General features: G+C 55.2%; 40 protein-coding genes (1 of these 40 running past the window's edge). 6 read left to right on the forward strand and 34 right to left on the reverse strand.

The genetic code is table 11. The features are described 5' to 3' along the window. The 5 genes from aceE to sbcB all read right to left on the reverse strand — a co-directional run. Positions 1-611, reverse strand: the 5' end (the start) of a protein-coding gene (aceE, locus tag Q1A74_RS10975) for a pyruvate dehydrogenase (acetyl-transferring), homodimeric type (RefSeq protein ID WP_299595730.1). The gene continues 2,059 nt to the left of window position 1, outside the view; only the first 611 of its 2,670 coding nucleotides appear in the window; it begins with the start codon at positions 609-611; the stop codon falls past the left edge of the window. A gap of 642 nt (positions 612-1,253) precedes the next feature. After that, positions 1,254-1,856: a class GN sortase gene (locus Q1A74_RS10980; RefSeq protein ID WP_299595732.1), complete on the reverse strand. Its 603-nt coding sequence runs from the start codon at positions 1,854-1,856 to the stop codon at positions 1,254-1,256. Next, positions 1,853-4,252 carry a marine proteobacterial sortase target protein gene (locus Q1A74_RS10985; protein ID WP_299595734.1) on the reverse strand — a complete coding sequence of 800 codons (2,400 nt, stop codon included), beginning with the start codon at positions 4,250-4,252 and terminating at the stop codon, positions 1,853-1,855. Before Q1A74_RS10985 ends, Q1A74_RS10980 begins: the two co-directional genes overlap by 4 nt. Positions 4,253-4,377: 125 nt before the next feature. Continuing rightward, the gene (locus Q1A74_RS10990) at positions 4,378-5,394 is read right to left on the reverse strand and encodes an aspartate carbamoyltransferase (protein ID WP_299595736.1); all 1,017 of its coding nucleotides are present in this window, start codon (positions 5,392-5,394) and stop codon (positions 4,378-4,380) included. 166 nt (positions 5,395-5,560) lie between these two features. After that, positions 5,561-7,000 (reverse strand): exodeoxyribonuclease I, encoded by a 1,440-nt coding sequence (sbcB, locus tag Q1A74_RS10995; protein ID WP_299595738.1) that lies wholly within the window; start codon positions 6,998-7,000, stop codon positions 5,561-5,563. 436 nt (positions 7,001-7,436) lie between these two features. Here sbcB and Q1A74_RS11000 point away from each other — a divergent pair, with 436 nt between their 5' ends. Together Q1A74_RS11000 and argS are read left to right on the forward strand one after the other, a co-directional pair. Next, positions 7,437-9,593, forward strand: coding sequence for a vWA domain-containing protein (locus Q1A74_RS11000; protein ID WP_299595740.1), 2,157 nt, complete (start codon positions 7,437-7,439; stop codon positions 9,591-9,593). 337 nt (positions 9,594-9,930) lie between these two features. Then, positions 9,931-11,667: an arginine--tRNA ligase gene (gene argS, locus Q1A74_RS11005; protein ID WP_299595742.1), complete on the forward strand. Its 1,737-nt coding sequence runs from the start codon at positions 9,931-9,933 to the stop codon at positions 11,665-11,667. Positions 11,668-11,688: 21 nt separating this feature from the next. Here the strand turns inward: argS and Q1A74_RS11010 are convergent, their stop codons facing one another. Beyond that, positions 11,689-11,907, reverse strand: coding sequence for a DUF2007 domain-containing protein (locus Q1A74_RS11010; RefSeq protein WP_299595744.1), 219 nt, complete (start codon positions 11,905-11,907; stop codon positions 11,689-11,691). 257 nt (positions 11,908-12,164) lie between these two features. Continuing rightward, positions 12,165-13,922 carry a diguanylate cyclase gene (locus Q1A74_RS11015; protein WP_299595746.1) on the reverse strand — a complete coding sequence of 586 codons (1,758 nt, stop codon included), beginning with the start codon at positions 13,920-13,922 and terminating at the stop codon, positions 12,165-12,167. Between the two features lie 407 nt (positions 13,923-14,329). On the opposite strand from Q1A74_RS11015, the gene gcvP reads away from it, so the two are divergent. After that, complete coding sequence (gene gcvP, locus Q1A74_RS11020) at positions 14,330-17,221, forward strand: aminomethyl-transferring glycine dehydrogenase (protein ID WP_299595748.1); 2,892 nt, start codon at positions 14,330-14,332, stop codon at positions 17,219-17,221. A 90-nt stretch (positions 17,222-17,311) separates the two neighbouring features. Here the strand turns inward: gcvP and Q1A74_RS11025 are convergent, their stop codons facing one another. The 3 genes from Q1A74_RS11025 to purU all read right to left on the reverse strand — a co-directional run bounded on the left by Q1A74_RS11025 (position 17,312) and on the right by purU (position 19,397). Further along, positions 17,312-18,046 (reverse strand): MHYT domain-containing protein, encoded by a 735-nt coding sequence (locus Q1A74_RS11025; protein ID WP_299595750.1) that lies wholly within the window; start codon positions 18,044-18,046, stop codon positions 17,312-17,314. A gap of 91 nt (positions 18,047-18,137) precedes the next feature. After that, complete coding sequence (locus Q1A74_RS11030) at positions 18,138-18,542, reverse strand: hypothetical protein (protein ID WP_299595752.1); 405 nt, start codon at positions 18,540-18,542, stop codon at positions 18,138-18,140. Positions 18,543-18,560: 18 nt separating this feature from the next. Beyond that, positions 18,561-19,397 carry a formyltetrahydrofolate deformylase gene (gene purU / locus Q1A74_RS11035; protein WP_299595754.1) on the reverse strand — a complete coding sequence of 279 codons (837 nt, stop codon included), beginning with the start codon at positions 19,395-19,397 and terminating at the stop codon, positions 18,561-18,563. A gap of 130 nt (positions 19,398-19,527) precedes the next feature. Between purU and pepQ the strand changes: the two genes are divergently transcribed. After that, positions 19,528-20,838, forward strand: coding sequence for a Xaa-Pro dipeptidase (pepQ, locus tag Q1A74_RS11040; protein WP_299595756.1), 1,311 nt, complete (start codon positions 19,528-19,530; stop codon positions 20,836-20,838). 89 nt (positions 20,839-20,927) lie between these two features. Here the strand turns inward: pepQ and Q1A74_RS11045 are convergent, their stop codons facing one another. From Q1A74_RS11045 to metE, 3 genes are all read right to left on the reverse strand, one after another. Beyond that, a complete protein-coding gene (locus tag Q1A74_RS11045) occupies positions 20,928-22,244 on the reverse strand; it encodes a hypothetical protein (protein WP_299595759.1) in 1,317 nt (438 codons plus the stop codon). 80 nt (positions 22,245-22,324) lie between these two features. Further along, entirely contained in the window at positions 22,325-24,949 is a 2,625-nt protein-coding gene (locus Q1A74_RS11050; protein ID WP_299595761.1) for a TonB-dependent receptor, read from the reverse strand. 214 nt (positions 24,950-25,163) lie between these two features. Continuing rightward, positions 25,164-27,416: a 5-methyltetrahydropteroyltriglutamate--homocysteine S-methyltransferase gene (gene metE / locus Q1A74_RS11055; protein WP_299595763.1), complete on the reverse strand. Its 2,253-nt coding sequence runs from the start codon at positions 27,414-27,416 to the stop codon at positions 25,164-25,166. Positions 27,417-27,545: 129 nt separating this feature from the next. On the opposite strand from metE, the gene Q1A74_RS11060 reads away from it, so the two are divergent. Beyond that, a complete protein-coding gene (locus Q1A74_RS11060; protein WP_299595765.1) occupies positions 27,546-28,463 on the forward strand; it encodes a LysR family transcriptional regulator in 918 nt (305 codons plus the stop codon). Between the two features lie 20 nt (positions 28,464-28,483). Here the strand turns inward: Q1A74_RS11060 and Q1A74_RS11065 are convergent, their stop codons facing one another. Then, positions 28,484-29,161, reverse strand: a complete 678-nt coding sequence (locus Q1A74_RS11065) for a Fe2+-dependent dioxygenase (protein ID WP_299595767.1) — start codon at positions 29,159-29,161, stop codon at positions 28,484-28,486. Between the two features lie 33 nt (positions 29,162-29,194). Further along, positions 29,195-31,450, reverse strand: a complete 2,256-nt coding sequence (locus Q1A74_RS11070; RefSeq protein ID WP_299595769.1) for a TonB-dependent siderophore receptor — start codon at positions 31,448-31,450, stop codon at positions 29,195-29,197. A gap of 306 nt (positions 31,451-31,756) precedes the next feature. On the opposite strand from Q1A74_RS11070, the gene Q1A74_RS11075 reads away from it, so the two are divergent. After that, complete coding sequence (locus Q1A74_RS11075) at positions 31,757-32,305, forward strand: cytochrome b (RefSeq protein ID WP_299595771.1); 549 nt, start codon at positions 31,757-31,759, stop codon at positions 32,303-32,305. Positions 32,306-32,423: 118 nt separating this feature from the next. On the opposite strand, the gene Q1A74_RS11080 is transcribed toward Q1A74_RS11075, so the two are convergent. From Q1A74_RS11080 to rfbB, 19 genes are all read right to left on the reverse strand, one after another. After that, a complete protein-coding gene (locus Q1A74_RS11080; protein WP_299595773.1) occupies positions 32,424-34,751 on the reverse strand; it encodes a hypothetical protein in 2,328 nt (775 codons plus the stop codon). 279 nt (positions 34,752-35,030) lie between these two features. Continuing rightward, complete coding sequence (locus tag Q1A74_RS11085; protein ID WP_299595775.1) at positions 35,031-36,806, reverse strand: DEAD/DEAH box helicase; 1,776 nt, start codon at positions 36,804-36,806, stop codon at positions 35,031-35,033. A 292-nt stretch (positions 36,807-37,098) separates the two neighbouring features. Then, positions 37,099-38,331: a capsular biosynthesis protein gene (locus Q1A74_RS11090; protein WP_299595777.1), complete on the reverse strand. Its 1,233-nt coding sequence runs from the start codon at positions 38,329-38,331 to the stop codon at positions 37,099-37,101. A 229-nt stretch (positions 38,332-38,560) separates the two neighbouring features. Continuing rightward, positions 38,561-39,592 (reverse strand): phytanoyl-CoA dioxygenase family protein, encoded by a 1,032-nt coding sequence (locus Q1A74_RS11095; RefSeq protein ID WP_299595779.1) that lies wholly within the window; start codon positions 39,590-39,592, stop codon positions 38,561-38,563. Positions 39,593-39,622: 30 nt separating this feature from the next. Further along, positions 39,623-41,692, reverse strand: coding sequence for a capsular polysaccharide biosynthesis protein (locus tag Q1A74_RS11100; protein WP_299595781.1), 2,070 nt, complete (start codon positions 41,690-41,692; stop codon positions 39,623-39,625). Beyond that, positions 41,683-42,645, reverse strand: coding sequence for a glycosyltransferase family 1 protein (locus Q1A74_RS11105; RefSeq protein WP_299595783.1), 963 nt, complete (start codon positions 42,643-42,645; stop codon positions 41,683-41,685). Before Q1A74_RS11105 ends, Q1A74_RS11100 begins: the two co-directional genes overlap by 10 nt. Positions 42,646-42,679: 34 nt before the next feature. After that, on the reverse strand, positions 42,680-42,958 hold the full coding sequence (locus Q1A74_RS11110) for a hypothetical protein (protein WP_367275398.1): 279 nt from the start codon (positions 42,956-42,958) through the stop codon (positions 42,680-42,682). After that, complete coding sequence (locus Q1A74_RS11115; RefSeq protein ID WP_299595787.1) at positions 42,936-44,408, reverse strand: SLC13 family permease; 1,473 nt, start codon at positions 44,406-44,408, stop codon at positions 42,936-42,938. The genes Q1A74_RS11110 and Q1A74_RS11115 overlap by 23 nt, the downstream gene beginning before the upstream one ends. 63 nt (positions 44,409-44,471) lie before the next feature. Further along, complete coding sequence (locus tag Q1A74_RS11120) at positions 44,472-46,643, reverse strand: glycosyltransferase (RefSeq protein WP_299595789.1); 2,172 nt, start codon at positions 46,641-46,643, stop codon at positions 44,472-44,474. Between the two features lie 89 nt (positions 46,644-46,732). Continuing rightward, a complete protein-coding gene (locus tag Q1A74_RS11125; protein ID WP_299595791.1) occupies positions 46,733-47,677 on the reverse strand; it encodes a hypothetical protein in 945 nt (314 codons plus the stop codon). After that, entirely contained in the window at positions 47,677-49,734 is a 2,058-nt protein-coding gene (locus tag Q1A74_RS11130; RefSeq protein ID WP_299595793.1) for a glycosyltransferase family 2 protein, read from the reverse strand. Before Q1A74_RS11130 ends, Q1A74_RS11125 begins: the two co-directional genes overlap by 1 nt. Before the next feature lie 248 nt (positions 49,735-49,982). Then, complete coding sequence (locus Q1A74_RS11135; RefSeq protein WP_299595795.1) at positions 49,983-50,918, reverse strand: SIS domain-containing protein; 936 nt, start codon at positions 50,916-50,918, stop codon at positions 49,983-49,985. Beyond that, entirely contained in the window at positions 50,915-51,709 is a 795-nt protein-coding gene (kdsB, locus tag Q1A74_RS11140) for a 3-deoxy-manno-octulosonate cytidylyltransferase (protein ID WP_299595797.1), read from the reverse strand. The genes Q1A74_RS11135 and kdsB overlap by 4 nt, the downstream gene beginning before the upstream one ends. Continuing rightward, entirely contained in the window at positions 51,684-52,229 is a 546-nt protein-coding gene (locus tag Q1A74_RS11145; protein WP_299595799.1) for an HAD family hydrolase, read from the reverse strand. Before Q1A74_RS11145 ends, kdsB begins: the two co-directional genes overlap by 26 nt. A 2-nt stretch (positions 52,230-52,231) precedes the next feature. Further along, the gene (gene kdsA / locus Q1A74_RS11150) at positions 52,232-53,062 is read right to left on the reverse strand and encodes a 3-deoxy-8-phosphooctulonate synthase (protein WP_299595801.1); all 831 of its coding nucleotides are present in this window, start codon (positions 53,060-53,062) and stop codon (positions 52,232-52,234) included. Positions 53,063-53,431: 369 nt separating this feature from the next. Continuing rightward, entirely contained in the window at positions 53,432-54,043 is a 612-nt protein-coding gene (locus tag Q1A74_RS11155; protein WP_299595803.1) for a sulfotransferase family 2 domain-containing protein, read from the reverse strand. 42 nt (positions 54,044-54,085) lie between these two features. Continuing rightward, positions 54,086-55,180, reverse strand: coding sequence for a hypothetical protein (locus tag Q1A74_RS11160; protein ID WP_299595805.1), 1,095 nt, complete (start codon positions 55,178-55,180; stop codon positions 54,086-54,088). Positions 55,181-55,187: 7 nt separating this feature from the next. Further along, positions 55,188-56,549, reverse strand: a complete 1,362-nt coding sequence (locus Q1A74_RS11165) for a glycosyltransferase (RefSeq protein WP_299595807.1) — start codon at positions 56,547-56,549, stop codon at positions 55,188-55,190. 20 nt (positions 56,550-56,569) lie between these two features. Next, complete coding sequence (gene rfbB / locus Q1A74_RS11170; protein ID WP_299595810.1) at positions 56,570-57,634, reverse strand: dTDP-glucose 4,6-dehydratase; 1,065 nt, start codon at positions 57,632-57,634, stop codon at positions 56,570-56,572. Positions 57,635-57,671: the final 37 nt, after the last annotated feature.

A 57,671-nucleotide genomic window follows, 5' to 3' on the forward strand; every position in this document is an offset into this window, starting at 1 on the left:
ATGATGTGCGCCTGGTAGATCGCCTGAATCGGGCCCAGGCCCATGGATACGGTGGGGAACTGCCAGTATTCCGGCATCAGCCACGGGTGCGGGTACGAGGACAGGCCCTTACCGTTCACTTCGCGACGGAAGTTGTCGAGCTGTTCCTCGTCAAAACGGCCTTCCAGGTAGGAGCGGGCGTAGATGCCCGGCGCACTGTGGCCCTGGAAGAAGATGAGGTCGCCGCGCTCTTCAGCTTCGTTGCCGCGGAAGAAGTAGTTGAACGCGACGTCGTACAGAGTCGCTGCAGACGAGAAGCTGGCGATGTGGCCACCCAGGCTGTCGCTGTTGGAGTTGGCGCGTACCACCATGGCCAGCGCGTTCCAGCGGATCAGGGAGCGAATACGACGCTCCATGAACAGATCACCGGGCATACGCTTTTCCGCGTCCGGCGGAATGGTATTGCGGTACGGAGTGGTAATGGCCGCCGGCAGCTGTACGCCGGTGTTGGTGGCGCGGTCAGACAGCTGCTTGATCAGGAACGCGGCGCGTTCCTTACCGCTGTGACGGATGACCGCCTGCAGCGCGTCCAGCCACTCTTGCGTTTCCTGAATGTCGGTTTCTTCGTGCATCAAATGCTCCTCGGCGAATATACGACGTCGAGTCGGTGTTTTTTATGGTCAGAATTATTTGTGGCGCAACAGTACCTCAAACACCGGGATTTCCCCCGGGTTCTGCGACCAGATTCGCCAGATCACCGCCTTTTGTGGCGGAAAAGCAACGAACGGTGGTCAACGTTTCAGCAGTGCATGAAACGGGAGGGACTGTGCGACCTGAATACCGCCGGCCATCGGAGCCTGTTCAGGGGCTCGTTAATACCGGCTCGACTTTGAATTCGGCGTTGAATTCTCGGCCCGTCAACTGTAGGGCGGACGCCTTACGGCGCACAGAGATGCCCTCAATTAACCGGCTGCATGTGCGTAAGCGGGGGCGATTGTAGTATTACTACAAACGTTTTTCCAGATAGGACGATTAGTAACAAATAAAACCAATTTGTAAAACAATTATTTGCCAATTGGCAGGTTTACTGAAACATATAGCGGTCAAAGTAGAAAATTTTGTTACAAAATTGAGTCCAAAAAATCGGTTTTGGTCACGTTTTCCCGCCATCCCGGCGCAGGTGAGGACTCCAGAATGGACGGCCGTACCAGCCGCGACACAAATCTACCGACCTCAAGCTTGACGAAAACCACCGGCGAATACCAATTCGCAGACTACATCTGCACCGTAGAAACCGGGTCGACATGGTCCGCGTACACCAAATAGCGCAGGGCCCCCCCCACAGTTACGGCATCGAAGGGATAACAGGTTACCAGTAGCAGCCCCGGCACTCTCGCCACCGGCAAACGCTCGGTTTCACTGTTGACCACTTTCGATCCTCGGACTCGATAGGCGTGCCAGCGCCCACTCTTATCTTGCAGCTGTATCACCGCACCGGGTTTCAGCGTCCCGAGATTGCGGAAATGCGTGTCCTTGTGTGCGGCAATGACGGTGGTGCGGGGTTCGGCCAGATTGCCGGGCTCACCGGAGCCGATGAGCAGCCCCGGCCCGAATGCCAGTGCCTGGCCGCTGGTTCCGTGCAATACCGTCAGCGCTTTTTCACCCCCTATTTTCAACCGGGCTACCGGCCAGGTATCTGCCCAGGGCCAGGGCTTCTGTTCCTCGCTGCTGGCGAGCTGGCGCTGCCAGGAATCGCTGATCAGGTACTGGGCCACTTCTGCTTTCAGCAGCAGCCAGGCACCGCCGCCCAGCTGCCACAGCCCAACCGTGATGCAGAGTGTGGATATCCACGGGCCGAATCGCGCTATCCGAGTCATTGAGGCAGTCCAGACTGGCGGCCCTGGTTGCGACGACGGAGGTCCGGAATCACACCGCGCAGCCAGCGACGCAAAGCGCGCTCAGCAGACGACTTCCCTTTGCGGAGCCATTGCCAGTGTCCGCCCCATCGCGCAGCCAGTTGCTGACCGCGCTGAACAGACCGCAAGAGACCGCCCAATGTCAGAAGTATTGCCGCGAGAATCAGCTGCCCATACACACCGGTTGCGGTGGAAGGATACGTAAACGACTGCATTACCTGCCCGCGAGCAACGGCATTGGGTACCGGGTTTGACTTGAGCGACTCCGACTGCGGGCGCACCGGAGTTTCTTCAACCGCAACAAAGCTCGTGTACGGGCTGGCCAGCTGATAACCCAAGGCCAGGCCGAGAATATTTTCCCGCAGCGGATCGACCGCCTCGGGATCATTGATCGGTCCGCGCTCGCGCTGCTCGTCGCGCAGAGCACCGATTTTCTCCCGCGCCCACAGGCTGCCGATTCCCTTACCCGATTGATCGACCGACAGCTGACTCAACGACAATCTGCGGGTAAACCGCTTGCCGGCCAGACGGCCACTGATCACCACATCTCCACTTGCGGCCGTACCCAGCGCGCTACCATCGGTCCGCGCCATCAGGCGAATCGGTTCGCCGCGATACAGATCCGGCAAGCGCTTGGGGTAAGACTCCACCTTGATGCCCTGTGGCCATTGCACTTCAAGGTCTGTCACCAGTGGGCTTTCCAGTTTTTCAAACAGCGCGCCCATCTTGCGCTGCACTTCCGCCAGGTCGCCAATCTGCACAAAACTGCCGCGGCCATACTGCGCTGCTTTGGTCATAAAAAAATGGTTGGGTGCGGAACCAATACCCACGGTAAACAGGCGGGTTTCCCCAAGGCGCTGACGAATCATCTCAAACAACGCACGTTCATTGCCCACAGAGCCGTCAGTAATAAAAACTACCTGCCGCACCAGCTCTCCAGTCTGGTGGTCCAGCTGCTGTGAAAGCGCCTCTCTCAACGCCGGGGCCATGCGCGTGCCGCCGGCAGCCTGCAGAGATTCCACCCAACTGCGGGCGCGCTGGATATTTTCCGGAGTGGCGATGATGGGGCGGGGAAAAAGATTGCTGTGGGTACTGTTGAATTCAATGATATTGAAGCGGTCCATGGCAGTCAGACGAGACAATGCCAGCAGCAAACTCTCTTTGGCCTGGCGAATGGAGTTGCCTCCCATGGAGCCGGAGGTATCCACCACATACACGACCTCGCGCGGTAGCTTGCGCGCGGTCAAGTTTTCCTGGGGCGGGAGCAACAGTAATTGCAAATACTGCGCGGCGGGCTCGCTGGCCATTGCCGACTGCTCGGCAAACAATGCAGCCGCGGGCATGGCCGATGTTTGCGGGCGCCAGTACAGCGCGAAGTCGCGATCCATGGGCACACTGCCCTGCTTCAGGCTCACCTGATAACGGTGGTCCTTCTCGCGATGGAAATTCACCTCGTGGTAGGGACTGAAAATATCCGCGAGCGGCAACCCCATGCCCAGGTCCACACGAATTTTCATCTGGTGGCTGCCACTGTGGGCTGCCAGCTCGGCCGCCGGCATCATTACCGGGGAGATCTCATCCGCATCAGGTACCTGATCGGTAGGCAGAGACCAACCGTGTGCGTTCAACGCAACTGCCTGTGTTGCCGCCACCGGCGTACCCGGCATATAGCGCGGTGTCAGTGTACTGGGCAATCGCAGGCTGAACTGACCACTGTCGAAGCGCAGGGTCTGCAGATAACGCACTTCCACCGAGATTTCATCTCCCGGTGCGATATTGGCCACACGGCTGGTAAACAGGTTCGGGCGCTGCTGCTCCAGCAATGCCGCACGCTTACCCGCCGCCCTGGCTTCTTTGTAGACTTTTTTTGCTTCTTCCCGCTCGCGCACCTTGCCAAGGATACGGCGCTCGCCGATTACAATTTCCATTCCATTGACCGCGGCGCTCTCTGGCAGCGGCAGTACGTACACCGCCTCCTGCCAGTCATTACTGGTATTGCGGAATTGCTGCTCCAGTTTGACCTCGGCCACCAGCCCGCGCACACGGATATCCACTTCCGTGCCCAGATGCATCGCGGGACTATATCGCCCGGGCTCAGAGCCGCTAAACAGCAGGTCACCACTGCCGGACTCATTCATGCTGACGTTTTCGAACTGTTCCAGAGTCTCCTCGTCACTGTGCTCAATAGTTTGCGCACGGGCGCCAAGCGCGGCCACCAGCACGGCGATGGCGGTAACCAGCAACAACAGCCAGCTGCCACCGCGACTTTTGCGGTAGCGGCGGCGGTAGTATTCGTCGTTTGGGAGAATCAGCAGTTCGCGCGAAATGCGCGGCGCATGAAAAAAGGGACGGTTCACAGAAGCCTCCAGATATTTACGTTCTGAAGGCATTAAACGAGAGCAAGCTGGCGAGGGCCGGGCCGAATTAAGGCCCACTGAAGATCAAAAAGGGCGAATTGTGGCAGCGCCCGATTTGAAAGGCGCTATATCTGATTGCGGCGCGTCTGCCAGGTTATCGGCCGCGCGTACTGATCCACCTTGTCGTCCACCCCCAACAACATGGCAAACAATGCCATCCGCACCAGCAGGCCGTTGTCGGTCTGGCGGAAAATCGCCAAGCTCGGGTGTTCGTTCAGGTCGGAATCCAGCTCGTTGGCTTCCGCGCGGGAGTCCCGCGGCAGCGGGTGCATGATGACGGTGTTGGGCTCGGCATGGCGGGTGAAGATATCCCGGTTGAGCCGGAAGCGGCCGCGGTAGCGGTCGGCTTCTTCCTGGGATTCAAATCGCTCTTCCTGAATGCGGGTGGAGTAGACAATATCCACATGCTTGATGGACTGCTCGAGCTGATCGGATACCGTGACCTGGTGACCCGCCTCGCGGAGTTTTTCGATGACGACATCCGGCATCGCCAGTTCTTCCGGCGAGACAAACACCAGCTGCACGTTGTTGAACAGGCACAGTAATTTGCACAGGGAGTGCACGGTACGTCCGTATTTCAGATCGCCGATCATGGCGATACGGAAGTTGTCCAGGGAACGGCCCTTGCCTTCCAGCTCCTTGCGGATGGTGTACAGGTCGAGCAGTGCCTGGGTAGGGTGTTCGTTGGCGCCGTCGCCGCCGTTAACTACTGGCACGCGGCTGGCGGCGGCAAACTCGGCCACAGAGCCTGACTGTGGGTGGCGCATGCAGATGACGTCAGAATAGCCGGAGAGGACCCGCGCGGTGTCGTACAGGGATTCGCCCTTGGCCAGGGCACTGGCGGAAATGCCGACGGTCTCGCGCACGGTGCCGCCGAGCAGGTTGAAAGCACAACCAAAACTGACACGGGTACGAGTGCTGGGTTCCAGGAACATATTGCCGAGGATAGCGCCCTCGAGTACCCGGGTGACCTTTTCCCGGCGGGCGTAGGGGACCATGGTGTCTGCCACGGCAAAAATACGGTCGATGTCGCCGCGCTCAAACTGGCTGACGGAAAGAATATTGGCGCCGATAAAGTCCATTGATGCTCCACTTCATGCACTGATTTGCGCCGGGATCGCCGGCGGCTTTGCGGGCGCTATTCTACGCGGGCTTGCGCTGGTGATACAGCCGGGAATTCGTGGATGCGCGGTGCCAGCCCCCGATGCGAAGCACCCTGCTGGCTCCAACAAGGAAGAAGGAAGCGTCTCAACCCAGGAGTGCATCACCCCAGGCTTCGAGCTGATCCAGCAGCGCCGTGCGATCCGGGTATTCAGTCCGCAGCCGCGCAATCTCCTCGAAATACGCCTCCATCGTGATACTCCCACCAAACGCCGGATCCGTGAGCCGCTGATAACGCCACTCCTCCCAGCGCTCCGCTTCCTCTTCGCCAAGCGTGTCTGGGAAGTTACGCGCCCGCAGGCGAAAGAGTAGCTCGGGCAGGCGCGAATCGGTAAACGGCACCGGCCCGGCCAACGCGTCCGCGCCGCGGCTTGTGAGGGCATTGTGCAGCTGGCGGCAGGTATCGCGGTCGGCATCGTTCATAAAGCCGTCGTAGAGGCGGGCCTCCACGTCTTTTGCCGGGAAGTCGCCGTCGAGGAAAACCTTGTGCAGTTTTTCGGTCAGGTCCAGCCCCTGCAGCGTCTGCCAGTTGGCCACGCAGGCCGCTTTGTCGATCTGCAGATCGGCGGCGCGCTGGTCGGAGAGCATTTTCGCCGGCGCCAGTACCGGGCAGCGGTTCAAATGGATCAGCTTCAGCCCCGCCGGCAGCTCTCCTTCACCCAACTTGTCGCGGGCCGTATACAGGCGTTCGCGCAGGGCATCGGCATCCAGGTCCAGAATCGGCTGCGGGTCCATAGCCAGATTCGCACAGATGACCGCATTGCGGTTCACCGGGTGCATGGCCAGCGGCAGAACATAGGTGAGATGCCCGTGGGTCGCCGGCACCTTGCCGGAGATATGCAGAAGCGGCTTGCGGTCGCGCGGATTGAGGATTTTTGCCACTTCCTGTTTGCGGCGCAGGTTGTACACGTATTCGTAAAGCTTGGGCTGCCTGTCGCGGATCAACCTCGCCATATCGATGGTGGCGTGCACGTCGGACAATGCATCGTGCGCACCTTCGTGACTGATGCCATTGGCCGCGGTGAGCTCTTCCAGGCGGAAAGAGGGGACGCTTTCGCCGGCGGCGGTTTTCCGCTCCGGCCACACAATACCCTCCGGGCGCAGGGCGTATGTAAGCCGCACCATATCGATGATGTCCCAGCGGCTGTTGCCGGACTTCCACTCGCGCTCGTAGGGATCCAGTAGATTGCGGTACAGGGTGTGACGGGTGACCTCATCGTCAAACCGCAGGCTGTTGTAGCCTACCCCGCAGGTGCCCGGCGCCCCCAGCTCGTCGACGATGCGCTTTATGAACTCGATTTCCGGCAGCCCTTCCGCCAGCGCCTTTTGTGGCGACAGCCCGGTGACCAGTGCGGCCATCGGCTGCGGCAGACAGTCACTGGCGGGTTTGGCGTAGATCATCAGCGGTTCGCCGACCACGTTCAGGGCTTCATCCGTACGGATACCGGCAAACTGAGAGGGCTTGTCTGCGCCCGGGTTCACCCCCCAGGTTTCATAGTCGTGCCAATAAAGTGTGGTACCAGACATGTCTCCCCCCATTCCCTACAGTGCGCGCCATATTAACCCAGCAGACAGATCCCGCGCAGGTTGCAATGCTTCCCGAGCCCAGTAAATTTCGTCTTTCTTTATGTCTCTTGCAACGGTGCGGATTTCGACCAAAGCTCCGGAACTACAATCTCTCATTCAGATACCGCGCAGCATTAACCGATAAAAAGTGCAAAAAACAACGCATTGAAGACTGCACTTTATCGTTGCACGAGGATCGCCCTTCCCGACCTTACTTCAACGCTCCACCAACGCAAAACTACCTACCAGATTAGCCCCATTTAGCCATTGAACCGCATCACATTTTTATGTCTAATCCCCCGCCAAAGGCAGTGGGGGCCAGTCATATCTAGATGACATTGATGTTTTTATCGCCGCCTTTTCCACGATTAAAACAAAGTGCACTTGGGATTCGTTCATGTACAAAGATATCGATCTGAAAAAAATACTTGGGGTGGCGCTTCTGAGCGCCTGTCTTACCGCCTGCGGCGGCGGAGGTGGCTCTAGCGACAATGACACACCGCCCACCAACAACGGAAATGGTGGTGGTGACGGTGGGAACGGTAGCGGGGACGGTAGCGATGGCGGAGACGGCAGTGATGCCCCCGAATCGAGCGCACGCCTACACGGTATCCAGGGATTCTATGCCGCACCATCCCTCGTACAGGTCCTGTTCCAAGCCTTTGATGAAGAAGATGAACCAAAACCCGGCTTAACGCTGGCGGACTTCACTATCACCAATGATGGCACTGACATCACCAACAGCGAGGAATCTCTCGCCGCCATTGCACCCGCGACCGGCCTGGGTTTCACCCTGCCGACCGTGTTTGCACTGGACGTTTCCGCCAGTGTTAGCGACAGCGAAATCCAGCAGGCAGTGGCCCAGCTCCGCGCAATCCTTCTGGAAGAAGTAAAAGTGGAAAACGGCTCAGAAGGTGAAACCGAGCTCAGCAGCAAGCTGCTCGACGGCCAGCAGATCGCCATCGTTATCTATGACGGCGACATCACTACACAGCTACCCTTCACTCGCAACGTGACACTGATCGACAATGCGCTGACGGACCTGGCCAACTTCGTACGCGCTGCACGTCCCGACAACAGTTCCACAAACCTCTACGGCGCAACCAGATATGCGCTGAATCTGTGGCAGGACTCGTTTACCAGCTCCAACATTGTGCAGGGCTATGCAGTCATTATTAGTGACGGTAATGACGAGGCTAACCCAGGCGCCAAAGACGACACTATCGCGTTCATCCAGGACAGCGGCAAGCGGGTGTTCACCATCCCGACGTCCACAGACGCTACCGAACTGCACTTCCTTGCCAGCAACCCAGAGTACGCTCTAGCCACCACAGATTTTGACCAGCTAGGTGAAGAGCTGACAAGCGTCTCCGCGCGTATCCAGAATATTCTGAACGCCATTTATGTACTGGAATTCTCCTCCCCGCGACGTGATGGCAGCACTTACGAGCTAGGCATCACCTACTCCACCGGCGCGGGCGAGCCGACTATTCGCGGCACATATAACACTGCGGGCTTTAATGGCGACATGCCTGCAGAGCTGCGCATTAACGGGCTACCGGTTGCGCAAAACCTCAACACGCTGAGCAGCACCATTATCAACCTTCAACCGGGCGAAAGCGTGGAGCTCACTGCAACCACCCGCTGGAAAGGCAAGGGGGAAGAAAGCTCCTATTCCTGGATTGAAAGTAATTCAGCCGGTGCCATCAGCCTCGAGGCCAATAGCGGTGAAACTATTACCCTGACCGCCAATAGCGAAGTCGGCTCCGAGTACATTACCGTCACCGATGAAAATGTGCTAATTGGCGCAGGTAATGTAAACCCGGTTTCTGAGGATATTTACTTCTACGTATCAGAAACGGATGTCACCGCCAGCAACCTGCATATTGCTTCAGGTCAGTCTGTATCTCTCGTTGCCACCTCCAGCGCGGCCAACAAGCCGATCTTTGCGTGGGCAACAACCAACAGCGCTTGCCGCCTGAGCGCGACGCGCGGCGATGAAGTTACCGTAACCAGCAGCACTACCACTTACGGGCACTGCGGAGTTACTGTTACCGATAGCGCTAACGCCAACGCCAGATACTACATTCCAATGACCTATGGTCGTCAGGGCACGCCTATCGAGCTGATCAACGAACAGCCGGTCGCCCCCCTGTACGACTTTGAGTCTGGAAGCTCGCCAGATGAGCGTTTCAGTCCCTGGACTGTGGTCTCGGCAAACAACGCTGACTCCTCAAACAATGCAAACGGCAACTACATTTTGCAAGCGGCGCCAATCAGCCACGGCCAGACGAGCAGCTTCGAGTTTGTTTCCGTTTCTGCAGAGTCCATCAGCTTTGATTATTCGGTGAGCTCCGAACAAAATTACGACACCTTCGAGTTTTATATCGACGGTGTACAAGTGCTCCAGGAAAGCGGCGCAGCCGACTGGCAGACGTACACCAGTGAGACTCTGAGCAGTGGCTCCCACACATTCACCTGGGTGTACCGCAAGGACGTATCCGAATCAGGCAACAGTGATACCGCCTGGGTCGACAATATCCGCTTCGAGTGACCCCAAGCCCGAATAGGTATTGGCAAAAGTAAGCTTTGCCGCCAAATACCACAGAACAATCCCGCATATTAATGCGGGATTTTTTTGCCCAGACCCTGTACAATTTTTAACCAACCGGAGGAAATCTTCCGGTTTGCGCACTTCCACAGACTTCGCCTGGTAGCCCCATGCCGTAAAATCAACGGTAGCTTTTCGGTCAAACCCAGAGCTGGTATTTGCTACCCGTTCACAGCGCAGGTTGCAATGCCCCCACCGCCCATTAAAATCCCGCCTTCTTCTATATTCTTCATTGTCCAGAATCTCAGTATTCAGAACGCCAACGGGATATCGCCCCCCTATGAACATTCGCCAGCAGCTCAACGAACTCTTTCAGGCCGCCATGACTGCCGCCGGCATCCCCGCCGACTGCAGCCCCGCCGTCGCCCCAGCCAAAAAGGCCGGCTTCGGTGACTACCAGGCCAATGGCGCCATGGGCGCCGCCAAAAAGATGGGCACCAACCCCCGCGAGCTGGCCGCCAAGATCGTCGACAACCTGGGCGAACAGCCGATGATCGACAAGGTCGAGATCGCCGGCCCGGGCTTTATCAATATCCACCTGAGCGACTCCTGGCTGGGCGAGACCCTGGCCGCGGCCCGCGCCAACGAGCGCCTGAACATCGCCGTAGCGGCAGAGCCGCAGACCGCGGTGCTGGACTACTCCCACCCCAACCTCGCCAAAGAGATGCATGTGGGCCACCTGCGCACCACCATCATCGGCGACGCCCTCGCCCGCCTACTGGAATTCCAGGGCCACAAGGTCATCCGCCAGAACCACATGGGCGACTGGGGCACCCAGTTCGGCATGCTGCTGGCACACCTGGCAGATAAGCTGGAAGACCAGGATGCCGAAGTGGCCCTGAAAGATCTGGAAGTGTTCTACCGCGAAGCCAAGGTCCGCTTCGACGAAGAAGAAGGCTTCGCCGATCGCGCGCGGGAATACGTGGTGAAACTGCAGGGTGGCGATGCCGATTGCTTGAAACTGTGGCAGCGTTTTATCGACGTCTCCATCAGCCACGCAGAAGAGATTTACCAGAAGCTGGGCGTCACCCTGCAGCGCAAAGACGTCTACGCCGAGAGTCAGTACAACGACGACCTGCCGGTGCTGGTGAAAGACCTTATCGACCGCGGCATCGCCGTGAAAGACCAGGGCGCCATCGTCGCTTTCCTGCCGGAAATGGCGGACAAGGAAGGCAACCCGAGCGTGGTGATCATCCAGAAAAAAGGCGGTGGCTACCTCTACGCCACCACCGACCTGGCAGCCATCCGCTACCGCGCCAATGTGTTGAACGCCGACCGCATTCTCTATGTCGTAGACGCCCGCCAGTCCCTGCACCTGCAGCAGGCGTTTACCGTCGCCCGCAAGGCCGGCTACATCGCCGACAGCCAGACTCTGGAACACTGCCCCTTTGGCACCATGATGGGCAACGACGGCAAGCCGTTCAAAACCCGCACTGGCGGCACCGTAAAACTGGCGGAACTGCTGGATGAAGCGGTGGAGCGTGCCACGGCACTGGTGGCGGAGAAAAACGCAGACCTGAGCCCGGAAGAGTGCGCCGAAATCGGCCGTGTGGTGGGTATCGGTGCCGTGAAATACGCCGACCTCAGCAAAACCCGCACCAACGATTACGTGTTCAACTGGAATGCCATGCTGGCATTCGAGGGCAACACCGCGCCCTACCTGCAGTACGCCTACACCCGCGTGCGCAGCATATTCCGCCGCGCCGGTGTGGAGCCGTCCGAACTGAACGGTGACATCGTATTGGGCACCGACGCCGAGCGCGCGCTGGCAATCAAGCTGAATCAGTTTGGCGAGGTTCTGGATCAGGTAGCGAAAGACACTTTCCCACACGTGCTGTGTACTTATCTGTACGAGCTGGCGAGTGTGTATATGAGCTTCTATGAAGCCTGCCCGGTGCTGAAGGAAGGAGTCAGCGAAGAGGATAAGCAGAGCCGTTTGCAGCTGTGCGACCTGGTAGCACGTACTCTGTCTACTGGCCTGGCGCTGCTAGGTATCGAAACCCTGGAAAAGATGTAAATTTTGGATCAGGCCATTCGGTCAGGCGCTTTCTCCGGAAAGCGCCTGCTGTAAAACCTGCTGAGCTTTGGCCAGCTCGGAATCCCGAATCAACCAGAGTTCAGAATTCCAGTCCAGCCCGCCCTGGGCCACTTCGACCCGGGTTTTCTGGGTCAGTACGGAATAGCCCGCCGACTCCAGTAAATTGCGCAGATAACTACCGAGAAGTTGATCGTTGGTGGTGTATATTTTGCTCGCCATTGTGCGACTGGTTAACCTTTCTTCACCGGGCTTTTGACCCGGCCTGCCCGACGCTGCGGATGTCACAGCGACTTCACTTTCCTGTTCACTTGGTTTGTCGCTCATTTCGCGCCCAAGGGTACATCGGTGCAAAATTCGCGCGCAGGATCAATATAAAGATAGACCAGCGACGCAGTGAGCGCCGGCAAAACCGCAAAAACAGTCCGCCACCTGGCGTGCTCGAGACCGGTGATTGGCCAGTGAATAGAAAGTCAGCGCTAACGCGGTTTCGAGGTCACCAGTTCCAGCGGCTTCAATGTGCCCTTGCCGGGAATGGAATGATTGGGGGATTGAGCAATCTGCTCTGAGAGGTTCGGCAGGTCGGGGGTATACAGCTGGTATTTGTTTTTTCCATGGCGCTTGGCGTGGTACATGGCCAGGTCGGCTTTCTGCAAAATCGCCTCCAGGGTTTCGGCCTGCTCATCAATCGCGACCACGCCCACACTCATGGTGACGGTCACCAGGCTGTCATCAATTTTTACTGGCTGCGCCACCGTATTCAGCAGTTTTTCGGCGAGTGTGCGGTAAGCGTCTGGCTCTTTAATATCTCGCACGAACACGCAGAACTCGTCACCGCCCAAGCGCGCGACGATATCACCGCAGCGCATCACACTCAGTAAACGCCGCGCAATCACATTCAGCAGTTCATCACCGCCCTGGTGCCCCAGGGTGTCGTTGACCTGCTTGAAGTCGTCCAGGTCGATAAAAAAGAGGTAGCCACACTCGGGGACAGGCAGCGGCTGGTGCCGCGCAAGCTCCAGGTAGAATTCCAGCTGTTCCAGCAGGCTGTACCGGTTGTCGAGGCCGGTCAGGCTGTCGTGCATGGCGATCTGCTCGAGCTGGGCGGTCTTGCGGCTCACCATGTCGTTCATATCTTCCAGCTGGTCACACACCGTCAGCCCGGTATTGTCCAGCACGTCCAGCTCGTCGAATTTATCCAGGGGCTTCTTCACCGGACGGATCAACTGCCGCGCATCACTGAAGCGGCCATTCGTGAGAAGTGGCAGCGCTTGGGCAAGGCGGCGCAAGCGCACGATCGGGCGCCACAGGGTGCCGGCCACGGCCGCACTGAAAATCAATGCTCCGAGCACCGAAAACAACAGCAGCAGTTTCAGTGATTCGTCGATGTGCTCCACCTGCCCCGACACATCCTCCACAAAGACAAACTGCGCACCGTGATCGTCCACATCTATCCGCATGGTGCGAATGTCGAACTGACGGTTGTCCTGTTCGTACACCCGCTTTCGCTGTAGCCCGGCAAGATCGGACACTTCACCCGACACCCGGGTAAGCAGTGGCAATACCCGCTCGCGCGAGGTCAGGGAGAGCACCTCCCGGTGCCAGCCGGCCAGATACTTGCTGCCGGCCTCATCCGGCGCCACTTCGCGTTCCGCGGAAAGAATGCCAATATCCGAGCCGGTCATTTCGCGGAAGCGGCGCAGCTGGTTTACCAGAGGCCGGTCCACCTGCAACACATAATCGCCGCCGCGGGCGCGCATGGGTACCGACAGGCTCTGCACGCACGTATGCTCACAGTGCACAAGTTCCAGCGGCTGGCCGCGCAACAGAACCTGGCTCACCTGCTCTGGGCTCAACTCGCTGTGGGGGGAGCCCCAGCTCAATATGGACTTATCGCCCCCGTCGTAGACCTTGAGCGAATGCAGCTCCCAGCTGTGCTGCAACAGCTCCCACTGGCGGTCCATGGCTTTGCGCAATTCGTCACGGGAGGAGATCCGCCCGCGCGGGCTCAGGGCGATCAGTTCGGCGAGGCGCGCCATTTCCTGGCGGGACTGCTGCAACAGACCCGATACCTGAAACTGGAAGTTGAGATGGCGGTGTTCGCGGCTTTTTGCCAGCAGGGATTGCAGGCTGCCGTTGCCCAGAAGAATAAAGAAAAGACACATCGCCACTACCAATAGCAGCGAGAACAGGCAGGCTTTGAAGCGCAGGGTATTGAGTCTGGCCGTTTGCAACACGTTGAAGCCCCAAATTCCGTGGGTTTTGCGGTCTGAGCAGGAAGGTGAGCGAGGCGGTCCATTGCGGCCCTGCCCATTCCGTGCCGAGACTGGGATCCTTCCCGGTCCACTTTGTTATTCAACCAGTATGGCGCACATCTGTATTTGCGCTAATGAATGCTCCGCCACGCAGAACAAAATAACGCCACCCAACGCAAAACAGGATATATGTCACATATTTGACCCGCAAACAGCACAGATTTGACCAGTTTGAGCACCAATTGCCCGCAATCCACACCGTTGCTAAGATGCGCGCCGGCCAATTTTGCTATTTTTACCGGTACCTTGTTTCAACTGCAGGTTTTAACCGCAGGTCTACACAACAGCCCGCCGGCAACACATTCAGTGTTTACAGGAATCCAACCACCATGACCCAGCCTTCCCTCAAGCAGTTGGAACAGCACGACGCCTTTATCCGCCGCCATATCGGCCCGGACGCCGCGCAGACCAAAGCCATGCTCGACACCCTTGGTGTTAACAGCCTGGACGAGCTGATTGAAAAGACCGTGCCCACCTCCATTCGCAAGTCCGACGATCTGGATCTGGCGGAAGCGGTGGACGAGCAGGAAGCGCTGGCGGAATTGAAAGCCCTGGCGAGCCGCAACAAGGTGTTCCGCACCTTTATCGGGATGGGCTATCACGACACCATCACCCCCAACGTGATCCTGCGCAACGTGCTGGAAAACCCGGGCTGGTACACCGCCTACACCCCCTACCAGCCAGAAATCGCCCAGGGCCGCCTTGAGGGCCTGCTGAACTTCCAGCAGATGATCATGGACCTCACCGGCATGGAACTGGCCAACGCCTCTATGCTGGACGAAGGCACCGCGGCTGCGGAAGCCATGGCCATGTGCAAGCGCCAGGTGAAGCGCAACAAATCCAACGTCTTCTTTGTGGACGCTGACTGCCACCCGCAGACCATCGCCGTGGTACAGACCCGCGCAGAACACTTCGGTTTTGAAGTGGTTGTCGGCAACCCGGAAACCGAGCTGCCAGAAGAACTGTTCGGCGCCCTGTTCCAGTACCCGGGCTCTACCGGTGTGGTACGCGACCTCACCGATCTGATCGGCAAAGTCCACGACGCCGGCGCCCTGGTGACAGTAGCGGCAGACCTGATGAGCCTGGTCGCCCTGAAAGCCCCCGGCGACATGGGCGCAGACGTCGTCGTCGGCTGCAACCAGCGCTTCGGTATCCCCATGGGTTACGGTGGCCCGCACGCCGGTTTCTTCGCCTTCCGCGAAGCCTACAAGCGCTCCGCCCCCGGCCGCATTATCGGCGTCTCCGTAGACAGCAAGGGCAAGCGCGCCCTGCGTATGGCGATGCAGACCCGCGAGCAGCATATCCGCCGCGAGAAGGCCAATTCGAACATCTGTACCTCCCAGGTACTGCTGGCGGTGATGAGCGCCTTTTACGCCGTCTACCACGGCCCCGAAGGCCTGAAGAACATCGCCGCGCGCATCCAACGCCTCACCGATATCCTCGCCGCCGGCCTGAAAGAAAAAAGCCTGAGCCTCACCCACGACAGCTGGTTCGACACCCTCACCGTTTCCGTGGGCGACAAGCAGTCTGCCATTTTTGATCGCGCCATCGCCGCGGAGATCAACCTGCGCAAGGTGGGCGACGACGCCCTGGCGATGAGTCTGAACGAAACCACCAACCTGGCGGACGTTTCCGAGCTGCTCAACATTTTTGTTGGAGGCGAGCACGGCCTGGACCTGGATAAAATCGACAGCGCGCTGTCCGCCAACGGCGTCGCCGGCGTGCCCGCCAGCCTGCAGCGCAACACCGATTTCATGACCCACCCGGTATTCAACACGCACCACTCAGAAACCGAGATGCTGCGCTACCTGAAGACCCTGGAGTCCAAAGACATCGCACTGAACCACAGCATGATCCCTCTGGGTTCCTGCACCATGAAGCTGAATGCCACCGCGGAAATGATCCCGGTGACCTGGCCGGAATTCGGCAAGCTGCACCCGTTTGCACCGGCGGACCAGGCCGAAGGCTACCGCGAAATGTTCAGGCAGCTGGAGCAGATGCTCGCCGCCTGTACCGGTTACGATGCAGTGAGCCTGCAGCCCAACGCCGGCTCCCAGGGTGAATACGCTGGTCTCGTCGCGATCAAAAAATACCTGGAAGCCAAGGGCGAAGGTCAGCGCGATATCTGCCTGATCCCCGCTTCCGCCCACGGCACCAATCCCGCCTCGGCGATGATGGTGAGCATGAAAGTGGTGGTGGTTGCCTGCGATAAAAAAGGCAACGTGGATGTAGAAGACTTGAAAGCGAAGGTGGCCGAACACGGCGACCGCATCGCCGCCCTGATGGTCACCTACCCGTCTACTCACGGTGTGTTCGAAGAAGGCATCCGCGAAATCTGCGAGCTGATCCACGACGCCGGTGGCCAGGTGTACATCGACGGCGCCAACATGAATGCCCTGATCGGCGTTGCCGCACCGGGCAAGTTTGGTGGCGATGTGTCCCACCTGAACCTGCACAAGACCTTCTGTATTCCCCACGGTGGCGGTGGCCCCGGCATGGGCCCGATCGCCGTTGGCGAACATCTGAAGCCCTACCTGGCCGGCCACCCGGTCACCGAAGTACCGGGCAACGATCCAGTCAACGGCACCATTTCTGCCGCACCCTGGGGCTCGGCCAGTATCCTGCCAATCAGCTGGATGTACATCCGCATGATGGGCAAACAGGGTATGAAACTCGCCACCGAGACCGCGATTCTGAACGCCAACTACATGGCGAAGAAACTCAGTGAGCACTACCCGCTGCTGTACAAAGGCAGCAACGGATTTATCGCCCACGAGTGCCTGATCGACCTGCGCCCACTGAAAGAAACCAGCGGTATTACCGAAGAAGACATCGCCAAGCGCCTGATGGACTTCGGCTTCCACGCGCCCACCATGTCCTTCCCGGTCGCCGGCACGCTGATGATCGAGCCTACGGAATCCGAAGCTCAGGAAGAACTGGATCGCTTCGTCGAAGCCATGGCGACCATTCGCCAGGAAGCGGAAGATGTCGCAAGCGGTAAATACACTGCGGAAGACAACCCCCTGCACAATGCGCCGCACACCCAAGACGACGTGATGACCGACGAGTGGACTCACCCATACAGCCGCGAAGTCGCCGGCCGCCCGGCCGCGTGGTTGAAACACCACAAGGTGTGGCCCGCGTCCAACCGTATCGACAATGTGTACGGGGACCGGAATCTGATCTGTTCCTGCCCGCCGATCGAGAGTTATATGGACTGATTCTCGGGAGCGGATTCTCGAAAACGGATCGCCAGACACAAAAAAGCCGGAGCACTGCTCCGGCTTTTTTTATGAGCGCCCGCACGATACCTATTGCGGAAGCAGCACGCGATTGCGATACCAGTGATTCACCGCCAGTGCCATGGCAATAATCCCGATACTGATCACCACCGTCACCACGCCCATATACTCATCACTCAATGCGCCGGCGAAGCCTGCTTCCGGCATCACGCCGGTATGCTGGTAACTCGCCGCGGCCATCCCGGTGTAATGCATACCACACACCGCCACACCCATAATCAACGCACTGCCCAGCTTCTGCCACACGCCGTGCAGGTGAAATGCCATCCACAGCGCCGCAAATGCAGCCGCTACGGCAATCACCACGGAAATGATCAGGATATTGAGGTTGTACTGGATCTCTGCGGGCATCAGCATCGCTTCCATGCCCATATAGTGCATACCCGCAACGCCGATGCCCGTAAGGATGGACGTGGGCAGGAGCTTATCAATGGTGAAACGCCCAGTACCCACAATGGCGAGGCCACCGGTGCAGGCGGCCACGGCAATCACTACCGAAAGCAGTGTCTTGAACACATCGTACGACATCGGCATATGCGATTTCAGGGCCATCATGCCCACAAAATGCATCGACCAGATGGCACCGCCACCCAGCGCCAGACCGGCCAACCCGATGGCGCGCTGACGGTCCACTTTCACCACAGCCTCGGTAATCCCGGTCACCAATTGCAAGGCGGCGAAGGACCCAAACACCGAAATGACATAAGAAAGCGCTACCAGCGGCAGGCTGTACTGATCGAACATAGAGAATCCCCAAGAAGTCGCGCGAGCGAGAAGCGGGGGATTGTACGGACTTGGGGGAGTGACGGATCAGTCTTAACGAAAAATTACCCGATTATCGGGTTGCCGGGTCGCGGCACTCGCCGCGCACCTCACCACCGAGCTGAGACACGACCCGATCGATCACAAAATACCCATCGCGGCAGAAGCCGGTTTCTTTCAACTTCAGCTCCAGCGCATAGTCAAAGTCCAACCGCTGGCCCCGGCTTGCGCGGCCGCGATTCATATCCTGCTGCCGAACCATACCGCCACGCATGGTGGGGCTTTCGGTATAGGGCCCACGGATCTGCGGTGTGGCCATTTCCAGGGAATAGGTAAAACGCTTCGAGCCATTGGCCGCAATTTCAGTATGGAAGGATTCTTTCAGGCCCGGATTCGGCGCCTGCGGTTCGCTGGCACAACCGGCGAGAATCAGACCAGAGGAAAGGATCAAACATTTCACAGATAAACGACTAATCATGTGCTCTCCCACACCAAATTACTTGAACACCACCGTGCGGTTGCCGTGGATAAACACCCGCTCTTCCAGCACCAACTGTAACGCGCGGCTAAGCACCTGCTTTTCCACATCGCGCCCGGCGCTGGTCATGGACTCAGCGGAGTAGCCGTGGTCCACGTGAATCACGTCCTGCTCGATGATCGGCCCCTCATCCAGGTCGTCGGTGACAAAGTGAGCGGTAGCGCCGATGATTTTCACTCCGCGCTCAAATGCCTGCTGATAGGGCTTGGCGCCGATAAAAGCCGGCAGAAAGGAGTGATGGATATTGATGATGCGCTTGCTGTAGTGCGCGACAAACTGCGGCGTGAGCACGCGCATATATTTGGCAAGAATCAGATAGTCCGGCGTGTATCCATCCACCAGCTGCATCACCTGCTCTTCGTGCTGGGCGCGTTCCAGCCCTTCGGCGGGCAGCCAGTGGAACGGGATATCGAACTTCTCGACTAGTGGCTGTAGATCCTTGTGATTGCCGATTACCGCGGCAATCTCCACATCCATCGCGCCGGAATAGCACTTCATCAGGATATCGCCGAGACAGTGCGCCTCTCTGGTCACCATCAATACCAGGCGCTTGCGCCCGCTAGCCACCAGCTTGCGCGCGGCCCCGGCCGGCAGTGCCATATCCAGGTCTTCCAGCAGGGTGGCATCGTTGAAGTTGCCTTCCAGGGCGGTGCGCATAAAAAAGCGCCCCTGGACACGGTCGACGAACTCATCGTTCTTGGTAACGTTCAGCTGGTGCTTGTAACAGATGTTGGTGATCTTCGCGATCAACCCTTTGGCATCCGGGCAATCCGTCAGCAGTATCTTCTTTTCCATGGCCCAAAATCAGACTAACTATTCAGAACGCTGACTATACACTATGTGCAATCGTGTACCTGCCACGCAGGTTAATATTTGACCAATTTTTTGGTGTATCCAGTTTCTCGCAAATCGATTTAGGGGCGTTATGGACAAGCAACTCTTCAGTGAACACCTGGCCACCCTGCGCAAGCGCTACGACGATATCCTCGACCAGTGCGGTTTTGAGACCCTGAACGTCTTCAGCGGTGCGCCTTCTGTCCAGTTTCTGGATGACAACTATTACCCCTTCCGTGTAAACCCTCAGTTCAAGGCGCTGGTCCCGGTCACCGACAATCCCCACAGCTGGGTGATCTACCGCCGCGGGCAAAAGCCAAAACTTCTGTTCTACCGCCCAGTGGATTTCTGGCACTACGTCCCCCCTGCTCCCCAGACATTCTGGAGCGACGAATACGATATCGAGCTGTTGGCAAAACCGGACGAAGCCAAAGCATTTCTCACCGGTGAAAACGCAGCCTTTATCGGAGAAACCGGCAAGCTCGAAGGCTGGGAGATCGGCCAGCGCAACCCGCAGCACCTGATCGACCATCTGCACTGGGCGCGCGCATACAAAACGCCCTATGAATTCGAATGTCTGCGCGAAGCCAATCGCATCGCCGTGCGCGCACATCAGGCCGCTGAGGACGCCTTCCGCGCAGGCGCCAGCGAATTCGAAATCAACCTCGCCTACCTCAACGCCGCCGGCCAGGGCGAAAACACCATGCCTTACGGCAACATCGTCGGCCTGAATGAACACGGGGCGATCCTGCACTACACCCACCTCTCCACCGAGCAGCTGCCGGAGAGTGAACGCCGTAGCTTCCTGATCGACGCCGGTGCCGACTGCAACGGCTACTGCGCAGACATCACCCGCAGCTACGCCTATCGGCAAGGTGAATTTGCAGATCTGGTAACGGCAATGCATGAGAAAGAGCAGGAGCTGGTGGCCGGCCTGAAACCTGGTGCGTCCTATATCGAACTGCACAAAGATTGCCATCACAAAATCGGCCAGCTGCTGCAGCAGTTCGGCGTGGTCAAAACCTCCCCCGAAAGCGCGGTGGAGTCCGGCCTCACCAGAACCTTCATGCCCCACGGCCTCGGTCATTTCCTTGGCCTGCAGGTGCACGATGTGGGTGGCCATCAGACCGCACCAGAGGGCGGAACCACCCCACCACCCAGTGAATTCCCTTTCCTCCGAACCACCCGCACCATCGAGGAAAATCAGGTATTCACCATCGAGCCGGGCCTGTACTTTATCGAGAGCCTGCTGGCGGAATTGAAGGAGTCCCAGCTGGCGGATGAGGTGAACTGGGACAAGGTGGAAAAGCTGCGTCCGTTTGGTGGCGTGCGTATCGAAGACAACGCGATCGTGCATGCGGATCGGGTGGAAAATATGACGCGGGATTGTTACGGCAAGTAACTCCCTTATAGGAGCCTGCCTTGCAGGCTCCTACCAAGACAAATAACGACTGATCAATCTATCGCGGTTCAACGGACACGCAGTGATCCTTACAGCCTGACGACAAGCGGTTGCGTCCAGGCCATCTCTCTATCCCCTTTTTGATGGGGGTTCGGGTGCGCCTTGCTGGATGTAATACGAACGCGAACGTAGATTTCCTTCCCTGTCGCCTGGTACGCGGCGCTAGTCCCCTTCACGGTCTTCAGCACTCGACCAATCTCATCACTGTACGTTTTCACATGTGAGTGCTGGTGATCGGATACCTGGTTGTGGTCGTGAGGGTGCACGCGAACTTCGGGTGTCATATTGACGTCGCGTGGCGTTCCAACAAATTCGATGGTGTACTCAACACCTTTCTCCCCATCGATTTCCAGGTCGATGCGATTCTCACCAATATCCAGGCTCTTCAAGGTTACGCCGGTAGAATTGTAATAATCGCCGCGCTTGATCGCCTCCGTTATTTTGTTGGGCGTCAGCCAGGCAGAGCGAACCATAATCCAACCGCGCCCGGGGTTCGTGTGCTCTCCCCCCCAGCGGGTGTACTCATGTGCGTCATCGACCGCCACACCGTAAAGTACGCTGCGTTTCAGCTCACCGAGGCGCTTGGCCAACACAATATCCCACATTCGCTCGGCACTCTGGTGGATATCATTCCCATAGTTGGCAACGTGGGAATGACCATTGTACATTTCGAAATACCCTTCACCTTCGTCGTACTCCAGGTGGAAGAAGTCCTCAGGGGTTTGTGCAAAGTAGAAATTAGGGTGATTGAGATGTACAAACATCGGTTGTCCATACTTCTTACTCTGAGCTTTCACCATATCGAGGTTATTTTGGATGGTATCGGGGATATCCTTCCCGCCCTGCGGTGCAATGTACTCTACCGTATTCACGCCATTCATATGTATCGGGTGAGAATGAAATCGGTCGGTGATCTCTTCACCTTTGACAAAAATAAACTGGTCAGGCTCTTCGAAAAGATGACGAAACTCCTCCAGGGTTTTCAATTTAACCTGTTTCTCACCCTCCACTGTACGCTCTTCAATCCACCCCTCGGGAAAGAGCTCCCGGTATTCACGGTACGCTGACGCGACTTGGTCAGATCTTCTTTTCGGATTGGTAATGGAATACCACTTCTCGCCCTGCTGCATGATGTTGTGGTCACTTAACACCAGAAAATTATATCCGTGCTCTTTGTACCAGGCTGAAATCGTCTCAGGAGGGGAATCACCATCGCTCCACCAGGTATGAGTGTGGGTGTTACCCTTCCACCAGCGCACGCTTGGTGCATCACCATCGGCAAGAACCGAAAAAGACATGGAGAAAGCGGCAATGAAAAGCAGAATATTCCGAAATAACTTACGCATATTATTCACCGATAAATTGATTAGACTGGCCGCCCTCAATATGAGCGGCCAAAGGACTTCAAACGGACGAATTCAGAACGCTAAAAGTTATATTCATACTGAAGCCAAAACGAACGGGGCTTACCATTCCAGCCATACTGGTAGTAATAATCCCCGTCGAAACGGTCAATTTCACCACGAACACCTGCCCTGGAAACCTGTTTATCAGCACTGGCAGATGCGCGCTCGTAATAATCTTCGTCTAGGATATTCACGGCACGCATCAAGAATCGGTGATCCCGGTTAGCTCCCATGTAGTACTGCAGGGAACCATTCCAAACCAGATAATTGCCGAAGTTGAGGTCGCCACTGACACGATCGCCTTGCTCATCCACCAGACGCGACTGGGTAGATCCGGCATAGGCCCATTCCGGTCCCTGCCAGGTTGGGTTGAGTGCGAAAACCCAACGGTCCGTGGGTGTATAGGTTAACAATGCCGAAGCGGACCATTCTGGTCGCTCACTCGACTGTCGGAATTCATTGCTACCCGCACTACCCACACTGCCTGGAACCACGAATCCCAGCGATTCGCCGGTTCCCTGAGCCAGGGCACTGAGCCCGTACACGGGATTTTTCTCCAGTGACTCCATGTCGGTGAATGTGAAATCCAGTTGCCACTGGTCAAAATCAAAGGAAACGTCCAGTGTCATACCTTCAATATCCTGCACACTCAGGGTATTGAAATAGGCGGTTTCATTACCGTCAAAATATCCTGATTCGAACTGCCGGGTCGCAAATTGACAGAACTCCCCAGGGCGAACAATATTGGCAGCAAGGTCTTCACCATTAGCGCTGGCAATATCCGGGCATACGTTTTCAACCCGTGCGCTGCCAAATTGATTGTCAATCTCGGTATCGAAATACCCCAGTTCGACATTAAACGTTCCAGCCGCTATTTCTCCATTCATCCCCACACCGAAACTGAGGGTATCCACATGTTGTGCCTCAAGCCCTGGGTTGTTGATGGTATTTGAGCGTGCACCTGCTTCACTGAGTGTGGGATTGCTGTACGAGGTCCCACCGCTGGATCGGGCATAAAATCCGCCGCCGAATTCCTGACGCAGGCCAAACTTCCAGATGAATTCATCCTCGTGCATGTTGTTGAAATCCTGGCGCACCGCCACCGACGCATCCGTACTTCCGAAAACGTCAAATGAGAAACGTAGGTCTGCATAAACCCCGGTGCTTTCCACCGCGTCATCGCTCATTCCGTATACATCGTCGGAATTGTCTTTGTAGGTCACGTTTTGAACACCGAGAACCGTTTCGAAATGGTTGTTCCACGTGGTTTTCACACGGCTGTTCAGGCCGTAATCAAGGTAGCCAGCAACAAATTGGTCGGTATCGCCAAACCCTTTGGTAGGAACGCCAGAACCAAAGGAGGCAACACTCTGGATGACCGTGCCAATCGGTGCTCCAATCGGGAATGGGTTGTCGAATGTCCCGTAGGCGTTACCATTTTCATCGACATACCAACCTTCACGCGCAGATACAGCCGCAGCACCGCGATTCCCATAGGGGTTGGTCACACAGCCTGCGGACAGGGAGTCAATTCCCTCCGCGAAACTTTCAAATTCCACGGCAGTAGAAAACCCTGTTATTCCCTGATTTTGGGCCACAAGCTGGATCTCCTCCGGCAAGTCGTCCAGCTGCGGAATGTTGCAGGTTCGTACATCCACTTCAGTGTTCTTTAGTGTCGGATCCGTGTAATAGGCATCGATCGTCAAGTGGGATTTGTCGGTCAAAGCCGTTTCAAACTTCGCGTCGTAAATCGGAAATTCGGTGTAATTAGGCTGATATACGGTGGTATTGGGAAAGGAGTCCCTGAAATCAATCGTTGCCAGCTGGTAACCAAGACGTAAAGATGTATCCGCATCTACCTGCCATACGTACTTCATGCCCAACAGGTTGTATGTATACGGAAACTCGTGAAAGCCACCCAGTGCGAGCACATTGTCTACGTGCGCCTCGCGATCAAACAAAGTATGCGCATCGGTTTCATAGGAACGGCCAAACAGCATCAAAGCGTGTTCATCGCTATTAAAGAGAGGGAGAGAAACATTGCCGTACATTTCTCGAGTTTTGAAAGAACCGCCGTAAAATCCCATCTCCCCGGCGAAACCTGTCCCGGCTTCTGGCTGCTTGTAGATGACGTTTACTACACCCAGCCCCCCATTACCGCCGTAATAAAGACTCTGGCCACCGCGAAACACCTCCACGTTGTCGATCATTCGCGGGTCGATCGCCGTCGCCCCCCACAGGCTTTCCAGTGGCGTACCACGGTCAAATGTCGGCACACCATCGATCAGCAGCAGCGTATCCCGGTCGGTACCGCCGTCGAGTCGAATGGTAAATTCGCCTTCGTCTGGTGAGTAGCCGATATTAGCGCCGCGAATCAGACCAGATGCCAACTCACCGAAATTCGTGAAACCACCGGTATCAATCTCTTGAGCATCGATGACCTGAACCTGGGTTCCAAATCTGGCGCTATCAATGGCCATCTCGGTAATGCCCTGATTCATCCGGCTACCTTCGACGATAACCTCTTCGATCCCTTTACCGTTTGGTAACGATGGCTGCGGCTCGTTTTTTTCCTGTGCGAGTACCGCGCCGTTTCCGGCGAGCCCCACAACAAATAACCCTAAAGCTGGATAGACTGGATGCATAAATCCCCCTGATAAAAATTGGTCGGAAACCGTTGATTTTTTCGTGCAGGGGAGAGGCTAAGTTTCCGGGATTAAGCTGACGCTACCGGAAGATAAAGAATTGAGGTATGAGAGGTTTCAGAAGCGCAATAAAATGATGTCGTTTGTACTACATCGCTGCTTCGTTGGTTGAAATAGACGAAGTGGGCGCGTAAATACACGCCCACTTTATTCACTATCGGGATGTTTCCGCACGAACGGTACGTGCAGCCTCCACCATATTCAACAGTGCAGCCCCCACCTCTGCCCAGTTGCGGGTTTTCAGGCCACAGTCCGGGTTGATCCAGAGCTTTTCCTTGGGAATCACTTCCAGCAGTTCACGAGTACGCGCCACCAGTTCCGCACGCTCCGGAACGTTGGGCGAGTGAATATCATAAATCCCCGGCCCGATTTCATTGGGGTAGCCGCCCTGTTCTCCGGCCCTCTCCCCTTCAGAAAAAGCCTGCAGCAAGCGCAGATCGGAGCGTGCGGACTCGATGGTAATCACATCTGCATCCAGGGCTACGATCGCGTCCATGATGCTATTGAAGTTGGAATAGCACATATGCGTATGGATCTGGGTTTCCGCTTTGACTTCGCTGCAGGTATAGCGGAAGCAGCCCACTGCCCAGGCAAAGTAATCATTGTGGCCGGATACACGCAGAGGCACGCCTTCGCGCAATGCAGGTTCGTCAATCTGGATGATACCGATACCGGCGGCTTCCAGATCCAGCACTTCTTCCCGCAGGGCCCTGGCGATCTGCTGGCAGCTGACTGCACGGGGAACATCTTCACGGGGGAAGGACCAGTTCAAAATGGTTACCGGCCCGGTGAGCATTCCCTTTACCGGTTTTTTGCTCAGGCTCTGGGCGTATTCACTCCATTGCACCGTCATCGGATTCGGACGGGAAATATCACCGGCAATAATTGGCGGTTTAACACAGCGGGAGCCGTAGCTCTGTACCCAGCCGTTGCCAGTGTGAATAAACCCATCCAGTTGTTCGCCGAAATACTCCACCATATCATTGCGCTCAGCTTCGCCGTGTACCAGCACGTCCAAACCAAGAATTTCCTGGCGACGAATGGCTTCAGCAATTTCTGCGCGCAAATGCGCATCGTAATCCTGTGCAGAAATCTCCTGGTTTCGGAACTGCTTGCGCACCTGACGCAGTACATCGGTCTGCGGGAAAGAACCGATGGTGGTGGTCGGCAGAAGTGGCAGCTGCCAGCGTTCCTGCTGCACCTTGGCGCGCTCCGGGTATTTCAGTGTGCGCCAGGTATTATCCAGTTCAGCACGCACTTCCGCCTCGCTGCGACTTTCGGTTTTGCCGATGGCCGGTAAGATAGCAGCACCGGGATTCAGTGCCTGTTGCAGGGTGTTCAGTTCATCCAGCTTCTGACGACTATAAGCGAGCTTCTGCTTCTCTACCTCTGCCAGTTTGGTTTCCGTAGCCAGGTCTACCGGGCTGTGCAGCAGAGAACAGCTCGCGGAAAGCCACAGTCGGTCGCCGAGTTTTTCTGCCAACGGTGCCAGCTCCTGTTGCCAGCGGGCCAGGTCGGTTTTCCAGACATTGCGGCCGTTGACCACACCCACAGAAAGCAGCTGGTCATCGCACAGAGCAGCGGCCGCAAGTGCCACTTCTTCCGGCGCGCGCACCGCGTCGATATGCACTCCCTCTACCGGGAGGCTAAACGCGAGCGGGAGGTTTTCCCGCAGCGGTGAAAAATAGCTGGCGAGCAATAGCTTGCTACCACTGGCTTTTGCCAGCGTGTGGTACGCCGGAGCAAAAGCTTCGCGCCACTCCGGGGGCAGGTCGAGACCGAGAATCGGCTCGTCGATCTGCACCCACTGAGCGGCCGCACCAGCGAGCTGCTCAAGCAGCTGTGTGTAGCAGGACAACAGTTTTGGCAACAGACCCAGGGCATCGTCCACACCGCGGCCAAGCCAAAGGTAGGTTAACGGGCCAATCACTACCGGTTTGGCGTTGTGCCCCAGGCTCTGGGCTTCTTTGACTTCCGCCAGCAGCCATTCGGCGTCTAGGTTGAACACCTGATCGGCTGTGAATTCCGGCACCAGGTAGTGGTAATTGGTATCAAACCATTTGGTCATGGCATTGGCGGCCACCGGCTCGCCGGAGGGCGCGCGGCCGCGCGCGAGGCGGAAGTACTGGTCGAGCTTGTTATCGGCGGCGCCCTCGGTAAAGCGCTCGGGGATCACGCCAAACATCAGCGAGTGATTCAGCACCTGGTCGTACCAGGCGAAGTCGCCCACGGTCGTCAGTGCGAGACCAGCGGCCTGCTGCGCCCGCCAGTTCTGGCTGCGCACCTGCGAGCCCGCGGCCAGTAGTGCCTGCTGATCGATCTCCCCTTTCCAGTAGGCTTCCTGGGCCCGCTTCAGTTCGCGCTGCGCACCGATGCGCGGATACCCCAGAATATGTGTCTTTGCCATTCGTCCTTCCCCAATAGATCAAGCCCCGCACGACAATGCGAGATCGCTGAATTTCGAGGTTGATTCTGAGGGGCTTCTAATATTCAATCAATTTCATATTTTTTGCCCTGAACATGAAAAAACCTAAAGATGATTGAATTGCGACACCTGAGGGCCCTCACGGTCCTGCGGGAAACCGGCAGCATGGTGCGTGCCGCCGAACGCCTGCATCTCACCCAGTCGGCACTATCCCACCTGTTCCGGGAGATGGAAGATCGCCACGAGCAGGCGCTGTTCGTACGCAAGTCCCGCCCTCTGCGCTTTACCAGCGCCGGCCTGCGCCTACTGCAACTGGCGGATGACGTCTTACCGAGAGTGGCGGTGGCACAGCGGGACATTGTTCGCCTGGCATCCGGCCAGGCGGGGCGCCTGAATATCGCCATCGAATGCCACAGCTGCTACCAATGGCTGATGCCCACACTCGACGCATACCGGGACGACTGGCCCGAGGTGGAGCTGGATCTATCCAGCGGCTTCCACTTCGCGCCGCTGCCGGCGCTGGTGCGCGGCGACCTCGATCTGGTGGTCACGAGCAATCCGGATGAATCCCTGAAAGGCATTCACTACGAACCCCTGTTCAGTTTTGAAATGTGCCTGGCGATGAGCCGCAAACACCCGCTGGCAGAGAGGAAGTGGGTAACCCCGGAGGATCTGGAAGGAGAGGTGCAAATCACTTACCCGGTAGAGCGAGAGCGGCTGGATGTTTTCCAGCATTTTCTTGATCCGGCCGGGGTCGAACCGGCCTCGGTGCGCACCGCAGAACTGACGGTGATGATGGTACAACTGGTGGTCAGCGGGCGCGGCGTGTGTGCGCTACCCAACTGGGCGCTACACGAATATTTGCAGAAAGGTTTCGTCAGCCAGTTGCGACTGGGGAAGGCCGGGCTGTGGAGTACACTCTACGCGGCGGTGCGCGAAGAGATGCTGGAACAGGCTTTCTTACAGGACTTTTTCACCACCGCGCGGGATACCTGTTTCACAAACCTGAATGGTATCCGCGCCGCCTGAATACGCAGCCAATCCGAGCCTCAGGGCTCGGACCAGCGCCGCAACAGATTGTGATACACACCGGTCTGCGCCACGATCGCCTCGTGATCCCCCACCTCCTGACGCAGGCGGTTGATCGACATATCCAGATCAAACAGCAAGGTGCGCTGGCCGTCGTCGCGCACCAGGCTCTGAATCCAGAAAAACGATGAAACGCGGCTACCCCGCGTCACAGGTGTAACCCGGTGCAGACTGGTGGACGGGTACAACACCAGCGAACCCGCCGGCGCTTTAACGCGGTGTGCACCGTAGGTATCGTCGATCAGCAACTCGCCGCCGTCGTACTCATCCGGCTCGGAAAGAAACAGCGTGCAGGACAGATCGGTACGGATCTGTCCTCCGGTGGGCAAACGCCGGATGGCGTTGTCCACATGGTTGTTGAAGTGCTCCCCGCTCTCATAGCGGTTGAACAGCGGCGGGAACACCCGCTGCGGTAATGCCGCGGACATAAACAGTCCGCTCGCCGGCAAGGCTTTCAGGATGAGCTCGCCGAATTCCCGCGCCAAGGGCGAGTTTTCCGGCAATTGCCGATTCTGTTTGGCCTGCGCAGACTGATGCCCGGCGGTAACCCGGCCATCTACCCACTCCGCCTGCAACAAGGCCGCCTTCATTTCGGCGGCCTGTTGTGGGCTGAGGATTTCAGGGACTTCCAACAGCACGTTTAATGTTCCTTACAATCAATTAATCAATTGTTAGTAATTGAAGTTCAGCGACAGCAGCGCCGTACGCCCCAGGCCTGGAATGAAGTGACCACCGCCAACATAGTCGATGTACTCTTCGCCGGTCAGGTTCTGCAGATTCAACTGCGCGCTGATGGTGTTGCTGAAAGCGTAAACGCCGGAGGCTTCCAACGTCCAGTAATCCGGCGCCTGGCGAACATTGGTCGTACTGTTGTAGCGGTCGCCCACATACTGGGCGCCAGCACCCAACTGCAATTGCTCACCTATCAGATAGTTGGCCCACAGATTGAAGGTGTGGTGCGGTGAGTTGGACAGTTCATTGCCAACTTCAGCAACATTCTTACTCTTCAGCACTTCACTATCCAGGTAGACATAACCAGCATTCAGGCTGAAGCGTTCGGTAACCGCGCCGGAAGCGCCTAGCTCGATACCCTGTACTCGCTGCTCGCCTTCCAACACCAGCACATCATTGGGGTCATCCGGATCCTGGGTGCGCGCATTGGTTTTGTCGGTGCGGAACAGCGCGCCACTCAGCAACATACGGCCTTCCACCAGCTCCCATTTGGTACCCAGCTCGATGCTGCGGTTCTCTTCCGGTTCCAGGTCGGCGATACCTGGCGAACGGCTGCTGGTGGAAATCGACATACCTTCTGCAGTGGGGTTGAAGGAGGTTCCGTAACCCAGATAAATACTGCCTTCAGAAACTGGCTTGAACACAACACCGGCGCGATAACTGAGCATGGAATCTTTGCGCTCAAGTAGCGGGCTGCCGTCCGGTGTGTACTCCAGGTCAAAGCGGTCGTAACGCAGGCCGCCATTGATCTGCCAGTATTCGTCAATTTGTACCGAGTCAGAGAGGTAGGCTGCCAGCGTGGTGGACTCGCCTTCGCTGAAAGTGCCGGTACGCACATAATTTTCCAGATAGGGGTCGCTGGGGTCCGGGTTATACAGGTCTGTTGCCGGCGAATCTTCCCCGGTCACTTCCTTGGTGTAGCGCTTCTCCCCTTCCAGGCTCACTTCTGTACCCAACAAAATACGGTGCTCCCAGGGGCCACCGGCATTTACCGTCAGAGAAAGGTCGGTCACGTTGCTGAAAATGGTATTTTCCTGATCCCGATACTTGTCGTCACTACGACGAATATCCGTGCTGTCGGTACTGGCGAACCGCGGTGCCGTCACGATGGAATCGCGGCTGGTTACGCCCCAGCGGGTGGTATTTTTCAGGGTCGCGTTTTCGGTCAGGCGCTGGCTCAACTGCACGGTGCCGAGCGTCGTATCCACCTCTTCGTAATCGCGGGACTTGAGCCCGTACCAGTTATCAAAATCCACCGGCGGCGCTTCGTCCGCGTGATCTGCCAGCGGCACGTTGCTGGAGGGCACCCAGGGAATACCATAGTCCGGCGTATTGTCCTGAGACAGATGAAACAGGCCCAGATTGACCTCGGTATCGGTTTCCAGGCCAAACGCCAGTGACGAAGCCACACCCCAGCGGGAATTGTCGACGCCATCCCGGCCCGCCACATCCTGCTGGTGGGTCATGACATTGACGCGAGCCGCGGCGTTGTCGATACCGTCAAGCGTACGATTCACATCCAGGGTAGCGCGGCCGTAACTGTCACTGCCGGCAAGAATACTCGAACGGGTGCTGTCCGCCAGGCTCGCGGTTTTGCTCACCAGGTTCACCGAGCCACCGGTGGAACCGCGACCGGAGTAATCGGAAGACGGCCCTTTTACTACCTCCACCTGCTCCAGGTTGAAAGGGTCGCGGGTGTAGCCGCCGAAGTCGCGCACGTTGTCGACAAAAATATCGGTGCGGGCACTGTAGCCGCGAATGGAAAACTGGTCTCCGGGAGGAGCACCACCCTCACCCGCCTGCATACTGATACCGGAAACATTGCGCAGAACGTCGCGCAGTGTCGTCGCGGCGCGCTGCTGCATCAGGTCTTCGGAAATGATATTCACGGTCTGGGCGGTATCCAGCAGCGGGCGGGCAAATTTCACCGAGCTCGGGCTGCGCTCTTCCAGGCGATCGGTCACTTCGACCATTTCCGGTGCGCGCTCTTCTGCTCTCTCCTGCGCTGTATTCTCTTTGCCCGTCGCGTTTTGCACCTCTTGTGCCTGCGCACCGCTGATCAGGCTACCGGCAACGGCCGCTGCCATAGACAGCTGAGAAAAGCGGGAAAACTGGCCCGCCAGCGGCTTTTTACGAAAAGCATCCGTGAGATTTTGAGTGCCGAGTTGATCCGTTGTACTCGTCGGTTTGGTCATGCTTGTGCCCCAAATGTCTGGTTGTGAAGGTCAGGTTAAACTTACTGATAAGTTTTACTTATCCGGCTGATAAACCGCCAATGCGAAGCATTATCATTTAGATAAACAAAAACAACAACCCTCTCCCGCAAAATGGCGCACACTTCATCGCCCAGATCGCCCCTGCCGACTTCTGACGATTTATTAACCGAAAACTCCACATGAAAAGTAAAAGACGCTGCATTTTTTCCATACGCTCGCGCGCCGACTTAACCATCCAGCGGGGTAGACGTTAGAATTCGGCATTCAATAAAAAGGGGAATTTTTATGGCACGCGCCAACAACAGCTGGAGCCCGATACTCAAGGGCCTTCACTGGATCATCGCTATTTGTATTCTTTGCGCCTGGGGCTCAGTAGAGCTGCACGAATTCTACGAGCGCGGCGACCCGATGCGGGGCTGGTGGATGGTTTTGCACTTTTCTCTGGGCTTTACGGTACTGCTACTGGCGATGCTGCGCTTCTTCTACCGCGCTACCCACGGCCGCCCCACGCTTTACGGCAGCAAATTTCAAAAGCCGGTGTCTCTAATCGTTCAAAGCCTGATGTATATCATCATGCTCGGTATGCCTCTCACGGGCTTGCTGATGCGACAGTTTGCAGGGCGCGACACTACCCTCTTCTGGCTGTTTGACCTGCCGGCATTCGTCACTAAAAACACCGATCTCGCCAAACAGCTGGCATTTCTGCACAAAGAATTTTTGTGGAATGCCCTGCTGGTGATGCTAGTACTGCATATTGGCGGCGCGCTATGGCACCACCTGATCATCAAGGACAATACGCTGCGGCAGATGCTGCCATTCGGGAAGACCAAGTAGTAAAACCAAGTCAGTGTATCGCGGCAGAAATTCCGCAACCGGACACATAAAAAAACCGCGCCATAGCGCGGTTTTTTTATGTGCTCAATAATCAAGAGCAATTCTTGGCACTTAAATACTACATAGTAGAGATCTGAAAAGGCCTCTCCGCTACGCGCTCAAAGTTGATATTAAAGATCGTCCCGAAATTGAGAATGTGCTCCGCCGGGACACCCGCTGACCGATCCAGGAAAGGATCAGCAAAAAAACGATGGTAGTGCCGCATGCCCACGCCATTCATATTTTGATGCACGACCCACTCTCGCTCGTTGTAAAGAACGCAGTCTTCACTCGGTGCCGGATCCCAGGTTTCCGCCTGACAGAACCCAAAAGATGGATCGAAATAACGCCGAATAAGCAGGTTGCCAGCTTCATTAATTTTCCACTGCCCAGGCATCACCGAAAATTCATCCTCAGTCAGCTCACCATTAGAATTTTGGTCCCACCCTGAAATCGTTAATGCAGTACCATCCGCATTTACCTCAAACCAGAAAGGCGACAGCGGGGTGAAAAAATCAAGCGGATAGCGGTATATACCCACCGCAGAGGACAGCGACCACGCTGGCGCTTCTTTCAGGTACGCTTTACCAATGGTGGAACGTTTCGCCGCCCCATCCGAAATTTCCGTGAAAATCAACGGAGAGCTTTGGTTTTCTCCACCCAGGAACACCAACGTCAGTGGGTACCCCATGACATTCGCAATCTGCAAGTGCCCGTTATCTTCCACTGTCCACCCAGAACTGACCTGAGTAGAACTGGCAACACCCGACCCTGTAATTGAATCAATATTAATCGTGACACTTCCGCCTGTATCGACACTTCCGGCAAAAATAAGCTGAACAGATTCCACGTCAAGGTAGGCATCGGGACTCTCTGCTGACGGGTCCGTAACTTCACCCGGTAAAGCCGGAACCGGAATACTCAATGCGACCCCCATCTGCAGGGATTCAGCTATGCCTATAGTGCCCGCATCACGAATGGCGAAAGAAGTATCAATGATACGAACCGGCTCAGTAGAAGGGAATTCACCATTCGGATATCGCGTAAATTGCTCGGCGGTTATCAAAAGCCAATCAATATCAGCTGTGTGATCGAGCCAGTTGATCAGGACCGGCTTCACCACCAGCTCTTCCTCAACCATAGCGCCAACGCCATCGTGATAATTTGATTCGGTTCTTACAACGAAATCAGCTCCGTCAATTTCAAGACCTGCAGAAGTCACCACCCAGCTAATCGAGTTTGCGCCAAGATACCCGGATAACTCACCGTTGCCTTCAGCCCCAACTTTTAAGCGATACCCGACGTGAGCACGTTCTGTACCATCAAATGGGGCCGGGTTGAGGCTGGGGGAAGTAAGGTAGTAGGTATCTTCGATAACAGAAATATCAGAGAGAGCTGGCGTTACCAGGTTCTGGTCAGCGACAAGTGCGCCCAAGGCTTCCTGATAAATCGCGATATTGCTCTTCTGGATATCACTCGCCAGCTTTGAAGCGGCTTCGAGATCCGCAGCCAATGCATACGTATTCGGAGTACTCTGTGGCATCACAACATCGGGAGAGTTTGAATATTCCAGCACAAGCTTGAGCAACGTACCCAGGTGGAGAACCTTACTACCGCTCAGCAATTTCTTTCCGGCAGACAGCGCTTCTTGACTGGCAATACTACCAGGTTCGCCCTGCTCTAACTGCGCTGCCAGTGCGGTAGTCAAGCTAGAGATGACGACGGGCGAGTGCTCAGCGCGTGTCAACACACCGTCATCGCCAGCGGCATTGGCTAAGGTTTGGATATCGCCCATCAGAGAAACGAGCCTGAGGCTTGTATTCGAGCTTGTTACTTCAGCTCGAACCATTTCCGAAGTCAGGCTATCGTCAATGGCGATTGAAATAGCATATTCACCACTCGCATCAGACGAGGTCGTAAATGTCTGGCTACCCACACTAAACGTCACTTGCGTATTAGCCACGGAGTTGCCAGCAACTATGCCTTCCACAGTCACACTGACTACCTGAGCAAGAACGGTAACCGTAACGTCTTCCATCGCCGAAGCGCCATCATCATCAGTGACGGTCAGGGTAAGTATCGCTTCGGAATCTTCCGCCACGGCAGGCGCCGTGATTGACACCGTATCCGTGTCCACGCCGGAGAGCTGCAGAGAAACACCTGATTTTTGCTCCCAAGAATAGGAAGCGATACTGCCATCGGTATCTGACGCAGACGCTTTGAGCGTTGCCGCCGCCCCCTCTTGCACCGAAATGGCAGTAAGGCTGATGGCAGGGGGCTGATTGGTCAGCCCTGGTGTCTCATCTTCCCCACCGCCGCCGCTGCCTCCGCCACCGCCGCATGCGGCAAGCACCAAACTGAGGGTGCCTACCAACAACCCACCGATTCGTTTGTTTTTTATACTCATCGAAAGTTCCTTAGCTCAATAAGCGCGCAAGCAAGTATGAAAGTGACCGCACAGGGTGCAGTGCGAACAAGAATTTTATTCCGCGCCACACCAAGACGGCCTTTTCACTCAAAACCTCAACACTTTTACCCGCAATCGTTTTGAAAATGCGCACTGATTCCCATCAATGTCCACCTTAGCCTTGGAATAGCGTTTATCAGTTATCAGTCAGGAAGTGCTCACAAATCTACCGGGCACAAAAAAGGGCACCAATTGGTGCCCTTTTTTTACAACGCGAATTTAATCGCGTGGCTTTTTCGGAGTGCGCTTTTTAGCTTTGAACGGGGCATTGCCACCTTTGTCACCGCCGCCTTGCCCTGAGAACTTGGCGATGTTCATCGGCCGACCGTTTACGCGGACCTTCTTCAGGTGGTTGAAGATCTCCTGGGGCATGCCTTCCGGCAGATCCACAGTGGTGTAGTCCGGGTAGATTTCGATACGGCCAATGTAGGAGCTATCGAGATCCACTTCGTTGGCGATGGCACCGACCACACTGCCAGGGCGCACACCGTGCTCGCGGCCTACTTCGATACGGAAGCGCTCCTTGCCTTCATCGGGCGGGCCAACGTGCTTTTCTTTGTCAAAGCTCTTCTTACCACGTTTGCGATCATCCCGCTCGCCACGCTCACGGCGATCACTGCGGCCGTCGCGCTCGTTGCGGTCATTAAAGTCACGCGGTTTCGGCTCGCGCTCGTCCAGCAGCAGCGGCTGGTCGCCCTGAGCCATCGCGGCCAGTGCAGCAGCCACATCCAACGGATCCACTTCATTTTCTGACAGGTACTGATCCACCAGGTCGCGGAAGGGTGCCAGGTCTTCACGGCCGCCCAGGGTATCGCTAATACGACCGCGGAACTTCTCCATACGCGACGCGTTCACGGCCTTCGCAGTTGGAAGCTCAAGACGCTCGATGGGCTTCTTGGTGGCTCGTTCGATCACGCGCAGCATACGGCGTTCACGGGGCGCGACAAACAGGATCGCATCACCCTCGCGACCGGCGCGGCCTGTACGGCCGATACGGTGGATGTAGGCTTCAGTGTCGTACGGGATGTCGTAGTTGATCACGTGGCTGATACGTTTCACGTCCAGGCCGCGCGCCGCCACATCGGTGGCAACTACAATATCCAGCTTGCCTTTCTTCAGCTTGTCGATCACCTGCTCCCGCAGGTTCTGAGCCATATCGCCGTTCAGGGCGGAACTGGCAAAGCCGCGGGCGGCGAGCTTGTCGGCCAGCTCCACGGTAGTGTTCTTGGTGCGCACAAAGATGATGGTGCCGTCGACCGGCTCTGCTTCCAGAATACGGGTCAGTGCGTCCAGCTTGTGCAGGCCGCCTACCGGCCAGTAGCGCTGACGGATAGTGTCGGCTGTCTCGGTCTTGACCTTGATCTTTACTTCCACCGGATCGTTCAGGTGGTCGCGGGCAATACGCGCAACTTCCTTCGGCATGGTGGCGGAGAAGAGTGCAATCTGGCGCTCGTCGGGGATCTGTTCCAGAACCCATTTCACGTCGTCGATAAAGCCCATGCGCAGCATTTCGTCGGCTTCATCCAGTACCAGCATTTTCAGGGAAGACAGGTCCAGCGTGCCCTTACGCATGTGGTCCATTACACGGCCGGGTGTACCCACTACCAGCTGTACACCACGCTTCAGCTGCTGAATCTGGCCGCGATAGTCAGCGCCACCGTAAATAGGCGCTACATGGAAGCCTTTGAGGTTGGATGCGTAAGACTGGCAAGCCTCGGCCACCTGAATCGCCAACTCTCGGGTAGGCGCCAGGACCAGAGCCTGGGGACGCTTGCTTTTCAGGTCCAGGTTCGCCAGCAGAGGCAACGCGAAGGCGGCCGTTTTGCCGGTACCGGTCTGGGCCTGGCCCAGCACATCGCGCCCACCCAGCAGTGACGGAATAGTCTGTGACTGGATGGGAGACGGGGTTTCATAACCCAGCTTGGTGACGGCTTCGAGAATTTGCGTAGGCAGGCCCAGCTGGTCAAAACCAGCAGGTGCGGAAGTATCGGTCATATTGAGTTCACTTGAATGTACATAGGAGCCGAGTCGGCGCTTACCCCATGGGGATAACCATAGCGCACGACTGTCGATTGCAGGGCAAGGCGAAGAAGCCCATTAATAGCACCGGCTATTTCAAGCTCATTCAACTCAGAGACAGGGGCCTGTGGCGAGGAGGTCTGTTACCCATTTGACTAATGTCCCGCTCGAGGGCCCTTGTTGGCGCGAGGCCATTCCGGACGGGTGGGGACAAGAGGCTGCGCAGTCTACCAGTTTGGCGGCAGACTGCCAGCTTAATTTTTGATCATCAGGCGGCGAGGTACTCTTCCTCATCGGCCACCAGCGGAACCGGGCGCTCTATGCCAGACACCAGTACCGGCGCCATACGCAGCCAGGCTTGCTCGACTGCATGGTCCATATCCTTGGAAAAGCTGCCGTCCAGCTGGGTGCACTCGTAAAGGTAGGTGCGGAACTTGCGGAAAAATTGAAAATCTACCGGGTGCGCCGATTGCCAGAATTCGCTGAGGGTTCCCTGGTGGGTCAACCCCGGCTGATCGTAAAGTGCGCGCCCCAGAGTAATGGTCGGCACCCTGTGCAAGAGCGCGGAAATACCCACGGTGCTGTTGATCGTAATCAGCCCTTTGGCGTGGTCGAGTAACGTTGGCAGATGCAGGTCGTGACAGTAAACAATCCGGCCCTTCACTTTGTGCGCACGCGCCAATCGGTTGATCAATTTTCCGTAGTGGCAGAAACCGCGATCCATCGGGTGGTGCTTGATCACCAGCAACTCGTGCTCGGCGGCGCCCTGGGCGAATGAGTGGATTACTTCACCAATCGAGTCTTCAAGATTGTCGTAATCCGAGTGCTCGCGGATCTGAAAATCGTCCTGGGTCTGCAATGCATAGAGGTAAAATTCACCGCTGTGACGCTCAGTCAGCGCAGCGAGGTAGTTGCGCTGGGTCAGTTTATACAGGCCCTTGCGGTAAAAGCTTTTCAGCCAACAGCCCGCTTCCTGCGTCCAGCTGCGCGCGCGGTGATGGCGATACCCGGAGAATTTGTGGCGAAGGAACCGGGCGGTGATGTAGTAAGCAATAGCAAACCACGCCCGGTGCCAGAAGGTCTGGCCAATGCGGATTTTGCCGCTCCGATTGTGCGGCTGGTAGCTTTGCACTGCTTCCGGCGTCCAGTCGATACCGGAAAAGCCATTGACTCCGCCCTGCTCGAGGGTGACAAAATCCGGGCGGAGATAGCCCTCTTCAAACGCCCAAAAGGTAACGCCCTGCTCTTCGCAAATGGTGCGGGCTTCCCGGTGATAGTAACGGCAATCACCATAGACAACGACGGCACGGATATCGTGCTGGCGCAGATAACCGGCAAAGTACTCCGGCCAACCAGCCTGGCCACCGGAATAGTTCACCTGATGGTCGGCCCAGCCGAACAGGCGGTCGCCACCGTTAAAATTGATCTTGTGTGTTTCCAGACCGCGCGCGGAAAAATACCGGGCGCAACGCGCAAAGAAAGGACCATGCGGCCCTTGCAAGAATACGACCCCTGCCATTTATCCCCACTTAGCCCCGCAGCAAAAGTTGCCGCCCCCCGGGGCACTACAAGTGTGCGGGAAACCCCCGCACCCCAAAAAATTAAATCGACCAAATGCGGTCAAAAATTAAACATAATTCGCCATTTATTGTGCGTGACAGCGCATTATTGGCGCAAAACTATACAGGCATACAAGATATTTGTCTTGTCCCACGTTGTAACAATTTGAGCTATCGGGTGAATCTCCCACCAAAATTTCGCTGCTCACCACTGGCGAGCTTGGTGCGGTCCAGCCTCTGCAAAACCTTTGCCCAGCCCCACTCAAATGCCCGCGCCGTGGACTCCGGCCACAGGGTAAACAGCGGATTGAACGGATTGTCTCTGGCCTGCATCCACACCGTCATCCGGTGGGACTTCTCCGTCGCTTCCCCACGGCGATGGAAGCCATACACGTTCGCCACCAACAGCGTATTCGCCGGCACATGGAACACCTTCGGCTGAAAACCCATTTCCTGAAGGTCTTTCGCACTGACACGGAATGAACCGTCCCAGTACCTCGCCGGATCCCGCGCGTCACCGCGCTTGCAGGCCTCCAGACTCTGCCGGTACTCCCACTTCAAACGGCGCAAGCTCAGGCAATGGGAGCCTGGCACATACACAAAGGGCCCGTTGCTGTCGTCAGTATCATCAAGATACAGCCACCCCTTTACACAGGGATGAAAAGTATCCGCATGCAGATCCCGCTGCGGATCCGGCCTCGGCACCACATTGGCGTGGTTGCACAGGTTTTCCACGTAGTACAGTGGGCGCCGGTTCTTGGACGAGCAGTAGCGCATCAGGCGGTCGAGCCTCGGGTGCCCAATCAGCGACCGCATTGCGGGCATCTGCTCCCGCTCAGCCCCGGTAATGAACACCCGCTGGGTTAGGGTGGTGCCTTCCACAAACTCCCGCACATCTCCCTCATAGCTGTGCAATTCACGCGCCAGTTTGTTGAAGTCGGCGTCAGGAAGGAAGTTGCGCTTAAGAATAAAGCCGTATATGCGGAAGTGGCGCCGGTCTTCGGCCGGCACCAGCGGCGACAGCAACAGAAGGCGGAAACGGAACAGTCCGTGCGCCAGCACAATGCGGACAATATGCAGCCCACAGCGGTTCAGCCAGTAGCTGCCGATGATCGGGTTGTTTTTGAAGCTCTTGCCCCAGGAAAACAGCTCAAGGAGCCATTTGGGCAATAGATAGAATTTTTTGTAAAACTTCGTATTCACGTAAAACCAGACCGTGACTTTGTTGTGGGGTTAACGCCTGAAAAACCGGTTGCGCACTATACGGTAAAGCGCCCGTCGCCACCCGTGCTGATCCGCGTGTTTACGTTGGGCCTCCAATATCTGCACCGCTGTTTCCACATCCACAATATCCCCACTGCAGGGATCCACATAGGTGGGATACAGAATCAACGTCGCCGCGACCAGCTCATCCAGGCTGCGCTTGCGGCCGCGCGCTCTCAGGCAGCGGCGCACCGACGCCAATTCCGCAAGCGCAGCCGGGGCTCCCTCGTTACCGCCGCTCAACAAACGGTCCTCACTCAATCCCCAACCGGCGTAAAACGGCAGGCCATAAGTCACCACCTTTATAGAGCGCAGCAAGGCTTCAAAGCCGCTCAGGGAGCAGAGCGTATGCAACTCGTCCACTTGGGCAAGCAGCGTCGGCATCGGCGTATCGGTTACCAGCTGGTCGAAGAGTTCGCTCCCGTCCTCGGCCAGCTCGCCTACCCGGCCGCCGGCCAGCACATCCGGGTGCGGCTTATAAATGATGTATGCCTCCGGGTTGGCCCGGCGCACCTGCTCCAGCAATTGCCGGTTAGTTTTAAGCCAGGGGGATCCGTGGGCGATGGACGCATCGCTCTCCACCTGCCCGGGTACCAGGATTGTGGTGCGCCCCTCCGGCAAATTCAGAGCCGGGGCCTGATCGCCCACGTTGTATTTGCTCAATTGCCGGCTAACCAGCAGCGTGCGTAATACCGCCGCACGCGCACAGAGCGCAGGATCAAATTCCGTGTTTTTTAGAATCGACTCGAGATCCGACGGATGCGTCGCATCGTAATAAATACCCTGCCCATCAAGCACCAGGGAAAGCGGGCGCACCAGATCTGACCCCAGGCCCACCGAGCGCAGAAAACCGTCCTCCAGCCGCCACAGCGGCAAACGCGATCTTTTGCACGCGGCCACCACCGATTCCTGCAGACTACTGGCCCAGGCCACCACCTGTGTTCCTGGTGCGGCTTTGGTGATGGAGACAGAATCATTTCCGGCGAACTGCATTTGCTCCGGCCGCGCCAGAAAGTCCGGCACAAAACCCCGCTTCCAGGTAGAAAAATTCAACCCCAACCAGGGCCCAGTAAGTTTCTGGTGGCGCTGCTTCTGCTCCCCGATCAGCCTAATGGTTTCTTCAAGCTGGCAGCGTTTACCGGTATAGGGATTGATGTAGCGGCAATAGTGCAAATAGGCCGCGGCGAATACCTGCTCAAGCGACCGGTTTTGCCCACGCCGCGCGCACTCCTGCACATCGTCAGTCAGCCCCCAGCCTGCAAAGAATGGCAGACCGAAACAGACCACCGGCTTGCCAGCCAATAGCGCATCGAAACCGAACTGGCTGGTAGCCACATAGACCTTGTCGACTGCATCCAGCAACGCCCAGGGGGAAACATTCTCCGACCACAAACGGCATTGCTGCTCGCGTGCCGCATCCAGCAGGTAGCCACGCTTCTTACCGGCGATCACATCCGGGTGCACCTTCACCACCACTTCCGCATCGGGGTTATCGGCGATGGCTGATGCCAGCATCTGACTGAAAGTCGATGCATCCGCAGCACCGTATGTAATCGCTGCATCGCCGAAGGTCTGATCCACCACCAGCACACGGCGGCGGTCATCCGGCCAGTTGACGGGCGTATCCGGGGCATTGTTGTATTTGGACAGGCGGTGCTGGCACAGCAACTCTATGCAGGCCCGTGCGCGTTCGAGCGCTTCCTCAGAAAAATCCGCCGCAAGAATTAAATTCTCCAGATCACTGGGTGCGGTCGCGTCGTAATAAATACCGGTGTAATCAACCACCAGACTATGTAGTGGTGCACCCTGCACACCCAGCCCCAAGGAGCGCAAAAAGCCGTCTTCCAAGCCGACAAATGGCAACCCGGACTCCGCCGCAATTCTGCGCGCGCGCGCCGCCGTGGGCTTGCGCCCCCAACCGGCAATATGCGTAGTGCCCTGTGCCGGGCGCAGAGCGAACCAGTAACTGGGCGCTTCCAGCAACGCATCGAGATAGGGAATCCGCTTCAGCCCGCGGACACAGTAACCAATCACAGACACGCGCGCGCCTCGCTCAACATCTTCGCCCGGAAAGGCGCATCCGCAGCCAACTGCAAAATACAGTCTGCCCAGGCACCCTGATCCATTGGCAACAGCAGGCCATTTTCCCGGTGACGCACCACCTCGCCGTACACCGGTCCGGCCGCATAAATACCGACCGCCCCGGCCAGGGTGATATCGAGAAATTTGGTGTGCGCACGGGCGCGGTTAAATGGTGAATCCAGCAATGGCGCCAGCCCGATACTACGGCCCGGGCGCTGCAGCAGTAACTGGTAGGCATCCCACTTCATCGGGTACAACACATGTACCCGGGGCAGACCTCTAAATAATCGGTTAACACCATTGTTGCCGATCACCTCAAACACAATGCGCTCGTTCGCGGCCAGCACCTGCGCGATCACCGGACGCAACCACTTCAAGTCCGCACCGTGGGAGGCGGAGCCATGGTAAAAAACGGTAACCGGCGCAGAGCCAGAGCTCTCAACATCGTCCCGCCCCAGCAACGGCAGTAGTCCCGCCGGCACCTGCGGCGCCAGCAACTGCGGCTGCCACTCAGCATAGCGCTGTTGAAGATACGGGGTGGACACGAGCAGCTTCGCGCCCATCGCCCGTAACCAGGACTGGTGCCGCCAGCTCAGGCGCAACAACTTCCATTGATAACGCAGGGGCATGCGGGCAAAGGCTGGCCAGCTGAACAGGTCGTCGTCCATAAAGTAATTCAGCTGCCGGATGACGCCTCGATGCCGCTCGATCAGCTGCCGCCAATTGCGGGGTACATAACGCACAAATGTGACGATGGCACCGTCAAGCAGGTCAGCAGACGGTAACTGGGCAAAGGAACAGCGAACAACATCCGCACCGGCTCCACTCAGGAACGGCCGCACGAAGTAGTCAGAAGATGGGTTTGCCCCCTCTTCAACAACAATATGCCTGATATTCTCGCGCTGTTTCACCTGGCTATATCCAAAATACTTTTGTACAAATCCGCTAAAACGGGAAGACCAGCGGCAACAATATCAAAACAGTGATTGAGTAGGCGAACGTCAGAGGAAGCCCGGCACGCACGAAATCCCGCAGGTGGTAGCCCCCCAGGTTCTGCACCATCAGGTTGGCCCGGTAGCCAAACGGGGTCAGGAAGCTGGCACTGGCCGCGTAGGCCACCGCCATCACGAACGGCATCCAGCTTACGCCAAAGCTCTCTGCCAGGCTCCAGGTCAGGGGAAAAGCCAGTGCCGCGGCAGCGTTATTGGTCATCAACTCGGTCATCGCCAGGGTCAAAAAGAATACCCCGATCAGTGCCAGGTAAGGGCCGCCCCCTTTGCACCAGACCGCGCAATCCTTCCGCCAGCGCCGTTGCCAGGCCGCTGCTGGAAAAGGCCTCGGCCAGCACCAGTGCGCTGGCAATGATCAACCAAATCTGGAACGGGAAGCGGCGCTGCAACTCGGTAGTGCTCACAATACCCAGAGCGATCATGCCGCCCAGTAACAGCACTAGCCCCTTGAGCAGTGAGAAATACCCCATGGCGGCACCGGCCACCATGCCGATAAACCCGAGCCCCAGCAGCCAGCTGTCGCGGCGAGAGAGCTGGCGCTGCACCGCATTATCGCTAACTGCATAAAAATTCTTATCGATATTGCGGTGATGCTTGAAGTCCGGCCCTACCGCCAGCAACAGCGCATCTCCCGCCTGCAATCTCTTTTCACCCAGCTTGCCCGGCAGACGATCACCACCGCGATGTATGGCCACCACGGCCGCATCAAAGCGGGTGCGGAACTGGCAACTCTTCAGGGTTTCCCCAGCAATGCTGGAGCTCGGGGTCAGCACCACCTCGATCAAATCGAGCTCCAGTCGCTCGTCCTCCAGCGCAAACTGGTGCAGGCCGGGGATATCCTGCAAGCGGCCTATATCCCGCACATCACCACTGAAGATCAGCTTGTCACCGGACTTTACGATCTCGGTGGGCGCCACCGGGCTGATGGTGCGACGGCCACGTACAATCTCCACCAGGTACAGCGTCTCCAGCTGCCGCAGCCCGTTCTGCTCGACAGTTTTACCATCAAGCGGAGAGTCTTCCTCGACCTCTGCCTCCAGCAGGTATTCGGTGATCGCCTCCTGTACACCCCGCCCTTCGGGCAGCAGGCGATTGCACAGCAACAACACCACCAGGCCCACAACCAATACCGCCAGCCCAACGGGCAAAAACACAAAGAAGTCCAACCCCGACTGGCCGCGATCCAGCACGAAGCTGTTCACAATCAGGTTGGTGGAGGTGCCGATCAATGTGAGGGTACCGCCGAGAATGGCCGCATAGGAAAGCGGAATCAGCAATTTGCCCGCGGGGTAGCGGCGCTGCTTCTTGACGCTGGACGCCAGCGCAGCCACCACTGCGGTGTTGTTCAGAAATGCAGAGCTCAGCGCCGTCGCGCCGGTAAGGCGAACCAGGCTGCTCGTCAGAGAACCGTTGATCAGCCGGTCGGACACCAGGCGCAGCCAGCTGGCTTTTTCCAGACCAATCGATGCCAGGATCAGCGCGACCAGTGTGACCAGCCCGGGGTTGACCGCTTTTTGCAGTACCGATTCTGCCGGCACCAGACCGGTCAAAAAGCAGACTGCGGCGCCAGAGGCAAAGACGAGAGATGGTCTAAAGCGGGTGAATACAAGAAGCGCGATTACCGCTATAAAAATAACAGCTACCGCTGACTGACTGAGTGTCATATAAGTGCCACAGATATACAGCGCTAGCTGCTCTATTAATTTTCCTTTTGTGCGCGCTTCCCATCACGCCAAAGAAAAGTCTTCGTGGATCAGGGTAAGGTTGGGATTATACGCAGGATCTGTATCCAGCTGATCGCCCCAGCGTCTGCGCATGTAATCAGCCTCACGCTGCGCGCGACGGCGCTTTGCCGTGGTGTCATCAGCACCGCGGGAAACCGATTCGTGATGATATAGCTCTGCATATGGCGTCCACAGGTTACGATAACCTGCCTCGCGGACTTTCAGACAGAGATCCACATCGTTATAGGCAATCGCCAGATCGGCCTCATTAAGGCCGCCAACCTGTTCAAACACCGACTTGCGCAACACCAAGCAGGCACCGGTGACCGCAGACAGATTCTGCACCACCTGCAAGCGCCCCATATAGCCCGCAGCGTCGCGCCGGGCATATTTATGGCTGTGGCCGGCGGTTCCACCAATTCCAAGAATTACACCACCGTGCTGAACGGTATCGTTGCCGTAATATAGTTTGGCGCCCACACACCCAATCTCTTCCCGGCAAGCATGAGCCACCATTTCACACAGCCAGCCCGGAGTAATAACCTCGATATCGTTGTTGATCAACCCCAGAACGGAGCCCCGTGCCAGAGTCGCACCAAAATTGTTGATCGCCGAATAGTTGAATGAGTGGTTCCACTGGTAAACCCGCACTCGCGAATCGCGCTGCACTTCCTGGAAATACACTAGGGTTTCCGAGCATCGGCTCTGGTTGTCGAGTATCAGGATTTCGTAATTGGGATACTCGGTTTTCTGAAGAATGGAATCCACGCACTGGCGGAGAATATCCACACCATCCCGTGTCGGCACCAGCAGGCTGACCATCGGCTCCGGTTTCGGTATCGCCCAGCGAAGACGAGCCGAGGGTGTGCCCTGTACCTCAGTAGATTGCCAACCCTCCAGCTCAGTCTGAATACCTGCGTCCGCCAGGTAGTGCTTCAGTGCGTTTTTCTCCGCAGACTCCAGCAACTGCTGGTCCGCAACCGGTATCACCTTTTGGTGGTATAGAACCCGAGGGATATGGCTTACGTCATCCGCAGTCAGCAACTCACGGCACCGTAACAAAGCACCGTAAATGGTGACTTCCTTGGCGGCTGGGAAGCCGCGACTAATGCGCTGCAATAATTCCCTGCGGAAAAAGCAGCACTGACCCACATAGCTGCTTACAAGCAACAAGTCTGGATTCCAGGCGGGCCGGAACAGCGGTGCCTCGCGGCCGCCTGCACGGTTCAGCGTATCGGCGTCTGTATACAGCAGTTGCAGACCAGAGTTTTGTGCAATTGCCTTCGCCGCGAAATAAAGTGCATGGGTATGCAAGCGACCGACCGGAGGTAACTCGGACACAAAGTGGGTATCCGCAGATTCCTCGGAAGTGCATAAGCGTTGTCCGGAGAGCCCCCCTCCCCGTTCCTGCAATATGACACGCTTATCACCCAGTGCGGCCTCTTGTAAACGAGTAAGAGCAGGGCTGGGCGCGGCAAGTAAGTCAGCACTGACTTCTAAATACAGGCGCCAGTGGGGGTAGGACTGCGACTTTAATGACCGTAATGCCGGCCAAGCCGAATCTAGCGTGTGTGAAGCCACCCGTAAGCGAAGTGTGAATAGTGCCGGCGGCGGCTCGCTGGCGGCAAGAGCCGCAACATCTTCACTCTGGGGGAACTGCCCTACTTCAACCTGAGCCAACCACTCCGCGTAACCAGTCTCAGGGCAGCGCTTGTGAAAAGTTTCCGAATAATGCATCAACGCTACCGAACGCCAGCTACGCCCGTGTTCAGTCGCTTCCCGCTTCAGGGCTTTGCTTACCGCACGACTGGACTGCCCGCGAAAATTGCGGTGCATATTAGCCAGGCGCTGACACAGTCGATCGCGAGCAAAGTGAGGAGCCAGCCAGGCGAGGCAGCAGTGGGAAACCTGATAACCAGCCGCAGGGTCTGGTTCATTCGTACCGGCGTCACCCGAGCCAATAATCTCCAGCTCCGCGGCCCGCACCCGCGCTGGGAAAAAACAGATCCGTTTGGCTACCTTTCCCTGGCGAAGCGGCAAGGTCACCGAGAGTGCAGGGTCAAAGCCGTTACCACAGTCCACCCGCAATAGCAGATGCCGGGCTCCCGTGGCTTCCGCCAATTGGAACTCGAGCATATACCAGCCTTTGCCGGGCAGGCGGCCATGCCAAGCCATCGCGGACTTCTTATCCCCCCCCAATGGAGATAAAGTACTGGGCTGCAACCGCACGAAACTTCGTAACGGCCTCATAAAGCTCTGCGACATCAGGAGTGAAGGGCGTTATTCGGAAGTACCTGCCCGGTCTCTTCAACCCGACAAATCACATCCAGCCCCTTTGCAGGCTGCGGCAGCTCGGCAACAAACCCCACCTGGCCGTTGCGCAGCACGCCCTGCCCACGCAAGCCGGGGCGATCCAGCCTCGCCACAACCGTGGAATGCACGGCACCATTTACCAACACCTCGATAGTGACGGGGGCATCACCTACCTCGGAGGCCGCCCAACCGTGGAGCTTGCCGTTATGAATCTCGCGTACTTCGCCCATAGTAAAAGGCTTGCCCGCCTTTTTCAGCTCCCAGCGCCACTGGAACTGTTCCAGCGCCGCGCGGTAAAAGCGTATTTCCTTTTGGTTGATCTCCGCCATTTCCTCAAGCTGCGCACCCGGAATCGCGTATTCCTCAACCTTTTCGCGGCCCTTGTTCTCTTCAAGCACCGGAACGGCCAACCCGAACTTTTCCTGAATAAATTCTAGTGACTCTGGGTAGTGCTCGGTAAACCCGATCATACCCAGCGCAGGCCAGGCGATATTATCGAACATTCTGAGCTGCCGATTAATGAATGGCGCTGAGCGATAAAATGTCGGGAAGTCGTGCTTGTATTCGTAGTGGCGTACAAAATGCTGATACTCCGAGTACACGCGCTGTACCGGGTCCCGCAGAAACGTGATAAACCGCTGCAAACCAAAAGCTGGGACATATCTCTGGGCGTTAAAGTGGCCCGTTATAAACTGGAAGCCACTGTCATCAAACGCTCGACAAAACTGCCAGAGGTCGCGCTCGCCCAGAACCCAGTCGCGCACAATGGCACTGGTTTCTGGTGACTCGGGGCCGTAATCACGCACGACCCGCTCAGCACCCAGAACCTGATCTACACCAAACCGAAAGCTGGTACCGGCCGTCTTGGGCACATGTACAAAAACCAAAGGGTCCATCAAACCACCTCCCTCAGGGAAAAATCCTCACGCGAATGGGTGAGATTGGGATTGTAATACGGGTCCCGCTGCAACAGCGCGCCCCACCGCTCTGCCAGGCGGGCTTTTTCCTCATCAAAGCGCGCAATCTTCTCCGGGGTATCCTCCTGCCCGCGAGACTTGCTCTCATGGTGGTAAAGCTCGGCAAACGGCGTAAATACGTTCAAATAGCCGGCCGCCTGAACGTGTAGGCAGAAATCTACATCGTTATAGGCCACGGTATAGGCCTCATCCAGCCCGCCCACCTCTTCATAGGTGGCCTTACGCACAAACAAGCAGGCGCCGGTCACCGCACTCAGGTTCTGGCGCACCTTCAGGCGATTGAAATAACCCTGACTGCCCCGTGGTGACCCGCGGTGAGAATGGGCCGCGTAGCCGCCCAGCCCCAGAATCACACCGGCGTGCTGCACGGTGTCGTCCGGGTAATACAACAATGCGCCGACGCAACCGTTCTCCGGCTTCTGAGCAAGCGAAGTCAGCTCCTCAATCCAGCCGGGGGTAATCACTTCCACATCGTTATTAATCAAACCGAGAATATCACCACGGGCATTGGCCGCACCGAAATTGTTGATGGCGGAATAGTTGAACGGCCGGTCATAGGCCAATACCCGAATGCGAGCGTCGTGCTGTACCTGCGCAAACCAAGCCAGCGTCTCCGGCTCTGTACTCTGGTTATCCAGTATCAGTATCTCAAAGTTCTGATAGGTCGAACGCTCCAGAATCGACTCCACACAGGGCCGTACCACCGCCAGCATATCCCGAGTTGGGATCAGCAGACTGACGAGAGGCTCATTATTCAACGGGTATTCAACCCGATAGAGATTGTCATCGTCCGTTTCCTGGACGCTGCCCGCGATTTCACATGTATCCAGAAAGTCCTGCAGCGCCTTCCGCCCCGCCGCCGAGGTGTAAGATTTCTGCTCAGAACCAAGTGCCGTGGACCCAGCGTGAGCCCGCCAGTGATACAGCACCCTGGGGATATGCACGATCTGCTCCGATGACAGTCGTGCAGAACAACGCAGCAGCAGGTCGTAATCCTGCGCCCCCTCGACACCGGCCCCTTCGCGGAAACCACCCACCGCCTGAATCAGGGAACGACGGTACACCGCAAGATGGGTAACGTAGTTGTGAGAGAGCACCAGCGCCGGATTCCAGTCCGGTTTGTAGTGGGGTGCAAAGCGGCGGCCCTCTTCATCGATAAAATCTTCATCGGAATACAGCAGCTCTGCCCCGGGGTTTGCCTGAATAGCAGATGCCACCTCCAGCAAGGCGTACTCGAACAGGCAATCGTCGTGGTCCAGTAGCGCCACAAAGTCACCATCGGCGAGAGCCAATGCCGAATTACTGGCCGCACAGATATGACCATTTTCCTCACGCTGAACAAACTGGATACGACGATCCCTCGCCGCATACCGCTTCAATGTCTCTGCCACGGCAGGATCCGTGGAGGCATCGTCGGCAATGCATAATTCCCAGTGTGGGTAAGACTGAGCAAGCACAGAATCCAGGCAGGATTGCAGGTGCTGGATGGGCGGATTGAATACCGGCACAACTATAGAGATGCGCGGCTTACCTGACAGCGAATTCAACCGCAGCGCGACATTCGGCTGGGCGTACACCGTGCGCTCCCGCGCCAATTGCGCCTCATAGCCGGACAGTGAGCGCTGCACGAACAAGGCGTTGTACTCCTCCCACAGCGCCTCCCACCCCAACGACTTTGCGATTGACACAGATTTGGCCAAACTCGCATTCACCAGCTTGCGCACCATACTGCGCACCGCGAAGCCACGGGTTACCCTGGCCAGCACAAACTGCTGGACCTGGATCTGTGCGGGAAAATCACAGGGATCAAAGCGCAGGGAGTGGGCGCGCGACGGGAAATAGCAGAGTCGCTTGTTCAGGCGGCCGGGCTCAAGGGGCAGCGAAAATGATTCCACCTCTTTAAAGCCATGACCGTAATCCGCGTAGAGCTTACTGGGAAGGGCTCCTAAATCTGCACTCGCCAGAATTTCGAGCAAGTACCAGCCTCGGGGCAAAAGACCCGATTCTGGCACAACACGGAACGCTGGGTCAGAACCAACACACTGCCAACGTCCCTCAGCAGGACGACATCCCTGCAGAGGAATCAAATCACAGCGCTGACGACGCTTAACCCAGCGGCGCAATTCACCAAAGAAATAACGAACGGAGTTCACGGGTGATAATCACTCAAATCTAAAACAGCCAAATTCACGCCAAAAGTCTACTCTGCCCCCAAATATTTAAATTACTTTTTAAACACACCTACTACATTACCGTTGTCAGCAACAAGCACTGACGTAATTTTTCGAGAATCCATTAATTTAATCGCATCTTCCACCCGCGTCCCCTTAGAAATAATTATCGGGTCTGCAGACATAAAATCTTCTGCCCGTACTTCAAAAATTCCAACGCCATAGGATTCAACCGCCCGTCTGATATCTCCATCTGTAACAACGCCGCACTTATCTCCCGTATTCACTATGGCAAGCCCGAGTCGTCCGCGGCTCATTGCATTAATGATTTCAGTTACTGAAGCATCACTATCAACAAATGGAAGATCTCCGTCTTCCATCTCTTCATCCACCCTCGCCAACAAACGACGCCCCAGTGAACCGCCAGGATGAAAACGCGCAAATTCCTCGGGCCGAAAGCCCCTTGCTTTCATCAACGTTACAGCCAGAGCGTCGCCCATTGCCAAAGTCGCAGTTGTTGATGCTGTGGGAGCCAGCTGAAGTGGACACGCCTCTGCTTCTACACCTATATCTAAATGGCTGTCTGACGCTCTAGCCAAAGTAGAGCATGGATTGCCGGTCATCGAGACTAAATAATTGCCGTTATCCTTGAGAAAAGGGATTAACTTCAGAACCTCATCTGTTTCACCGGAATTCGAAATCGCCAGGAATACATCACCCGGCGTAACCATACCTAAATCGCCGTGGTACGCTTCACCGGGATGCATGAAGAAACTGGGTGTTCCGGTACTCGCTAAAGTCGCAGCGATCTTTTTCCCAATAATCCCTGACTTTCCCATCCCACAAATAATTACCCGGCCTTTAGACTCTAAAATTCGCGAGACAGCGTCTTCAAAGCTCACATCTATTTTTCCAGCCAATGCACGTACCGCGTTAGCCTCGATATCAAATACATCTTTCGCTATTGACTTATAACCCAACATTTTCATTTTTGCGCCAAAAACAACTTAACTACTGATTCAGCATCAGAATACGTATCAACACCATGAGGGGGGCAGGAGTGCCAATCAAAAACACTAACTCTGACACCTTCTCGGAGAGCTCTCATCTGTTCTAATTTTTCCAAAGACTCCACCGTGTCTACAGGAATTTCGGACAAAGATGCAAGAATCTCATATTTATAGGCATAAATGCCAACATGCCTCCGAAAATGTTCAAGCGGCCAATCCTGAGTGCTCGAAAAATCTCGCACATAAGGAACTGGGCTACGAGAAAAATAAAGAGCATCGCCTCTTACATTTGACACGATTTTCACCACGTTAGGATCCACCAATTCTTTCGAATTAGAAATCGGAGCCGATACCGTGGCCATCTCTAAACCCGTCAACTTGAGGCAGAAATCTGCAAAACATGCCAACAAATCTACTGGAATTAACGGCTCATCCCCCTGAACATTTATTATGCAATCATCCCCAGACCAACCGAGAATGGCACCTACTTCCGAAGCTCGATCTGTCCCAGACTCGTGTCGTGGGTCAGTTAAAACACCGTGAATGGAGTGCGCCTCAAGAACCCGCATAATTCTTTCATCGTCTGTAGCAACGACAATTGAATCGGCGAATGATGCGGATCTAACTTGCTGAAAAACACGTACAACCATCGGTGTACCCGCAATATCTAAAAGCGGCTTGCCTGGTAGGCGGGTGGAAGAAAAGCGTGCGGGAATAATGACTCTTACAGTAGTTTTTTTCACCTTACTGTACCACCATGCTTCTTTCATCTTTTATCAGCAGCGGCTGGTACATTTCCTCGAGAGAGAACCCCCTGCTGAATAAAATATGCTCTGCGACTTCGCGCGCGACTCCAGCACCGCCGGGACATTCTAAAATGATACTCGCATGCTTCTTTGCCAGCACATGGCCATCCGCAGGGGAGTAACTAACACCTACAAAATCCATTAACGAAAGATCAATTATGTCATCTCCAACGAAGACAATCTGGGATGGCTCAATATTCATTTCAGACACGAGCTGTTGCGCAGCACTAAGCTTATCGGAACACCCAGTAATAACAACATCGAGTGCCAGCTGTTCGCACCGGTAGTCCAATGCAGCACTGCGCTTGCCTGATACCACTCCGGCTCTAATACCATGTGCTTTCAACAAAGCAATGGCCACACCATCTTTAACATTAAACTGTTTATAGATTTCGCCTTCAGAGCTGACATTCAAACTACCGTCAGTTAATACGCCGTCAACATCAAATAGGACCAGCTTAATTCCAGTATATTTATCTCGCATATTTACTGTATTTCTAGCTTAGGCAAAGACTTTATTAAATCATCTACAGCCTTAATCTGAACAAGAAAAGGCTCCAATTTACTTAATGGCAATGCGCTTGGACCATCGCAACGAGCCTTGTCTGGATCAGGATGGGCCTCCAAGAATAGTCCAGCCAGGCCCACAGCCATGCCCGCTCGCGCCAGTTCAAGAACTTGAGCTCGACGACCTCCAGAAGCCGCCCCCATAGGATCACGCATTTGCAGGCTGTGGGTTACATCAAAAATAATTGGACAATTACCGGAAGCGTCCTTCATTTTTTTAAAGCCAAGCATATCTACAACAAGGTTATCATAACCAAAGCATGTACCTCGCTCACATAAGATGACCTGGCTATTTCCAGCCTCACGACACTTCTCAACAATATTTCCAACTTGTGTCGGGCTTAAATACTGTGGTTTCTTTATATTAATTGGCTTTCCTGAGCGAGCAACCTCTACTACCAAATCTGTTTGGCGCGCTAGAAATGCCGGTACTTGTATAACATCAACCACTTCAGAAACGGCCGAAACCTGCTCAACTTCATGAATATCTGTTATAACTTTTACATCAAACTCCCGTTTCACTGCCTCAAAAATTTCCATTCCCTCTTGCAAACCAACTCCTCGATAAGACTTTATAGATGAGCGATTCGCTTTATCAAAAGAAGCCTTAAAAACGAACGGTATACCAAGCTTGCTTGTCACACGAACATACTCTGCACATGCAAACATAGTGGAGCTCAAATCCTCTAAAACATTAATTCCACCAAAAAGCGTAAATGGTAACTGGTTACACAAACTTTCCATTTTCATACCAAAACTCAATCAATGCATTAAAACTACAACCAAACAATAAAGCAATAAAGCAATAAAGCAACAAAGCAACAAAGCAACAAAGCAACAAAGCAACAAAGCAACAAAGCAACAAAGCAACAAAGCAACAAAGCAATAAAGCAATAAAGCAATAAAGCAATAAAGCAATTATTACGCGTACGCAAAATACTGAAAAACACACGCTTCAAATAAAAGCTAACCTCCATATGAAGGAGTGCATCCCACTTTCGCAAATTATTTAAAAAAACCCCTACGGATCGCTACGCATGATTTATTCCTTTAACACGCAGACACCAACAATGCCCCAAAAAGTAAAAGGGCAATACCCGCGATTAAGGATTTTATAAATCAATATTTAAACTTTACATAGTCTGCCGAATAAAAATCGCGCAAAAGTTTCATCGTATCATCCGACAAGTCATCCACAGTAACCACTCCACTTTCATCACTGCGCATTTCCCAAACACCCTCGCCAGAAAATTCAGTTTCAAGCGTCTCTGACAACCACAGAACAACTTCTGACATACCCTGCTCCAATTGAAAAACCTGAGCTCCCGGCAATTCAAAGTGCCACTGAGGTCTGATGTGGTTATCAAAAATGTAAGGGTTATATTTATAGTTACCAACTGCCTGCTGAATCCATTCATTAAGATCACTGCTACTCGCTATCAAGGCATGCTGGCGCCGCCAGTTAAATTCACTTACCAACCTACTCAACGGCTCTCTTACCAACATGAACACAGCGTCAAACTTGGACAACTCGAACACAGAAGCTAAAATTTCAGAGTGGAAATGCTGGGGCGAGCATTTTAATACCGAATTAACCGAGCCCCGCCCCCCCCCATCAAAAAAACTCATAACCCAGCCATTCCGAGTGAAAAGTTCTTCGATTGATGTACCACCTGTTTTTGGAACATGGACAAATAAGACTTTACGACCATCCTTTATGAACACAGGCATATTTATGTCAACCAGTTATTTCCCGAAATCCAGACCACTCTCTCACAAAATACCAAGGAGAAGTTTATTTTTTCTCTCGTTGGCAGCATACGAGCCTGAAAACTTAGACAGTAACCGGTCAAATTCTTTCACATCATATGTTTTCAACTGATTAGTCGAAAGCACCGACGGACTTGAGGCTACTAGCTGTTCAGCATTGGAAAAGAAACTCACCCCTGATAAAGTTTCATATATCTCGCTCAAATTATTCGTGTGAAAGACATGTACGGGAATACCAAACCTCTCATAGTCGATCAAGCATGTAGAGACTGTAGATATTCCATACTTCGCTCTAGAGATAACATCTTCCGTAGTGTCCAAACCGTGGAAATATATATCCTCCGTCAAACCGTATATAAATAAGTTGCTTGGCTTAAAGGAATTTATATAAGAAAACACCCCTTTCCCTACAACTTCAGAGGGGTGCATACACCAAATAAAGAGCTCGTGGCTGTTCACTCTAGCCTTTTGGAAAATGGCTTGAATAAGCGATCTTTGATGCTCATCGCCATACATATACCAATTCGTGTTGGTGGTTATAACTGCATAATCTGGAACAACGGAATCTCCAGCTTTCCTTACCGACGAACCACTACTCCTTGGGTATCCGACACCCAAATTACCAAACCAGGTAATCTGGTGATCTGCGTAAGTTGGAACTTCCCGCCCAGCCCCAAAAGTGTTCGAGGCCAATTTTATAACCTTTGAGTCATCAGACAGATTATATCCCCACTGATACAAACCATGTGGAACTTCCACAATCGGGAGTTCAGCTGCGACAACTGCTTTCACCAGGCTTCTAAAACCTTCTGGTAGCACAGGACTTAAGTGCCCCACAGTCGTTATTACACCACCACAATTTAACAAGAGAGCTTTCACACTCCTGAAATCATCAGAAACCGTAACATTTTTCGGAACATTAAAATCATCGATAATGCTAGCCAAATCAAGCGTTGTATATATCAGGTAGTCATACTTTGACCCTACAACCGACAGCAACGCCAACTCGAACTGAGAAAGACCATTTGTTAAATATAGGAAAAACTTTTGGGGGCTGACACGGTTAGCCTGATAGAATGCAGAAATCTCATTATTCATATAAACCTCAGATCACAAACTCTTGAGCAACCTTAGCTCTAGCACTATAAGACATAGCCTCCAAATCATAAGAGCCGTTCAACACCCCCATTAACACACTCAACCACTCTTCTTGGCTCTTACAAAGTAATCCATTAACACCATGTTCAATAACCGATCTAAATTCAGCAACTCGGCTAGCCACTACAGGAACCCCCTGAGATCCGGCCTCAATAAATTTAATATTCGATTTAGCGTCGTTGAAAATAGTACTTTCTAGTGGCACTAAAGCCAGATCGTGGTCAGAAATTATATCTAGCATACTCTCAAAGCTCACACGACCTACAACAGTTACATCACTAGAATAAACTTTGAACGGTTCTATATTGACACCTGTATTCCCTAAAAATGTCAAAGAAATCTTGTCGGGACACTCTTGTAAAAGCCGAATCAAGACACCATTTATTAGCGAGTAATCCTTTTTGTGAGTTGCGGTCCCCGAAAGATAAATTAGCTTCAACTTACGCTCACTAATTGTCGACAATCTTTCCGCTGGCTTACTGGAATCCCCCAACATTGAAGAGGGCAATTTGTTCGGAATTACTACCGTAGGCTTTCCAAGCCGTAAAAAATGCTCTGCAATAACTTTCGTACTACAGCGAAAACCATCAGCAAATGGGAGCAAAGCACTTTTATTTATTGCATTCTGTCTCGCGGGCTCCGCTTGGCTAACCTTTGACCTAACATGTCCGAGCGCACCGGAATATTCGGGAAGCAGCAAGTCATCAAAATCATACTCGACTTGAACCCCAACATTCTTTGCCAAACAAATCACAAATTTCGTTAGCTCAATGTTTTCAGGGCGAGAAAAAATAAGAACCTTACAATTGAATATCGCCCTGACAATCTTATCAATCCTCGTATTACCATCATAAACGAGACTTCCAGAATAACGCTGCCCCTGATACAGGCAACGATACTTAAATGACCCATCCCTACTGGGAGCGTTTGAAAAAAACACTTTGCGACCTGTCGAAATATAAAAGTCTCGACTCTCCCTAAAGCGCAAAACAGGAAAATATTTTCGCCCTTCTTTCACACCATAAGTAAAATAATGATCGACAGCATCCATCCCCGAAGCATAAACATCAGGGTTTGCATGATAGTAGGCTTCACTGTCTAGTAAAATTTCTCTTATATAACTTTCACCTAGATCACTTCTATCACGCGCAAGCTGCTTAACAAAAGTGGTCGGATCCTCTGCAACCCCTGAATCTGAGTTTGATCCCTGATATCTCACTATTGACTGTCGCTTTCCAACATGCTGATATGTGTCTGCGCCAGAATCATTTATCCAGCGTCGAAATTTAACTAAATTTCCTTTCAACATATAATGCCTCACCCGTAAAATTACTTAATTAATGCCCGCCACCAATCTTCGCGATCAAGATACCAATTCAAGGTTTTCTTAATACCCGTCTTGAATGTCTCACGTGGTGAGTAACCTAATTCATTTTCTGTTTTTTTAGGATCAATTGCGTAGCGACGGTCATGTCCTGCACGATCATCTACATAAGAGATAAGGTTTTTAGAATTTCCTTGAATTGCCATGCTCGCTAGGGGGAACCTCTCTAAAAGTTCCGGCCGACTCGCAAACTCCTTATCCATTAAGTCACAAATCAATTTGACAATATCGATATTTGCCCACTCGTTTACCCCGCCGATGTTATAGCATTCACCGACTAGGCCATTCTTAATAACCAACTCAATTCCGCGCGCGTGGTCCTCGACATATAGCCAATCCCTGATTTGTAGGCCATCTCCATAAATGGGCAACGGCTCGTCATGGAGGATATTGGTGATCACCAATGGAATAAGCTTTTCCGGGAAGTGGTAAGGCCCATAGTTGTTGGAGCAATTGCTCGTAGTGACATTGAGACCATAAGTATGGTGGTAGGCGCGCACCAAGTGATCTGATGCAGCTTTACTCGCTGAATATGGGCTGTTCGGCGCGTAAGGGGTCGTCTCGCTGAATGCGGAATCGTTGGGCCCCAGGGTGCCATACACTTCATCGGTGGATACGTGGTGAAAGCGGTGACTTTCATTGTTCAGCCCTTCATCCAGCCAGACCTTCTTTGCCGCTTTGAGCAGGCTGTGAGTACCGATGATGTTGGTTTCAATAAACGCATCCGGGCCGGTGATGGAGCGATCTACATGACTCTCGGCGGCGAAGTGCACAAGCGTGTCGATATGGTGTTCTTTAAGCAGGGTTTCTACCAGTGCGGTATCGCAGATATTGCCGTGGCTGAATACAAAATTCGGGTTGTCTGCCACGGGATCGAGGCTGGCCTTGTTACCGGCATAGGTAAGTGCGTCCAGTACGACTACCTTGTCTTGCGGGTATGTTTTCATCCAGTAATGGACAAAATTGGCGCCGATAAAGCCGGCGCCGCCGGTTACTAGCAGGTTGCTCATTTTTTGCAGTTCCGTTGGTCTTGGTCCCGGGTGTACG

It is taken from the genome of uncultured Microbulbifer sp., assembly GCF_947504145.1.
Taxonomy (GTDB): Bacteria; Pseudomonadota; Gammaproteobacteria; order Pseudomonadales; family Cellvibrionaceae; genus Microbulbifer.

Coding starts and splice junctions, on each gene's coding strand:
- Q1A74_RS11050 (WP_299595761.1), bottom strand. CDS start 24,949: ATGCATCCAGTCTATCCAGCTTTAGGGTTATTTGTTGTGGGGCTCGCC.
- kdsB (WP_299595797.1), bottom strand. CDS start 51,709: ATGAAAGAAGCATGGTGGTACAGTAAGGTGAAAAAAACTACTGTAAGA.
- metE (WP_299595763.1), bottom strand. CDS start 27,416: ATGGCAAAGACACATATTCTGGGGTATCCGCGCATCGGTGCGCAGCGC.
- Q1A74_RS10990 (WP_299595736.1), bottom strand. CDS start 5,394: ATGGACTTTATCGGCGCCAATATTCTTTCCGTCAGCCAGTTTGAGCGC.
- Q1A74_RS11080 (WP_299595773.1), bottom strand. CDS start 34,751: ATGAGTATAAAAAACAAACGAATCGGTGGGTTGTTGGTAGGCACCCTC.
- argS (WP_299595742.1), top strand. CDS start 9,931: ATGAACATTCGCCAGCAGCTCAACGAACTCTTTCAGGCCGCCATGACT.
- rfbB (WP_299595810.1), bottom strand. CDS start 57,634: ATGAGCAACCTGCTAGTAACCGGCGGCGCCGGCTTTATCGGCGCCAAT.
- kdsA (WP_299595801.1), bottom strand. CDS start 53,062: ATGAAAATGGAAAGTTTGTGTAACCAGTTACCATTTACGCTTTTTGGT.
- Q1A74_RS11075 (WP_299595771.1), top strand. CDS start 31,757: ATGGCACGCGCCAACAACAGCTGGAGCCCGATACTCAAGGGCCTTCAC.
- Q1A74_RS11000 (WP_299595740.1), top strand. CDS start 7,437: ATGTACAAAGATATCGATCTGAAAAAAATACTTGGGGTGGCGCTTCTG.
- Q1A74_RS11160 (WP_299595805.1), bottom strand. CDS start 55,180: ATGAATAATGAGATTTCTGCATTCTATCAGGCTAACCGTGTCAGCCCC.
- Q1A74_RS11145 (WP_299595799.1), bottom strand. CDS start 52,229: ATGCGAGATAAATATACTGGAATTAAGCTGGTCCTATTTGATGTTGAC.
- Q1A74_RS11010 (WP_299595744.1), bottom strand. CDS start 11,907: ATGGCGAGCAAAATATACACCACCAACGATCAACTTCTCGGTAGTTAT.
- Q1A74_RS11120 (WP_299595789.1), bottom strand. CDS start 46,643: ATGGCTTGGCATGGCCGCCTGCCCGGCAAAGGCTGGTATATGCTCGAG.
- Q1A74_RS11115 (WP_299595787.1), bottom strand. CDS start 44,408: ATGACACTCAGTCAGTCAGCGGTAGCTGTTATTTTTATAGCGGTAATC.
- Q1A74_RS11125 (WP_299595791.1), bottom strand. CDS start 47,677: ATGGACCCTTTGGTTTTTGTACATGTGCCCAAGACGGCCGGTACCAGC.
- Q1A74_RS11045 (WP_299595759.1), bottom strand. CDS start 22,244: ATGCGTAAGTTATTTCGGAATATTCTGCTTTTCATTGCCGCTTTCTCC.
- Q1A74_RS11025 (WP_299595750.1), bottom strand. CDS start 18,046: ATGTTCGATCAGTACAGCCTGCCGCTGGTAGCGCTTTCTTATGTCATT.
- Q1A74_RS11165 (WP_299595807.1), bottom strand. CDS start 56,549: ATGTTGAAAGGAAATTTAGTTAAATTTCGACGCTGGATAAATGATTCT.
- Q1A74_RS10980 (WP_299595732.1), bottom strand. CDS start 1,856: ATGACTCGGATAGCGCGATTCGGCCCGTGGATATCCACACTCTGCATC.
- pepQ (WP_299595756.1), top strand. CDS start 19,528: ATGGACAAGCAACTCTTCAGTGAACACCTGGCCACCCTGCGCAAGCGC.
- Q1A74_RS11070 (WP_299595769.1), bottom strand. CDS start 31,450: ATGACCAAACCGACGAGTACAACGGATCAACTCGGCACTCAAAATCTC.
- Q1A74_RS11060 (WP_299595765.1), top strand. CDS start 27,546: ATGATTGAATTGCGACACCTGAGGGCCCTCACGGTCCTGCGGGAAACC.
- gcvP (WP_299595748.1), top strand. CDS start 14,330: ATGACCCAGCCTTCCCTCAAGCAGTTGGAACAGCACGACGCCTTTATC.
- Q1A74_RS11135 (WP_299595795.1), bottom strand. CDS start 50,918: ATGAAAATGTTGGGTTATAAGTCAATAGCGAAAGATGTATTTGATATC.
- Q1A74_RS11085 (WP_299595775.1), bottom strand. CDS start 36,806: ATGACCGATACTTCCGCACCTGCTGGTTTTGACCAGCTGGGCCTGCCT.
- Q1A74_RS11110 (WP_367275398.1), bottom strand. CDS start 42,958: ATGACCGAGTTGATGACCAATAACGCTGCCGCGGCACTGGCTTTTCCC.
- Q1A74_RS11030 (WP_299595752.1), bottom strand. CDS start 18,542: ATGATTAGTCGTTTATCTGTGAAATGTTTGATCCTTTCCTCTGGTCTG.
- sbcB (WP_299595738.1), bottom strand. CDS start 7,000: ATGTCTGGTACCACACTTTATTGGCACGACTATGAAACCTGGGGGGTG.
- purU (WP_299595754.1), bottom strand. CDS start 19,397: ATGGAAAAGAAGATACTGCTGACGGATTGCCCGGATGCCAAAGGGTTG.
- Q1A74_RS11155 (WP_299595803.1), bottom strand. CDS start 54,043: ATGCCTGTGTTCATAAAGGATGGTCGTAAAGTCTTATTTGTCCATGTT.